This window comes from Parabacteroides sp. KHUB-02 (assembly GCF_056640955.1).
Genome location: NZ_JBWQEV010000002.1, coordinates 57,672 through 115,342, shown reverse-complemented (window position 1 = coordinate 115,342; position 57,671 = coordinate 57,672). Strand labels below are relative to the sequence as shown.

The following is a 57,671-nucleotide window of genomic DNA, read 5'->3' as shown; positions in this document are numbered from 1 at the left end:
GGATTTAACAAGTATATCGTTACCAACTTGTCCGGATTTTGCTACTTGCACATAATTGCGTACTTTGCGTTTAAGGCAAACATCTGTAACAAGCCCCATACCTGTTTCGGCATCCACACGAGGAAGATTACCTGCATCTGGGTCTCCATTCGGGTTACCGTCCTGTACATCAAAGATGTAAATGAAATCGATTCTGTTTTTAATTTCTGACATAACTATATGTTTTTAATTGTTTGTTATTACTCTTCTGTTTCTTTGTATTCTCTATGATTTTTCTGATGATAATAACCGAGGAAAAATCGTCCTTGATCATTCAGATCTAATGTGTTTGGAAAATCGTGTATTAAGGCTATAATCTCTTTCTTTTGATTATCAAAAAAATTAGCAAGCCCTTTCTTATCTTTTAATAATTTACTATAATGACTATTTGACAATTTAAGAATTGTCGAGAATACAGCTGATGGAGTTGCTGAAGCAGCGTTCATATAACTTGAACGAATAGTATCTTGTTTATTTGCTGCATATTGGAGGTTTTCTAATACAGCAAACAGCCTTCCACAAAGATACCCTTGATTTTGATTTTCTTTGTCTAACATAATATCGAGTTTTTTATTGTTGTTATTATCATTTAATCGATTAAGATAAGCCTTGATGATGGCTGCACGACCAATGTTGACTGATTGTTCAGCACGTGTGCGGCGAATGCAAGCCTGAAACAGAGAAGCCGGATACGGAAGTCCTTGGAAGATGCTTTTCACTACAGCATCTGGAAGATTGGGCGTAGCATCGCTTGACTTCCCTCCAAGAGTAACATTTCCGAGGATGGAATGTAATCCTACATACGGTTTCTTGTCTTTACGTGTATCAACAATCTCCATATCTGCGAAATGTTTACTGATTAAGCCGGCAAACTCACGCAATGGCAATTCATTCCAATACACCACCGCTATTCGGGCTGAATTGGGAGCCAAACCTAATATAAAAAATTTGTCATCTTTGTTTGCGAACAATACTCCGTTATAGATAGACTTGAATGTACGTCGCACCAATTCTATGCTCATGTTAGGATCATCGTTTTCTTCTGTACGCCCCAACAAAGCAAACAAACTATCTTCAGATTTCTTTGCAGCCTCACTATCAGAAGAAGCCCAAAACAGGTATGTGCGTGAACCTACCATAAATTTATTATGCGAATCAGAACGCAATAAATGATTCAATGCTGTAGTATAAGCAAATTCAGCCTCTTCAGATATAGGAGCATTATGCCCCTTTGACTTACCATACGAATCATATCCGGAATTGACTTGAAAAGCGACAAGTTTAGCTGTAGCCTGACTTCCCGGAATCATTGTAGCGGTTGTAACCTCTACGGTTTTTGAATGTTTGCCTATTACTAAACAAAGACCTCCACCAACATCATTACCACCCGATTCTAAGTTTATTAGTTTGCGCTTAGAAGCCACTATTTCCGTATCTCCTTCTATAAGAAAAGAGAAAGTGGAATATTTTTTATTGAGATTCTTGTTTATATCATCCCAAAGAGAATCATTCTGCATGGCTTCAACTATATCTGAAGGCTCTTGTTGATAAAACGCATAAACAGCCTGCATGGTTTCATTATCTGAAAACATGTCGTATATTTCTTCAACCTTCGCTTTGAATGTATCAAAATACTTGCGCATGCTTTCCATGTCCCCTTTGTCGGAATAACCAAATACATATTGGCTATTGTCGTACAAATAGTTTGCAACAGGGGCACTTGAACGACCTACACTCTTCTTAACAAGAAACTGTTGCGCAGACTTTTTGTCTATACGCCTGTCTTCAAAACGTAAGAAATTACCACACTTATCAATAACGATGATAAAACCTATTTCCTTTAACTCCATTCCCATAGTGGGTAAATTACCACTCCGATGGTAATAATCATACAATGCTTTTAGTATCATCTCAGTACCTCCTCGCTATCTTTATCTGGTACGACAATCACACCTTGCTCCATTCTTACACGATAAAACATGGCATTAGGTTTCTGTACATTCCCTTCAAAATCCATATCATAAAGCATGATACCCAAATCCCTATCTTCAGCCAAAGGAGGGGCAAGTTGTTCCGTATTATCAATATACTTCCAATTTGCAGCAAACTCACGGCAACCAAGATACGGCTGGGTGAAACATTGTCCTTGCGATGCTCTGCGTTCAAACATCTGATAATATTTCATCGGATTCTCATCATCACTTGGCTGATGTTTGATAAAAGCCTCCTTTGGTCGATCTTTTACCGGAATAAAAACCAGCTTTGCGTGAATACGATAGCGCACACCTTGCAAAAGCAAAGAATTCTTCTGTTGTCGTTTATCTTCAATAAAGATTGAGGACTTACCCGCCAATGCTCCTACCTCATTTCTCCTGATGGTAGTCCACTTGATAGGATTAAGAACTTCTATTTTCGTCACTTGCCAACGCATGGCATAGCGTTTGAAAAGTATTGCTTCAAAAATGGCACGTGCCGCAGAAGGTGTAATAACATCATAGCTCACACGCTCTACTTTCAATTCAGGGCGACTGAAACAAGCCCAGTCACCCCATACTTCCAAGCAATATTCTTTATCTGTATAGTCCATATTATTCATTTATTTTTATATCATTAATAGCTCTTCCATCCAATGGTTGTCAAGGCTAAGACCCGTATTTTTGTCATACTGTACCCTGTCTGTCAACACATAGATACCCTCTAATACTTCTTCAATAGCACCATAGCTGACCAACTTGTCAAAATCGGAACTATGAACGCCTACTGTAAATTTAGCCAGTTGCTTCATCAAGGGATAGGTACAGCCAGATTCTTTCAGTTTTTCCACAAGCTCCATGCTGTTCCCCCAATTTACAATGATATTCATACAATCATCATCAATCAATCTGAACTTCTTTGATGCTGTTTCAAAACATAACTCATTAGGGTTATAAAGATAATGTTTCATATCCTTATCGTCAAACGTGTTTTTCCTGCAATACAACTGATAAAAATACTCTGTCATCGTAGAAGGGTCAAACCAATCACTATTTGCAGGCAAATTCAATCGTGCATTGTTTGCAGCCTTCATTGCCCCAAATGGAATACGTTTCTCTGCGGCGAGACTGAACACAAATGTGGTACCAACAGTATTTCTTCCTTCACGGTTACAACGCCCCGCTGCCTGTAAAATAGAGTCAAGACCTGATTCTTGCCGAAATACAACAGGGAAATCTATATCCACCCCTGCCTCTACAAGTTGGGTAGCTATTACTCTGACAATCGGATGTGATTTATCTTTCAGCAATACCTTGACCTTCCGTATGGTTTCACTGATATGGGCGGGACACATCATTCTCGATAGATGGAGCTTTATTCCTTCATTTGGTAAACGGTCATACAGTTCCTTGGCATCTTTTCGGGTGTTTACGATACACAATACCTTATTGTATATAGCAACTTTGGCGGCAATCTCATCGTATGTCTTTCCTGTGTTGTCTATTACTAACTTCACACGACGGAGCTTGTCATGCAGGGCAAACTCATTCGGTATGATTTCAGTAATATGGTCTATTCCCTGAAAATTGGCCTTAGGATTAGTTCCTTCTATCAGTCCGCTAAGTACCGGCTGACTGGCAGTGGTAAACAGTACCGACACTCCGAATATTTTCTGATATGCTTTAAGTGCATCCACTATCGGCTGTAAGAAATCAGTCGGCAATGTCTGCGCTTCATCCAAAATAAGAACTGAATTCACGATATTGTGCAATTTACGGCAATCGGACGGTTTGTTGCTAAACATTGACTCAAACAGCTGAACATTGGTCGTAACGATAATCGGATAATCCCAGTTTTCCGTGGCCAGCTTTGCCTTCTCACGTACCTCTTCATTCTTTATCTCATCAGGATTAAAGTTACTATGATGCTCCAGTACGTGCTCTTCGCCGAAGATTTCTTTCAAGAGGCCTGCCGTTTGCACAATAATACTAGTGTATGGGATGGCAATGATAATACGATTCATACCGTGATTTACAGCATGCTTCATGGCCCACAACAACGATGAAAGAGTCTTTCCGCCTCCCGTTGGTACCGTAAGGCTATAGAATCCTTTCTCTTCAGAAGAAGCTTTACGGCATCGTTCCTGTACTTTCTTGCGAATGTGGTTCACTTCTGTATCGGGTGCATACAATTGCAGTTCACGTAAATGCGCCTCCAATTTTGGCAATAAGTCAGTGAGTGTAGACGAGCATCCCCGTTTTTCCCACGATTCTACATCCATAAATTGCTCTGTATTGAGTCTGTCGGCATCCACAAGACAGGAAAAAAGCATGCGGGAAAGGTGATGAAAATGCTTCATGTCCACCTTAAGTTTAGAAAAAGGAGATTCAAGAAGTTCTTTTCTCAACTGGGGTATATTCAGAGCTATGTCCCCTTTGTTTATCTCTTCGGGAAGTTGCCTTTTCTCTATGACGCTCTCCGCATCTACATAATCATGTAGGCCTGTATGATGAGAGATTATCTGGTTGGCAAGAAGATTGAATACACTCTTCCCCATAAGGTTCGTTACCAATATTCCACCTACAAACGCATGATGATGCTCTCCATACGATTTTTCGTCAGTCACAGGTAGACCGCTTGTCGTACGGATATATTGCTGAAATGCATCACGCTCTTTTCCTTTGTCGTGAAGCATTCCAAGCGTATGCCCCCAAGATGGAAGTCCGAACAGTCCAGAAAAGGAGGTTGCCATTTCTGCAACACCCCTTTGATGTTCATCGTTGGTTTGTATTATCCATTTTCCATTTTCTTTGTTTTGGTATAAATGGGATATCAACTGTTTCTCTGTTTCCATTTGATTAGATTCATAAGGTTATACCTTACAAAAGTAGGAAAATAAATCGAAATATCCGTATCTTTGCGGCATGACAAAACAAAATTCTCCATTGGTATTAGGGACCGAGCCTATCGGTAAATTACTTACGCAATATGCGATTCCTGCGATTATCGCAATGACAGCTTCTTCTTTATATAATATGGCCGATAGCATTTTTATTGGCCATGGAGTGGGGGCGTTAGCGATTTCCGGCCTAGCCTTGACCTTTCCGTTGATGAACTTGGCGGCCGCCTTCGGTTCGTTGGTGGGAGTCGGTGCCTCTACGTTGGTTGCCGTGAAGCTGGGGCAGAAAGATTATGAGGGGGCGAATAAGGTATTGGGGAATGTGTTGATCTTGAATGTGGTTCTGGGCGTCGCTTTCACGATCGCTTTCTTGTTCTTGCTTGATCCCGTGCTGTACTTTTTCGGTGCTAGTGAGAACACGATCTCATATGCCCGTGATTATATGCGGATTATTCTGTATGGCAATGTGGTTACGCATATGTATCTGGGATTAAACGCGGTCTTGCGCTCCTCGGGGTTCCCGAAGATGGCGATGTATGCTACGTTGGCGTCGGTCGTTATCAATTGCGCCTTGAATCCGTTGTTTATCTTTGGGTTTGGATGGGGTATCAAAGGGTCGGCTTGGGCGACGGTGATCTCGCAGGTGATCTCGCTTACCGGACAGTTGATCCATTTCTCGAGACCAAAGCAACTCCTTCATTTCAAGAAAGGTATTTATAGGCTGCGCTCGGAGATCGTGAAAGGTATCTTGTCGATCGGTTTATCTCCGTTCTTGATGAACCTTTGTTCCTGCTTGATCGTGATCCTTATCAACCGGGGATTGAAAGAGCATGGGGGAGATATGGCGATTGGCGCTTATGGTATCGTGAACCGTATCGCTTTTCTTTTCGTGATGATTATCATGGGATTTAATCAGGGTATGCAACCGATAGCCGGTTATAATTATGGTGCCCGACTCTATTCCCGGGTGACGGACGTGACTCGGCTGACGATGCGCTGGGCGGTAGGAGTGGCTACGCTGGGGTTCTTGCTTTGCCAGTTGGTGCCGTCGTGGATCGTCCGTATGTTTACGAGTGACGGAGAGTTGATCAGTGCCGCCTCTTATGGCCTGCACATCGTCTTCGCCGTATTCCCGATCGTGGGCTTCCAGATGGTGGCGACTAACTTCTTCCTTTCCATCGGCATGTCTAAGAAAGCGATCTTTCTCTCCTTGACCCGGCAGATGCTCTTCTTGATACCCTGTTTAATCATCCTCCCCCCGTTATTCGGAACTCTCGGTGTCTGGATCAGTATGCCTATCGCCGATACGGTGGCGGCGATCGTGACAGCGATCGTGCTTGTGAAACAATTTAAACAATTCAAATATGGAACATAACGTGATATTACCTGCGGAATGGTATCCGCAAAGTGCCGTGCAGCTTACGTGGCCGCATGAGAATACGGATTGGGCCCCGATATTGGACGAGGTGATTCCTTGCTTCGTGGCTATCGCCAAGGAAGTGATCAAGCGAGAGAAGTTATTGATTGTTTGTCCGGACGAGACCGCCGTACGTGAGCAATTGGGTGAGGTTGATTACGACCGTGTCATTTTCCGTGAGATGGATACGAACGATACGTGGGCACGGGATCACGGGGGAATTTCCGTCTTCGATGAGGGAACGCCCATGCTTTATGATTTCGTGTTCAATGGCTGGGGAATGAAGTTCGTCGCCAATCATGATAATTTGATTACCCGTAATCTTTGTCATATGAAGACCTTCTCCGACGAGGTGGTGCCCGCTAATATGCAACCTTTCGTGCTGGAAGGCGGTAGTATCGAATCGGATGGGAAAGGTACGTTGATGACTACCGTTGAGTGTCTGGCATCCGTAAACCGTAATGAGTATTTGCAACAAGAGGAATTGGAACGTTATTTGAAAGACATATTTGGCTTGGATCGTATCCTTTGGATTACCAGCGGTTATTTAGCCGGGGACGATACGGATAGCCACGTGGATACGCTCGCCCGTTTTTGTAGCGAGGATACGATCGCTTATGTCCGCTGCGAGGATGAGGAAGACGAGCATTATGAGGAACTGAAGGCGATGGAGGAGGAGATCAAGGAGTTTACTAGGGCGAATGGTGAGCCTTATCGTCTGATTCCACTTCCGATGGCCGATAAGGTGGAATGGGAAGGGGAGCGCTTGCCCGCTACCTACGCTAATTTCTTGATCATGAATGGGGCCGTATTGGTTCCGTTCTATGACTCACCGAAGGATGAGATCGCTAAAGCGGCTTTGCGGGAAGCGTTCCCGGACCGTGAGATCGTGGGTATCAATTGCCTTCCGCTTATCAAGCAACACGGTTCCCTGCATTGTGTAACGATGCAGTATCCAGAAGGCTTTATCGAATAACAACTACAACCAATTAAATATGAAAGTAGGATTAATACAACAAAAGAATACCGCTGATAGAGCGGCGAATATAGAGAAGCTAAAGGTAAATATCCGTGAAGCTGCCCGGGAGGGAGCGGAATTGGTCGTCTTGCAAGAACTGCATAACGGCCTGTATTTCTGCCAGACGGAAGATACGAGTATGTTCGACTTGGCAGAGACGATCCCCGGCCCATCGACGGAAATCTTCGGTGCCTTGGCGAAAGAATTGGGTATTGTCTTGGTGCTTTCCCTTTTCGAGAAGCGTGCCCCGGGCCTGTACCATAACACGGCCGTCGTCTTGGAGAAAGACGGTACGATCGCCGGAAAATACCGCAAGATGCATATCCCGGATGACCCTGCTTATTATGAGAAGTTCTATTTTACCCCCGGTGATTTAGGCTTTGAGCCTATCGATACCTCTGTGGGGCGTCTTGGTGTGTTGGTTTGCTGGGATCAATGGTATCCGGAAGCAGCCCGTTTGATGGCTATGCGTGGTGCCGAGATGTTGATCTATCCGACCGCTATCGGCTGGGAAAGTAGCGATACGCAGGAAGAGAAGGACCGTCAGCTGGGTGCGTGGGTGACCATACAGCGGGGACATGCCGTGGCGAACGGACTCCCGGTCATTTCCGTAAATCGTACCGGGCATGAGCCGGACCCTTCGGGACAAACGGGCGGTATCCGGTTTTGGGGAAACAGTTTTGTGGCCGGTCCCCAAGGTGAGCTATTAACCGTATTCCCGAATGACGAGGAGGAGGTACGTGTGATAGAGATCGACAAGACTCGCGGTGAGAACGTGCGTCGTTGGTGGCCTTTTTTCCGGGATCGCCGTATCGATGCGTTTGGTGGTTTGACAGAACGATTTTTAGTATAATGACCGAATACACGCAAGAAGAGGCCATCTTCCGCATGAACGAAATGGGGAAAGCGGGACGGCCTTTCCTTTTTATCATTGATTATAAACGAGAGCGGATCTACGTGGAGAGTCCGGAAGAGATCGCTCCCTCCGAGTTATTGTACGATTTGAACGGCTTTACGAATATAAATCACGAATGTAACTTGCGGGATTCCTCTCATCTTATATCCGGAGAACCTGTTGAATGGCAACCCTCGTATGTCTCTTTCGAGGAGTATGCCCATTCATTCGAGACCGTTTCCCGGCATATCCATGCGGGTAATTCTTATTTGGTAAACTTGACATGCGCTACTCCGGTATATACGAACCTCTCCTTGAAAGATATCTTTTACCATTCCAAGGCGATGTATAAGCTTTGGATGCGGGATCGTTTCGTGGTATTCTCGCCCGAGATATTCGTGCGGACGCGGGATGGTCTCATCTATTCGTATCCCATGAAAGGTACGATCGACGCTACGCTGCCCGATGCCCGGAGACGTATCCTCGATGATCCCAAGGAAGCGGCGGAGCATGCCACGATCGTGGATTTGATCCGGAATGACTTGAGTATCGTAGCCTCCGAGGTTTGTGTTCCCCGGTATCGTTATATTGATGAATTGCGTACGCATAACGGAAGTTTGTTGCAGGTCAGTTCTGAGATAAGAGGCCGGTTGCCGGAGGGATGGAACGGCCATGTCGGGGAGATTTTGTTTAGCCTCTTGCCTGCCGGCTCCATCACGGGCGCTCCCAAGAAAAAGACCTTGGAGATCATCGCCGAGGCGGAAACCTATGAGCGAGGCTTCTATACGGGGGTGATGGGGTATTTTGACGGCCAAGATTTAGACAGCGCCGTGATGATCCGTTTTATGGAACAAGTCTCTCCCCGTTCGTTTATTTTCAAGAGCGGTGGGGGAATCACCTCTAAAAGTGAGGTGAGATCGGAGTATAACGAGATGAAACAAAAAGTATATGTGCCCATCTATTGAGACCTTATCTGGGAGTCCGTTTGTGGAGACGATCCGTATCGAGAAGGGACGGATACATAACCTTCCGTACCATAATGCCCGGATGAACCGTACCCGCAGGGAGCTATTCGGAGCGAGAGAAGAAATTGATCTCGCGGGTTATATTCATCCGGGGCCTCATCAAGAACGTACCAAATGCCGGGTGGAATATACCCGCGAGGTCTTAAAGGTAGAATACGTTCCTTACCGTATGCGTCCGGTTCATTCCTTGCGATTGGTTACATGCGATGAGATCGATTATTCCTATAAGAGTACGGATCGTCAATGCCTAAATGATTTATTCGCCCAACGAGCGGGACATGACGATATCTTGATAATCCGTGACGGTTTGCTGACCGATACTTCCATTTGTAATGTCGCCCTTTGGAATGGCACCTCTTGGATCACTCCCGCACGCCCTTTGTTATGTGGTACGATGCGTGCTTACTTATTGGATAAAGGCTTGGTACAGGCCGAGGATATCCCGGTAGAGGATCTGCCTAAGTATACCCGGATCCGTCTGTTTAACGCCTTGATCGAGTTCGGTGAAATCGATGAGATCACACGAATATACGTATGACCCTACGCGAGTATCGGCGTGCCCCTGTGCCTATATAGGTAAGGGGTTACGCCGATATCCGTGTGGCCTCTTACCTATATAGGCATGAATCAAGGTGTTTCCTAGAACAATATATCCACCTCCATATTGCTGATCCATTCTACCGGCCGGCCGGCCACCTTATTGCAAGTGACGGAGAATTTCAAGGGGAGGATAATTCCCAATGGGATGCGTAACCATCCCGGCATATTGAAATTATGGACACCGATCAGGGAACCTAGCTGGATACCGACCGAGGGAGCTACCAAGAAACGGGTCTCGTCATTACGGCGGTCTATACCCATCTCGAAATAACTATACAGGCCGAGGAAACGTTTCGGGGAAACGAATATATCCATGTTATAATTGGCGCCCGCCTTCACGTTCCAGTTCTTGATCGTGTAGGAGGAGGAAGGGGCGTGCATATAATAACCGGAGATCGTAGGGGATACCCAATGAGCGATGTCGCTCGGCTCCATGATCATGCCTTTCCCTTTCCCGAACTTATGCCAATTGATCATGCTGACGTTCAAGCGACCGCCATACGTCATGACACCGTCCCGGTTGCTATGGATCGGCGTACCGATCAGGAACATGAAGGAGTTGGCTACCCTCGACCGGATAAAGTTGCGGGTAAAAGGCTTTTGTACGATCAGCTGTAGCTCATCCTTGCGGTCGGCGACAGAAGCTTCCAAGGGGACGTCATCCAGATCCGTCCCGAAGGGGATCGGGAAATCCTTGATTACCGGGAAACGATCGTAGACGAACTGGGGCAGGTCGTCTCGTTCGGAAGGGATCTCGTTCAAGATATTCTCGCCTGATCCTTCCAAAGCATTCTGGTAAGCTTTCCAGACTTCTACGATAGACTCGCAGGTGGCGGTCACGACTTGGTAGAATACTTTCGTCTCCCGCTCGTAGCTATCGCCTTTCTCCAAGGAATAAGGGTGCTTCTCCGTGACCCGGATATGCCGGTAATCATCGGCCTCGTTGTACTCCATCATGTTTTGGTTCAAACGTTTATCGCCGTAAGCGCTCCAAGTCTCACCCTTTAGGTTGGCAGTCTGTACGGGGATGGTATTGTAGAAATCGTGCAGGCTCTTATTGTTGGATACGGCGGAGGCGGAGAAGCCCCTACGTACCATTTGGTGTCCGGAGGCGAAGGAGTCTTGTAGGAAATGCTCGGCGAAAGCCTCGTACATCGTGGCGTAGAACATAAGGTTGCTGGCCATTTGCATATCTCCTTTACGCATCTCCTTGCCTGCCTCTTGCGCTAGGTAGATAGCGAAGATGTGGATGCAGAAATACTTGCTCATGGAGGGCAACTGATTTAATTTATCGAAGACCTTGTTTACTTCCGAGGGGCGTTGAAGGCGGCGGATCAGCTCGGGGTCGATCATCTTCAGATGCTCGTTCAATCCCTTGCCATAGGCGTAGAAGTGGGAGAGGTCCTTGATCGCCAGGATACCGTAAGCCAGATTGATGTCGAGCAGCTCCTTGCTGTTGGCTCCGGTGAGGAACTCGTTCATGGCTTGTGTCTCCAAAGCCAGCGTACGGTTCGTCTTGGAGAAATGGGTCTGCAGGCCTGTCTCCAAGAGCATGGGATTTTCCACATGGTCGCCGGCCAATCCGCAAAGCGTACCGTAGGTTACGATATTCGGCAACTGCGTCAGCTCATTCATGGCGTAGGCGTTCGAGCCGGGCATATGCGACATGTTGAGGATTTGCAGCAAGGCGCTATCGGCGACGGCCTCGTTGGGGAAGATCCCGTTTTCCACCAGATAACGCGGGAGAAGGCTCATGGCACGGTCGCCGATCTTACGGTGCTCGGCGAAATCCCATGCGAAGGCCGAACTTGTTATTGCGCTGATACCCATAAGTAGGCATCCGCGGTGAAGAAGTTGTTTAATAGTGTTTCTCTTGTTCATATCTATACTTGTTTATAATTATCTGAATAACTCAAGCGCGAACTTCAACCCGACGCTTTGATACTTGAACTCCTCGAAGCCTAGGAAAAGCGCTATATGAAAAAGGTCGCTACCGATACCATACCCGAGCTCGCTGTAATTCGGCAATACGGGAGTCCATAGCTGGCTGAGGTAGAAACGTTCGGACACGAGGTATTTATGCGCCTTGGGATTGGGCTTGAGGAATCGCAATAGAATGAATGGGCTCTCGTACATGAGGTGCCCTTGAATATATTTGTCGGAGGCATTGTACCAATCCCCACCCAGATTATGAAAGATCCCGCCAAACCGATCGCCCCAAGGCTCGGGGAAATAACGTTTGGCGAAATAGCTGAAATCGGCGAAGTACATGTTATGCTGGTTAAAAAAGAGTCCACCGCTTAGATTGTAACTCAGTCGTTCGGATAAGCCCAGCCGTACGGTCTGGTTCATGCCGGCCTCCATCCGCCAATAATTTCCCGTACAGCCGAGCAGGTCCGGTATACTTCGTGCCAGCTCGATCCGGAAGGTCGGGTAATGGGAATGCAGGTACTCTTTCCGGTAACCGTCCATCCAGTAATATTGCCGGGGCGTGTAGGTAAGGCCGATAACCGGGGTGAACTCATTATGATCCTTTAGATCCAATCCGGTATCCTTATTCTTTTTCACGGGCGTACGATAGTGGTATGCGAGTCCGGCCGAGAGCCGGAAGCCGTTCATCAGTTCTATCTGGTTCATCAGCTTGGCATAGTAGTGCTGGAAATACTTCAAGTTGAGATCTTCGAAACGGATTGGGGTATCTTTTAGGATCTCGTTGATCTGGTGGATCACTTCGGAGGAATAGCTTTGGTTGTCATTGGCTATCGTGAGGTTGAGGATGCCTTGACGCTCGGGGTGATACTCCCAGTCGGTTGTTAGCCGTAGGCGTAGCTCTTTCTCCTTGAATAGGAAACCGATCTCGGGGTGGAAGCGTAGCTGACGGTCATGCTCGAATGTCTTACTGATACGTGCTTCTTGCTTATAGGTGATCCCGTTGCTTCCGAAAGATAGCTGGAACGGGTTGAGAAGGCCGGAATACTTCACACGAGTACTCTTGTAATCCCTGTTGACCGTGCTGGTGAGCCGCTCGCCGAGTTGGAGGTAGCGAGTGAGAGCGCTGCTGTCCGCTTCCGTCCTCACCACGTTCGTTCCGGTGGTGTACAAGGCTTTCTCGTCGGTAGTGAGCGGCTTGTCCCTCCGGCTGTTCCAATAAGTGCTGTCTTGGGTAAAGGAGAGTGTGTCGGAGGTGATCGTATAGTATTGGGTTTGATCGAGCGAGTATAATTTCCTGCTCTCATGGTCTTCCTCTACCCAAGAGATCGATTTATAGCGGAAAGCGGCGTGGATGTCGCTCTCTATCTGGTTGCCTAGGGCATGGTAGCAGACTTGCAGGTCAGCCTCTTCCGGGAGGATGAAATGCTTCTCGTCACGGTTGAAACGTATGCTTAGGTTGAACTCGGAGAAAGAGGAGTGCCCTTGTATCTCGATACGGTCGATGGTCCAGAGTTCGTCGGTTACGTACAGGTTTCCGGATAGTAATTTCTGGCTCCATTGGCGAGGGGTGAAACGGATGTTATACACAGGGATGCCGGAGATCGTGTCCGTGCCTTCCTGCCGAAACGTGTAATATTTGAAAGCATCGGGCGAGAGTGGCATGATCATTCCCTTATTGTAGATCGTGGGGGAGTAGACGTTCAAGTTGACGAACGAGGCTATCTCCTTGTAATGCCTTCCGGCGGCGAGATGGCTGCTGTTGATGGCTACAATCTCGTTGCGATAATGGTTGGGAGCGTCGTAGTGGGTGAGGCCACTCATCTCGAAGAAGGCATCGCGGGGATGACGCTCTATCGGGAAGACCAGATAGGCGTATCGTAGCAGCTTGTTCTTCCGGGGAACGTGCGTACGGCCTTTCACGTAGGTCTCCGCTTCATAGCTCTCGAGGACGTGCTCGTAGATGGGGGCTTGATGGATTACCTGCCGCATGATGGAGTCGGCTCGTGTGATGGGTGTCTTCTCTTGTGCCCGCAGGTCTGAATGGACTAGCGGGCACAGAAGAAGTATGGATAGTAGAATAAGGTGTCCCGTCTCGATCCTCATCCTGTCAATGTATGGCGAAGGTTGGGCATACTAATGCGCAAAGATGGCAGCCGACACATTTTTGCTCGTCTATCACCGGTTTGCGCATAGAGGTGAAACGGATAGCTTGATGTCCACCGTCGTTACAGGAAACGAAACAGCGTCCGCAGCCGAGGCATAGGCTGTTATCTACTGTCGGGCGGTGTATCTGCGTACGTTCCAGTTTCTCGGGGGGTACGATGTTCGGTAAAGCGATACCTATGAGGTCGGATAGGGTTTTATATCCGTTCTCTTGCATGAACAGTCGTAACCCTTCGCATAGATCGTCGATGATCCGGAAGCCGTATTGCATCACGGCGGTACATATCTGTAGGTTCGTGCAGCCTAGTAGCAGGAAATCGAGGGCATCCCGCCAAGTCTCTATACCGCCTATCCCGCTGATAGGCATCTTGCCGGCAGAAGGATCGCTCGCCAGCTCATGTATGAACCGGAGAGCGATAGGGCGCACGGCTTTCCCCGAATAGCCGGACACGCTGCTCAGTCCGCAGACAACGGGCCGGGCCGTAAGCGCTTTCTCATCGATACGGGTGATACATTTGATGGTGTTGATGGCGGCTATCCCGGTGGCTCCTCCTTCGTGGGCGGCGAGCGCCACGGGTGTCATCTGCCCGATATTCGGTGTCATCTTCGCTAGTATCGGCAGATGGGTACCCCGGCGTGTGGCGGCGGTGAACCGGCGTACCAGTTCCGGGTTTTGTCCTACGTCGCTGCCCATCCCTTCTTGCGTCATTTGTGGGCAAGAGAAGTTGCACTCAATGATATCGGCCCCAGCCTGCGTGGAATATTGGGCAAGCCGTGTCCACTCATCGTCTGTCCGTCCCATAATGGAGGAGATGATTAATTTGTCAGGATAGCGTTGCTTGAGGCGATAGAGAGTATCGAAATTCTCTTCGACAGAGGCTTCCGACAATTGTTCCATGTTCTTGAATCCGATGAAAGGCACACCATCCACCTCCATTTGGTCGAAGCGGGGGGATACCTCATGGCTCGGATAGAATGATATCGTCTTGAAGCAGATACCGGCCCAACCGGCTTCGAGGGCCCGGACGCACATCTCGTAATTATGGGCTACGGGCGAGGAGGCCAGTATAAAGGGGTTGGCGCAGCGGACACCACAAAAGTCGATCGCCAAGTCCGGAGACGAAGTGAGGGGAGAACTATCCGTCGGGTTTGGCATATCTTGTAATTGCCGTACGATCTGGGTGATGGATATCGCCCGGTCGGTTCGTCCGCGGAGGCAGGCCTTCTCGCAAGGATGCCCGTCGCAATCCTTGCAGGCTTCCATCCGGTAGGCCCGGAGGATAGCTCCCGCTAGGTTGTCCATTTTACAGGCCCGCAGCAAGCGGCCCGGATCTAGTCTGGGCTTGCATGCCTTCGTGCAGACAGGGTCATCGCACAGATAACAGCGATTCGATTCTTCCGTTAGGAGGCGTTTTCTCTGGAGGAGGTTTGTCTTCATGGCTTCTAACTGTATTATCTCACTACTTTCTGTACTTTCCGGTAACGTTCGGTCACGACCTCCACGGTGTACAGGTGTCCGGGCAGGCTGAAGATTGCTTTTCCGGATACCGCTTGCTGGTGACCAGCCAACGTGCCGTTCATGCTGTAGACGTTGACGGTGGCTCCCGGCAGGCAATCTACCGTAAGCATGCCGTCGAGGAAGCGGATAGACAGGGGCTCGTCGGTTGTTACCTCCTCATTGCCAGTGGCGCTCACGTCACCTCGTACATAGGTGATGTTGTTGATGTCCCACGCCAATACGAAGGGTTTGTCGCTGTTTACCATGAAGGGAAAGGTGTCGGTGCCGAAGCTGATCTTCCGTTCGAGTAGCTTGGGGTAGTACTGGTCACGGAGCGTGTTCGACTTCTCGGCAGTGAGCAGATAGAGGGTGGATGAGAAGGACTCGGCTGTCTCTTCCGGCCTGACGTGCTTGTCCGTGCGTCGTATCTTCGAATAGGATGCGCTGATACCCTGCGAGGTTGTCGCTGTGGTCTGGTCTGTCCATTCCCAAGAACTTTGGTTCTCTAGTTGGAAGAAGGGGAATTTCAAATCCATAAGGCTGATGGCACCTTTGGTCTGACTGTCGGAGATTGTGCCGCTGGTTTCCAGCGTCATGTCGATCCGTTCGGAGTTGAGGCTGAAGTTGACGGACTTGCTGACATTTGGCTCGCTGGCGGTCATGGTGAGGATCTCACGGGCCTCCCAGTCTCCAAGTTTGCTTGGATTGTCTATGCGGAAAGGCTCTAGGTCGAGAGGCACTTCTACTTGTTTGATACTCTGCCGTGTCATGTAAGTATAGCTGAATATGGGCATTCGTACACTCTGTCTCCGGGTGGGGGAGAGGTATTCTAGGTCGCAACGGGTCAGAATGGGTACAGAGTAGAGGGCGATGGCCCGGTAGTCTGCTGTGTCGTTTGCTTCGAAGGTAACGGTGATGGACTCGGACTGGCTTGTTACTTCCTCGTGTTGTTTCTGGAAGGAGTATCCGCCGCCGAATGCTGCCGTGAGTTTATCCGTATGCGGTCCGAAGGAGCATTTGAGGTCGCTTTTATAGAGTCGGCTCACGGAGTTGCTGGTGCCCGATCCCATGGTGAAGGCAAGGCTTGAGGCTACGCCGAGGTCGCCGAACCACTCGTTATTATCCACTACCGTTGGAGGTGGTCCTTCGATGATGCCGACGAGGCGCACGAGATTGCGTAGCTCGCTGTTGCCGAACAGGGCCTTCTCGTCGTTGAAGGAACTGCGTCTCTCTACGATCTCGTTGGAGCGGATGGAGGCGATGTAGGCGTGCTTGTACCAATGGTATGGAGTCTGGTTACCTCGCAGCAGGTAGATATATTGCTTGTAGTAGAGCCCTCCGCCGGGAGCTGTCTCGGTGGTAGGATCTGCCGCGGTGGCTACGACCGTGTAGCCGTAGGGCAGGTCGGTGTAGATGGGTGCGTCGGTGGCGAAGCTGTTGCTGCCGGGGTAGAATTTCTTTAGGAAGTGTTCGCCCGTTCCCTTGCCATCATAGGTACAGTAGCTGAAGATCAGGGGATTTGAGGAAGCTTTGTAGCCGCTGGTATTGTCGGCTGCGTAGCCTTCTATATCGGCTTGGATGAGCTTGAGCGAGAAGGTCTTCGAGCGTCCTATGTCGTGATGCGCGTATTCTTCCCAGTTGGAGGGCCATATGTTATCCTTGCCATACTCGCCGCTGTAGCTGAATGCCTCGAAGGTACCGCTCTTGAGTCGGCCTACGATGAGTTTCTCCACGTTCTTTTTCTCGGTGTCGTCGTAGCCGTACCACGAGGTGGCGTCCCAGTGGTCGTCGGGATCGTATTCCATTGATATGCCTGTTGAGCCTTTTAGCTCGATATTATCGTGTCCGGCGTTGCGCACGGTGCCGCACCAGTCCCAGCCGCTGTTCAGCTCGGGGTCGCCGTATTGGTAGACTTGCAGTTTCTTGTTGGTGCGGCGGTGTAGGATGACGCAGATCTTGTCACGGTAGATGGTGGCGGCGAAGTTGGCGTAAGTTTTCCCGTCATCGAGCATACGAGTTTTCTTGTATTCTCCCTTTTTCATATCCACCTCGCCGATCCATATCTGGCCATTGGTATTATTCTTCCAGAGCACGTAGAAGCGATTGCGGTATACGATGATCTCGGCATCTTGGTATACGCCGAAATCATTGAGAAAGATCATTTTCTTACCGGTGTCGCCAACGGTGGATTGTTCCATTGTCCGGGTCTCGCCGTTCACCTCGAAAGCGATGAGGCGTATGGATGAGGGGCCGTTATTATCTATGTAGACCCCGTAGAGCTTCCCTTGGTAGTATTGTGCGTCGGTGAAGCAGTAATAGGCACCTCCGTCTTTATCTATATTGTGGAATTCTTTCACCTTATACAGTTCGGGATGTTGGCTGATCTGTGCCTTGACGGTGGTGGTAGAGGCACAGATAAGCAAAAATATGGCGATCAGCCGTATCGCTTGTGCTTTGAGTGTCGTTCTCATGTATATATCTGTTTAAGAGGTTTAGAAACTGATATTGAATTGTAACTGTACGGACTGCCTCTTGCCGAAGCTTCCGTTTACTCCGAGCGAGATGTTGTCAGCGAGGAAATAGTTCACCCCGGCCAAAGCGTACAGCTTGTGACGGGCGTGGAAGGTCTCGTCGATACGAACGGTATAGTCCTCGCCGGCATATGTCTTGGTGAACTCGTACCGGTCTTTCATCGTGTAGTCCTTGTAGAGGATGCCGGCGTAGGGCACGAAATTGCCCAGTGCGTATCCGGCTACTACGGGCACGGCCCACTCTAGGTAACGGCGGTTGAGGCTGAGGTCTCGCAAGGGGATGGTCTTGCCTTGGTAATACACCTCGGTGGTCATGTTATCGCTGTTGGCATAGCGCACGCCGGGTTGGGTAGACATGAAAAAGCGGTCGGTGAAGGCATGGCCGTAACCTAGCCCTCCGCTGTAGATGGGTACCATGTTCTTGCTGAAGATGGTACTGCTTAGGTCGTCATCATCTCGGAAAGTCTCCTCGTGGGTGAAGTTGGTGGTACCGATGCCTGCCCACAGGCTGAGATTGTCCCATACACGATAGGAGAGGCGCAGGGAAATACTGTTCATGATGAGTCGGTGACTTACCGAGTGATTGTCCTCGTCGATTTGTTCGGATGTCCAATTCTCCGGGTTTCCCATCTGCCCATCTTCATCCACGCCAAATGACGTGGTGGAGAGCCAAGGGGTACTGGTATCGTGACTTCCGTTGATCTGTAAGTTGAAACGTTTTTCCCCCGTAGGATATTTGTCTAAGGGGATCAATATATCCGCCTTGGCTTGATAGACAGTAAAAACGGATAAGAGTAGGAGTGTAAAATGTCTCATATCGCTATTTATTTAGTTGAATCATTTACGTTGTTATAATATAGGTTGGCGAAGTACTCGATGGGAGTGTTGCCCGTCACCTCCTTGAATTGGCGGTAGAAAGAGGTACGGGAGGTAAACCCAGCCGTCTTGTATAACTCCTGCGGCTCTTGTGTGAGGCACTTGGAAAATTCCCGTATGAGGTACTCTACCCGATAGATAGCCAGCCAGCGACTGAAGTTCATACCCGTCTGATTGTTCAAGGTAGAGGATAGCCGGGTACGGTTCGTGCAAGCGAGGTTGGCCAACTGGCACAAATTGAACTGTGGATCGAGATAAGGCTTCTTATCCTCCATGATTTGTAAGATGCGGGCATATAGCCTGCGTTCGATTAGGGATGGCTTTTGCTTTTCTTCCATATTGGTACTGTCTTAAGTAACCCGCATAAGAGGGACTTGCGAGGTCAAATATAGACAGTCCCATTTGGTAAATCAAGGGATGAGAAAAGATGCGAACGTATTGAAACTTGATCCGAACGATCTGGTACACCAAAGGCCGTAAAGCCCCTGCATCAAAGGCTAGACACGTACTTTAACAGATTATTTGCCGGTCTCTTTTCGTACGTTTCTGTATTGGTTGGGCGTAAGTCCGGTGACTTGCCGGAACTGCCGGAAGAAGGAGGTTCGGGAGGTGAAGCCTGATTCGGAGGCTAGTGCGGTGATGTCGCTGTCGGGACGTAGGGCGACGAGCGAAAGGAGGTGGTGTACCCTGTATTCAGCCAGCCAACGACTAAAGTTCATTCCCGTCTGCCTATTGAGGGTGGTGGATAGTTGTGTTCGGTTAGTACCCACTAGACGGGAGAGGGTCACAAGGTCGAGATTAGGATTTAAGAAAGGCTTTTGCTCTTTCATAACTGATAGGATTCGTTGATATAGGAGATTATCAGATTTTGTTGTGACCTCGGTGTTTGCCTCTGAATGATCTGGTAACTTTATTTGTGGCCGGGAGATTAGCGGAAGCGGATCGTGTATTAGCAACCAAGCCGCATGATGGCTTATCAATAAATCGAATAACTGGCGTAGGCGACGGCGATGATTTCTCCACCAAAGATATCCTCCGGTTAGGATAGCCATGAGCAAAATAATGATTCCGGTAAGGATATACTGGATGAGCCGTGCCTGTTCCGCCTCCACCTTCTGACTTTTTAAGCGGGTGGATAATAGTTCGTTTTGCAGGCTTTCGCTGATCATCTTTCTGCGTATGTTCATTTGCTCTTGGGCATAATGGGATTGTAGGGAGTCTGCCCGATTTGCCTGTTGGATGGCTTCCGATTGATTTCCGGTCGCATAATGGCATTCGGACAACATACGTGCCACACGCACCTTATATTCCTCGATATTGTCTTTGTTCCTCAAGAGAGGCGTGGCGACATTATTGAATGAGACTCTGTCTAATTCCTCCAATACGGATAGTGCCTCTTTGTTTTTTCCATGTTTCCGGAGAGAGACGGCGTATTCCATGAAGAGTTGATATTGCAGATAGCTGATCGTGTGTATTTGGTGTTTCGCCTGAAAGTGGCGGATATCGGTAATGCATCGTTGGGTCCATTCCTCCGCTTCGGCGGTCTTTCCCGTACGGCTTAATGCTATAGCTTTTACTAAGTGAGGAGAGCTTATCACTTTATATTTCAAGTTCACCAATGCTGAATCCGCATAGATGAGTGCTTGGGGATATAATCCACATTCAAGACAAGCGTTAGCCGCCGTGATATACCAGTTTTGAGGATTTATATATGCATATTTTCGTGCCTCGTTTATCCATCGCTCGCATTCTGCGGGTTGGCGTGTCTGTGCGTGAAGAAATGCCATACGCAGGTGATTCATGAGAAGGTGCTTGTCTTTTATGCGGATGGCATAAGGTTTCATGCGGTCGAGTAGCATTCTCGCATGGGCCGTATCCTGTAATCTGCAATAGCGGGTGTATATGATTTGGCGGGTTGCCAGCAAAAGCGAGTCATTCCCTATTTCTTGGGCATGGGTTTCTATCTCTTCGCATAGCTGGTCGTTCAAGGGACCGCTCAACAAAGAATAATCATTCAGTTGCGCTATTTGCTGATCCAATTGCTGCTTGGGTGGAAGAAGAGAGTGGGAGTCGCAGGCGTAAAGGACTGACAGTAGGAATATGTAAAGTATGCTTGTTTTCATGATGTCATAGTTTTATTTGTAATTCCAGACCGAAAAAAGGCTGGGTATTTTGTTGAAGGTAAGATCTCGTGCTGGCCGAATAGCGAGTGGGGCGTAAATCGGCGAGGTTGTTGGCAAAGAATGCCAGCGTGATGTGCTCTCCGAAAGCTTTGTTTACCCGAATATTCAGCATACCATATGGTTTATAAGAGTTTGGCAGGAATCGTTCCGGCGCAGTGGTGGAGAGTAAAGGCGCGAAGGCTGGATCCTCTTTCTGTGTCTCGGTGAACGGATGTATGATTCCGTCTGTTCCACACCAATATAGGGGCCATACATTCTCGCCAGTGCTACCGTTGTAGAGCGTACGATATTTATAGAGCCATATCATTTGCCACGTAAGGGTAGTGACCAGTCCGATTCTGGTGATGCGGGTGATGAAACGGAAGTTCGTGGAGATGATCTCCGAACGACTTTCATTTCCCGGTCCGCCTTGCTTGTCGTAAAAACCTACGTAGGGGTATTCTGTTTTATCTGTGTACTGGATCGGCCAGATCCCGTTAAGGGCCGTATTCTTTTCTCGTACATATAACCAGATCCCGTCTACGATTAGGGAGGTACGCAAGGGTGAGAAAGTCCCGAGGTCCGCTACCATCTCGATCCCATGTTTCTCCCTATGGAGCGTATTGACCGGTATAGGGACTGCCGTGTAACTATATTTCTCCTGAAAAGGAACGGCCTCACCGTTCACCCATACCTGTCCATCTTTGTACTCAGGACGAAGTTTGGCGGTTGATAGATAATCATATTCCCGATAGCTGAATGGAATATATTGCGCCGAGGAGGAAAAGCCATCCGTTTGTTTCTCGAAAAAAGCGGTCATGTCAAGTCGGATGGCCGGAGTCTTCCCTATAAGGCCAACCTCTATCTTTCGATTTACGGTAGGTTTTAATTTCATATTTTGTTCCATTCCGGGGGCATGTGTCGTGAGAATACCAAGGGTGTTTCCACTTTCATTGCTATCATTATAATAGAAAGAGACCTTATCATTATAAATAGCTTCCGGGTAGAGTTTATCCAATGTCGGCATGAAACTGATCCATCCGAGCCCACCTTTTAAACTCAATGTATAGCCGGAGGGAGAGGAGAAGAGAGACCATAAGAGGTTCAGGCGAGGTTCTGTCTGATAGATTAAGGCATAATCCCGGCTTTTCAATCCTTGATTTCTTAATCCGGCTTCTACATGGAGATTGGAAGTCCGGTATGTGGCCTCAATGAAGCCACCGAACGTATGCAAGGACGGGATTTCCCGGAATGAGCGGGGACGGATAGATGTAGAAGGAGGCCTCTGCCGATCGAAATCCCTGCCTCGCCCTTCGTTACCCTCACTACGGTATGAGAATCCGGCTACTAAGCTGATATCCCTCCCTTGTCGTAGAGGGAATAAGGTAGACGCCAGCATCTCGGTTTCTACATAAAAAGGTCGGCTTTCATTGACTAATGTGTACATGTAGTTTGAGGATAAAACACGGGCTTCCCATTCGCCGCTCTCTTTCTGGTCTGTATAAAGCTGGCTAGAGGCATTGTTGACCTGACTCTTTGTTTGTTTGCTTTTTTGAAGGGAACCGTCTATTCTCAGAGACAGCTTCTTGAGCCAACGTCGGTCGGGTTGCCATTCCCCTTGTATGGAAAATCGCTGATCCAATCGTTGTCTTTGTGTATGATTCTGCTCGTTGACGAATTGCTTTTCCTTTCCTATGCGAGAGGTGTAAGTAAGGCTTAATTCTAGTTTTTTCCCTGCGGGCAACCAATGGTAAAGGTTTGCCAAGCGTATGCCGCCGGTATGGAAATCGCCTTGGCTGGTATAGTCCGCTAACAGGTTGAGCGTATGGCCTTGTGGGGAGATACAGAAGCCTTTTCCAAGCATATATTGTTTCAGTTTCGGATTGTAACGTATGCTGGTGGAGAGAGGCATTCTACCTTGATGAGTCTTGAGTAATAATACGCTATTTGTTAAGTTTCCGTACCGGGCAGAAGGTATTCCTCGGATGATTTCCGCCTCTTTCACTTGGTTGAGAGATAGAAAACGGGCATCATATCCTTCGTAAGGCTCGTTGATGCCGGTGTTGAAATGAAGAGGAGAGCCGTCTACCCATATTTGGGCACCCATAGCTGCGTTCTTATGAAATTGGTTTACCCCGTTCTTTAAAGAAACCTCCCGCACTGAGAAATATTGTGCGTCTGTCACCCCAGAATTATTGGTGAGACCTCCCGGTAATAATTGTGTCAGATCAGAGATCGTGATCGGTTGCGTATGTTCCAACGTTGACGCTGGAAGCAAGGAAACCGTACCCGGAGTCTTAGACTCGATGGCTGTTACCAAAATGTTGGGTAAATAGAAGGACAGAGTATCCGGTTGCTTTTGCCCGTGAAGGTAATTGCCCGGATGAAGTGATGACAATAAGAGAAATATCGTCACGATCTTTATTGGTATTTTGTACAAAGTTGAGTAACGCATAGTATTAAGACCTATTATAGCCAGATGACAATACTGAGATTTCCGCCCCCTCCGAGGGGCGATTGAGGACTTGTCGTTTGTTCGAGACTACCCATTAAACGAAATCCCGCTGATAAGGCGGAATGAATGGGATGCCGATATTCCATTTCCGCACCGATACCCAGACGGGTTGCCGTGCGAGCAATAAAATCCTCGTTCACTTTTTGCATGTTCTGCTCTAGCTTGATTTCTGCTGAGCCATTCTCATCCTTCTGCGTTTCCTTCTCCCATTTGATCTCGGTGCCATAGCCCGATACGATATACACGGACGGGCGGATACTTAGCTTGTTTTCTTTAGGTAGGCGGATTTGTCGAAAAAACGCGATCTCTCCGTGGAAGAGCCCTGTATATTGTTTGACCGTAAAAGGATATATGTAGAAATCATTTTCCAAACGATTCCATCCGACAGTCATTTGCCATGTGGATACCTTTTCGCCCGAAGTATCATTCTTTGTCGCCTCGTAACTTAGTTGGGTAGATAACATCCGTTGCCTTGCTAGGCGATAGGTGGCGAATGTAGTCCATATGGCAGACGAGCTTGTGGTGGGATTCCGTTGTAATATGCGGTTGGCCGTAGTTTGGTTGAATCGGGCTGTGGGCGACCAGATATGCGTCCACGATTTATTCGTTCGGGTAAAACGACCTTGGTAACTGATTTGATGCAGCCGTTCTTCCCAGCCTCTCAAGTTGCCGGAGTTATTTGGATTGTCCGCTAATTGCTGGGTCTCGTAGAAGAGATCATGGAAAAGACTCCAATGCTCTTTTAGGGTTTCCGTTTGCAAGGAAACACCTAGGCGTTTTCCTTGGCTGCGAAACAGGAAACTTCCCGATAATTCTTGCATCGGAAGCCAATAACCCAGAGGAAATGTATAAAGTTTATCTTTACTATCCGTATCATACGTTAATTCCTCTGTTCGATGGGTATAATGGATCGAGGCTCCAAAACGTCTGCGTACTTGTTCGTAAACGATACCTCCTGATATCCGGATTAAGTGTGCCATCCCATGGTAGATATGGTAAGAGGAGCGATCTTCGTTGCTTGTAGCTGTATAGTCTCCATCTATCCCGACCTTGATTTTCGGGGATAAGACGTAAGCCGCTTGTCCGTAGATCCTGTATTTCTCGATGCGTTGTGGCTCTCCCAAGGAATCGCCGGCCGTAATCAGATAGTCCGGTTGCGATAATAAATTCCATTTTCTCCCTTCCAGTAGGCTTTGCGACCAATCGATACCACCCGCCAGCCAAAGCAGACCCAGCTTTCGGTTACCGGATACATAAGCCCTATAGGTCTGTGTTTGATCCGGCTGGTCGCTGGCAGGTAAGGCGGCTTGATGGATCAAATAACTTAAACCGGCTTCCATAGCGCTGTCCTTAGGCACATAGCTGATGCTGACAGGATTGGCGGATAAAGCCCATGCGCTCTCTTGTTGAGCCCATGACCGTGAGGCATAGACAGATAGTGATATCATATATAGAATGATAGTGATCTTCATAGAGGCTTACCGTTTTAAGGAAGGTGGACTTTTCTCGAAATCCTCGGCGGTGTTATTGGAATCTTTCCAGCGGAAGCGTTTCCCCTCTTGCTCATATTTCCGACGCATTGCCAGGCCGGAGCCGCCGGACGTGGCTATACCCGGACTCACATCCATAGAAGATGGGATACGTGTGTAAGCTACCGTAGAGGTTGAAGAGACGAAATTTGCGATATCCAGCACCCAATCAGCGGGTATATGGAGGTATTTTAGCGTATTGAAACTCTCAGGTTCTTTTTGGATGTGATCCGGATTGGCGATCCATTCTCTTAAGTCCGTTTTGGGACGGAACAAGAGGATCGTCGGGCCGTTCATGGAAAACAGATAGGAGAAACCGGTGCCACGCCATACCAAGTTTAGAGGTTTTACACCGGCGGAGATTTGGCTTCCGGTCAAGATAGGATCCCAAAAAGCCCATTCCACGCTGGATAAATCGAGCGAGGCCGGAACTCCCACTTCGCTATTGGTATGGTTTATGGCGTTAATCGCTATCGTTTGTCGCTCCCCCGGTTGAATGGGATATTCGGCTCCCGTTCCCGGAAACTCCCAGCACATCATGAATAAAGGTATTTCTTTCATATCGGTATGGAGCATCCATCCGGAAGGCTTTGTCACGCTTACGGGTCCTGCTTGTGCGATACATAGGCCATCTAGGAAAATCAAGTCATCGGAGTTATTGACCAACGTGAGGTATTGATCTTTGTTATAGACATTTTTCCCGTCAGGCCAGAGACAACCGCTGAAATAAATCTCGCTAATCAGCAGACGGCCTCGTTCGGACACTTCCAAAGGTATTTCCACGGATCGTTCTTCTCCATTGGCCTCGAACTGGATATTGGAGAGGCTACCACTCAATATATAATCCCTGTTGCCAGTCGTGGTTTCCTGATTTGCGGAGATTGCGCATATGCCAGCGGTTAGTTCAAATAGAGCTAGTCCATTTGTGTCGGTGGTCGTGGTGTAGACACAGCCTATACTTTGATTGATTAGTGTGACCGGGATATTCGCCAAGGAGATATCTGCGTATCCGGAAGGTTTCTTCAATTGGATATGGATACTCCCCGTTTTGAAATACTCATTCTCGCATCCTGCCAGAAAACACAGACAGAGCAGGTGGGTGAGGAGAGAAAGATGTTTGTCTATCATGAATATGGGGCATTGTGCTTAATAACTGTAGACAAATATATGTGATTTTTTTATATTTCCATTTAGGAGCTAAAAACATTAACATGTGTTCTTCTTATTTCGGTAGCTTCAGCACGAACCGGATCAAGGCCACGAACACCTTCCCGTACCGGTCCAGCTTGATTTGCCCCACGCCCCGGATGTCGCTGAACTGGTCCAAGGTGACCGGTTTCTTCTCCACCATGTCTTCCAAGGAATCGTCGGAGAAGATGATATAAGCCGGCGTATGCTCTCGCTCGGCAATTTGCTTGCGAAGCTGGCGGAGGGAGTCCAGCAAGGTCTCGTCCGTGGAGGCGGACCGGATCGGCCGGATCGGCTGGGCTTTGAAGGAGGATTTCCGCTCGCCTCTCCGGACGGGGCGTGTCAGCTCATCCGGTTCCCGATAGATGACGAGCTGGGCCTTTTGCTCCCCGTACAGGACACGCCTGCCTAACGGGGTCATCCGCAAGACACGCTCGGCGGCGTAGTCGATCTCCATGTACCCGAGTTGGATCATCTGGTAAATGTACTCCTTCCATTCCTTATAAGAGAGGTCCCGTCCGGCGCCGTACGTCTTTAGCTTATCGTATCCTCTCTCCAAGAGTTCCGCCCGACCGGAGGCACGTAATATGTCGATCAGCATTTGCATGCCTACATGCTCGCCGGTCCGGATGACGGCGCTCAGCGCTTTTTGTATCAAGACACTGCCATCGAAGCGTTGCGGAGGGTTCTTGCACACGTCGCAGTTGCCGCAATCATGGTCCGCTTCCTCGCCGAAGTAACTGAGCAGGACACGGCGGCGGCACATATCGGACTCGCAATACCGTCTCATCCGGTTTAGCTTCTCCAAGTTCACCTCGCTTTGGCCACTCTCCTCGGCGAAACGGCGAAGTACGATCAAGTCGCTCAAGGAATAGAACAGGAGGGTATCGCTTTTCATCCCGTCCCTTCCGGCACGGCCGATCTCTTGGTAGTAATTCTCGATACTCCCCGGCATGCTGTAATGCACGACCCAACGGACATTACTCTTGTCGATACCCATCCCGAAAGCTACCGTGGCGCACACCACGTCCACCCGGTCGTTGATGAAATCGTTCTGGGCCTGTTCCCGTTGGGCGGGCAGGAGGCCGGCGTGGTAGGCGATCGCCTTGATATTATACATCGCCAACTCATCGGCCAGCTCGGTCGTATCGTTGCGGCGCATGCAATAGATGATACCGCTCTGCTCCCGGTGCCCCCGGATGAAATGGACGATGGCGGCGATCTTCTCTTTCTTGTTAAGTCCCCGGCGTACCGTGAGGGAGATATTCGGGCGGTCGAATGACGATATGAACGTTTGGGGCGTGCGAAGCCGTAACTGCTCTAGGATATCCTTCCGGGTGATTTTATCGGCGGTAGCGGTCAGGGCCACGACCGGGACTTTCGGGAAACGTTCCTTCAAGATCGCCAGTTGCGTGTATTCCGGACGGAAGTCATGTCCCCAATGCGATACGCAATGCGCCTCGTCGATAGCGATGAGCGAGATGTCCAGCCGGGGCAGGAACCAGTCCGCTTCCATCTTGATCCGTTCCGGGGAGATATACAATAATTTGATCTTGCCCTGCACGCAAAGTTGCTTCACCTGTTGTTGCTCCTCTTCCGGCATCATACTGTTCAACGCCGCCGCCGGGATGCCGTTGGCGATCAACCCCTCTACTTGATCCTTCATCAAGGCGATCAAGGGGGACACCACCAAAGCCGTACCCGGCAGATAGATAGCCGGTAGCTGGAAACAGATCGACTTGCCTCCACCCGTGGGCATCAGCACCAACGAGTCCTCTTTCTGTAAGATACGCTGTATGATGTCCGCCTGCAAGGGACGGAAGGAGGTATATCCGAAGAACTTCTTCAGTAGTAGTAATAATTCTTTCATATCGCTTTACGGGCATAAAAAGCGCAAAGATAGTTTATATCATAAAGTTTTACTACCTTTGCCCGCATTATTTACATAACGAGCCGTGATGGCTCACCCTATTTTAGAATGACATTTGAAGATTTAGATTTGATAGAGCCGATATGTAAGGCTCTCGTGCAAGAAGGTTATACGACTCCAACACCTATACAATCAGAAGCGATTCCCATCGTTTCGCAAGGTTATGATTTATTGGGTTGCGCCCAGACAGGAACCGGTAAGACGGCGGCGTTCTCCATCCCGATTATCCAGCGGTTATATCTCCAGAAGAAGAAAGGTTACAAACGGGGTATCAAGGCATTGATCCTTACGCCTACCCGTGAGCTTGCCATCCAGATCGGAGAGAGCTTTGCCGCTTACGGCCGTTTCGCCGGATTACGCCATACGGTGATATTCGGCGGGGTGGGACAGAAGCCCCAGACGGAAGCCTTGGAAAGAGGCATCGATATATTAATCGCTACGCCGGGACGTCTGCTGGACTTGATCGGACAAGGATTCATCCACTTGGATACCTTGGAGTATTTCGTCTTAGACGAGGCGGACCGTATGTTGGACATGGGCTTTATCCATGACATCAAGCGTATTTTACCGTTATTGCCCAAGAAACGCCAGTCCTTGTTCTTCTCCGCTACCATGCCCCCTGAGATCGAGCGCTTGGCAGGTACGATCTTGAGCGAGCCGCAAAAGGTGGAAGTAACCCCGGCCTCATCGACCGTGGACGCAATCGACCAATCCGTTTATTTCGTCGAGAAGGCCGAGAAGATCAACTTGCTGAAAAGCTTGTTGGAGAACCCGGAACTGGAATCCGTATTGATCTTTACCCGTACGAAACACGGGGCGGACAAGGTGGCCCGTGTCTTGTCGAAAGCGGAGATAGGGGCGGAGGCGATCCATGGCAACAAGAGCCAGACCGCTCGCCAGCGTGCCTTGACGAATTTCAAGGATCATACGACCCGTGTGCTGATCGCTACGGATATCGCCGCCCGTGGAATCGACGTGGATCATCTGACGCACGTCATTAACTATGAGCTTCCTAACGTACCCGAGACTTATGTACATCGGATCGGGCGTACGGGTTGTGCGGGCCGTGAAGGTGTGGCTTTCTCTTTCTGCGACGCCGAGGAGGTACCTTTGTTGAAAGATATCCAGAAACTGATCGGCAAGGAAGTCCCCGTAGCTGGTGGCCATATGTATGAGACCAAGGAGGTGAAAGCCGCCGTAGCCGAGAAGAAAGAAGCGATCAAGCAAGAGTCGAAACGCCGTAATATGTTCGGAAGCAAACGTGACGGCAGTTACTGGCGTAACAAGAAGCGTGCCGCCAATTCCTCTAAGTAATCTAAGTTATTGTATTGCAATGATGTATAGTGCCAGTCCTTTCCATAGCATTGGCACAGTCGTGCCACGCTGGTGGCATAGCCGTGCCACAACGATGGCAAGGGCGTGCCATAAGGATGGCACAGCTATGCCACCCATATGCCACCCGGTTCGTCACCTAAGTATCCAAACAGTCCGCTTTAGCGAGCTGTTTGGCGCTATTACCCTATACTTTCTTTTAAAATGAGGTAATCTCTGGAATATTTCATTATTTTTGTGATTCAATTGTGAGTGAAACTTAAGGGTTGACGTTTGTGCTGATTGTAAAGGAGGACATAATATCTCGGATCAATAATGGCGATGCCAAAGCATTTGAACAATTATATACGACCTTCTACGTGTACTTGTGCGCCGTAGCGACTAAATATGTCTATAACCCGGAGGCGGCACGTGAGATCGTTAATGATGTCTTCATGAATGTATGGAATCACCATTCGGCGTTAATACATCCGGTAAACGCTTATTTAATTCGCTCGGTACGTAATTATTGCCTGAATTATTTAAGAGATAGACGCCAGCAAGAAGTCCCTTTATCAGATGTACAAGAAAACTTATTGTCGATACAAGAGTTGCAGATAGACGCCGATCCCCATCCGTTGGCTTATCTGGAGAATAAGGAATTCGAGGAGAAAATCTATCGTGCCGTGGATTCCTTGCCCGCTAAATGCCGGGATATCTTCGTGCAATATCTTTACCATAACAAGACCTATGAGGAAATAGCGATAACAAATCATATCAGTTCCAGTACGGTACGAGTACAGATCAAGATCGGTTTGGCGAAGTTGCGTGAACTTTTAGGCGATCTTTACCCTCTTTTCTTACTTATATTTAATTTTTTCGAAAAATAATTGGAATCTCCTTAAACGGAATCTCTAAAACATGTGTATATAATAGAAACCGGGTTGAAAACCGGCTCCTTTGTTAATATCATGGAAATAGAGAATAAACACATAGAAGATTTAATTTATAGCTACCTCATGGGAGATATATCCGAGGAGGGGCGAAATGAATTACTACAATGGTTGGAAACGGATGACGCTCATAAACAACGCCTTTCCGAGATGGCGGATTGTTGGGCGACGGCGCATGTACCTTTGTTTGCCTCTGATATGAAAGCCGATTTCCAAAAACATTTCGGGGCACTTATCGATCCCGCTATTCCTTCTGAAAAGAATCATTGGCTAAATTTTCGGTTTTTAGGAAAAGTTGCCGCCTCGGTCTTGATCGTGGTATCGGTGGGGACTGCCTCTTATTATATAGGTACGAGACATAATCAGCCGAAATCTGCCGCCTTGGCTTATTTTGAGACGACAACTCCTATGGGAGCCCAAACGAAAGTCGTTTTGCCGGATCAATCCGTGGTTTGGGTCAACGCGGGTTCCACGTTGAGATATGGCAGTGATTTCAATACGAACGGACGTAGCGTACAATTGGATGGTGAGGCTTACTTCGAGATTACCCGGGATTCCCTTAAGCCTTTTATCGTAAAATCAAAGAGATTGGATATCAAGGTTCTAGGAACTAGCTTTAACGTAAAGGCTTACGGAATGGATGAAACGACCGATGTCACTCTGATGTCGGGAAAAGTAAACGTGAGCTTGCGGGATGAGGTTGCCCATGCGGGCGATGTGACCTTGACTCCAAACCGGAAACTAAGCTTTAATAAGCAGACCAATAAGGTAAGAGTCAGTGAGGTGGATGCCAAGGATGCTCTCTCTTGGATGGACGGTAGCCTGAAATTCTCCGAACAACCTTTCATGAGTATCGCCAAGGATTTGGAACGTAAGTTCAACGTGCGTATCCGCGTCGAGAGCGATCCTTTGAGAAAGGAAATCTTCTCCGGCAGCTTTACGAAAGATTATTCGTTGGATAAGATCCTTCGTGAGGTGGACGTGGATCATAAATATGTGTGGACTCGTTCGGGAGATGAGATTATTATAAAAGATAAATAAAAATACAAACCTTAATCCTAAGGTGTAAGTGTGGAAAATAGTATAAACGAGAAAATTATTTATTAAATCTAACTTTAATGGAAATGAACTATTTCAAGAAGACCGGTAAGATGATGGTAGCCGCATGTATGCTTGCGGGACTGCCGTTTATTCCCGGTACGGTTTCAGCGTCCGAACTTCAGACACAAATGATGTCTGTTCAAATGGAAAGTACGACATTAAAAGAACTTTTCGATTTGATCGAGGAAAAATTCAATTACACGTTCCTTATCCGTAACAATGACATCAATCTGAATGAGCGTATCTCAATCGACATGTCGAACCGTTCGGTCGAGGAGATTTTGACGACGGCGCTGAAAAATCAGCATGCTGATTTTGTTGTAAACAACAATAGGATTGTTGTTTACAAGTCATCTTCTAATCCAAATGAATTGAGAAACACGGAGAGAATGGTGGCGCAGCAGACGATTACGATTTCAGGTACCATTGTTGACGCGGTGACGGGTGAGCCGGTAATCGGCGCGAACGTGCTTGTGAAAGGCACTACGAACGGTACCAGTACCGATTTCGATGGAAAGTTTAGTTTGGAAGCTCCGGCCGGAGCTACTTTAGTCGTTTCTTACATCGGTTATGTGAACCACGAGGTTAAGGCGACTAGCGCTCCGATGACTATCCGTATCAAGGAAGACACTCAGAACCTTGAGGAGGTGGTTGTTGTTGGTTACGGTGTGCAAAAAAAGGAAAGCTTGACGGGTGCCATGCAGGTGGTGAGCAACGAGAAATTGTTGGATGCCACTAGCCCTACGGTCGAGAACTTATTGTCTGGTAAGGCTCCGGGCGTACAGGTTACTTCGGGTGGTGGTCAGCCGGGCGCTGCCGGTAAGGTGGTGATCCGTGGTAAGTCTACGGTAAACGGTAGCACGGACCCTCTTTGGATCGTGGATGGCGTAATCGTCGGTACGGAAGCGGGTAGCTTGAACCCGGCTGATATCGAGTCTATGTCTATCTTGAAGGATGCCGCTTCAACCGCTATCTATGGTTCTCAAGGAGCGAACGGTGTTATCGTGGTGACTACGAAGAAAGGTAAGATCGGAAAAGCTACGATCAACGCTTCCGTAAAGATGGGTGTGAACCAGTTGCACCGTGGAAACATGAATATGATGAACGGCGAGGAATTATATGATTATTATAAATCTTTCGCAAATCAAGACGCCCTTCCGAGTTATTTTACGGAGGATTTGCGCAACCGTAACTTCGACTGGTGGAAAGAGGGTACGCATCTGGGCTTCGCTCAAGACTATAACGTATCAGTTTCCGGTGGCTCAGAGAAGATCAAGACGTATACATCCGTTGGTTACTATAATGAGGATGGTGCCGTGAAAGGATATGACTACAAACGTTATAACTTACGTTTCAATGTGGATTACCAAGCGACGGATTGGTTGACTATCAAACCTAAAGTATGGGCTACCCGTAGCGACGTGATGGACCAGCAGCAAGATCTAGGCGCTATCATGTACGTTAACTTTCCTTGGGACTCTCCTTATGACGAGAATGGTGATCTGATCCAGCAATACAGACCTACTACTTGGATCAATAGCGACGCTACCAACTACTTGTATGATCTACAATGGAATTATGAGAAGAAGACTTCCTACGAGTTTATGGGTAACTTTGACTTTGATATCAAGTTTACCGATTGGTTGACTTTCGCATCTGTAAATAACTATAAATATAATAGTATCCTTTTTAAGAGCTATCAGGATCCCCGTTCTAAAAAGGGAGAGGCTGATAATGGATTATTGCAAGATAAGACCACCGCTTCTTATAGGGTATATAGCAACCAGTTGCTTCGTTTTAACAAGGTATTCGACAAGCACTCTATCAATGCGATCCTAGCTTACGAGTGGAATACTTTCACGCAGGAGATTAAAGACCAGACAGCGGCTAGTTTCGCTCCGGGCTTCTCTGTGGCCGATGTCGCTACTACTCCTAAGACGATAAAGGGAGAGCAAAAGGAATGGGCTGTACAATCTTATTTGTTCAATGCCAACTATGCGTATGATAATCGTTATTTGTTGTCTTTCTCATTCCGTCGGGATGGTGCCTCTAACTTTGGTACGGACGCTAAATATGGTAATTTCTTCTCCGTCAGCGGTGGTTGGAATATCCATCAGGAGGAATTCTTCAAGGCTAAGGATTGGGTGCAACAGTTGAAGTTGCGTGCGAGTTATGGTTCCGTAGGTAACCGTCCGACCGAATTATATTCCCAATATACGGTGTACGCCATGTCTACTGGATATAATGGTGATCCGGGTGCGGTAATCGAACAGAAGGAAAACAAGAACCTGACTTGGGAGAAGACTTATACGGCAGGTGTAGGTATCGACGCTATCTTGTTTGATCGTTTGACTATCAACTTGGATTATTATAATAAGAAAACAACCGATTTGCTTTACAAAGTGCCTCTGCCTGGTGTAACGGGTATTGTTGGTATCTATCGTAATGTGGGTGCCGTCAAGAATAATGGTTTCGAGGTCTCGATGAACGTGGACATCTTGAAAGGGGGCGATTGGAGTTGGAGCGTCGCTGCTAACTTAGGCCTGAACCGTAATAAGATCACTGAGTTATATGGTGGCAAGAGCGAGATCATCACTTCTAACGCCGGTTCAAGTTATGCCATTTCGATGGATAAGATATTGACTCCGGGACAAGACGTGGATACTTGGTATGGTACCGAATGGGCAGGCGTAGATCCGGAGACAGGTTCTCCGTTATGGTATACCACGAATGAGAATGGGGAACGTGTAACGACCTCGAATTATAGCGATGCCTCTAAGCACCAGACTATAATAGGTAAGTTAAGCCCCGATTTCTACGGAGGTTTCTCAACCGACGTATCTTGGAAAAATATTGATCTCTCCGCTGTCTTTGGTTATTCCGTAGGAGGTGATATTTACAACTATGACCGATCGATGTATGATAGTGACGGCGCTTACGTAAATTATAACCAGATGAATCTGAAAGAGGGTTGGAATCGTTGGGAAAAACCGGGCGATATCGCTACCCATCCCAAGGCGGAATATGGCAATAAGAGTCAATCCAGCAAGGGATCTTCCCGTTATCTGGAGGACGCTAGCTACTTACGCTTACGCAGCTTGACGTTAGGCTATACATTACCTTGGAAGATTCAGTATGTAGATAATATCCGTCTTTCTTTCTCGGGTGAGAACTTGTTTGTCCTTTCCGGTTTCTCCGGAGTTGACCCGGAACTTCCGGCTGAGGTTGGCAATAAATACAAGGCAGGCTCGGTTGGTGTGGCGATCTCTCCGTACCCACAAGCTCGTAAATTCATGTTTGGTCTAAATGTTACATTTTAATTAAAGGAATCATAATGAAAAAAATCGCTATAGTGGCTCTTGCGGCAGCGGCCACGTTCATAACAAGCTGTGATATCGAACGTCTACCTTACGATAAGTACACGGAAGACAAGATCATGGAGGACAAAGATGCCGCGGTGGATGTTTTGCTAAACGGTTGTTACGCAAAACTGAAAAAGGCATCCGAACACTTGCATTATTGTGGTGAGTTCCCGGGGGATAACGTTTGTAAGGATAAACCGACAACCAATCCGTTCGGTACTTATTTTACCTATCAGCATACGGTAAATAATGGTGGTCTTACTACGGTTTGGAACAGTGCCTATAATATCATCTCACAGACTAGTTCTTTGATGAAGATGATTAATGAGGGCGAGTCTGCTGAGTTGGATCAGAAGTTGGGCGAGGCTTATTATATGCGCGGCATGATGTACTTCTATCTTTGCCGTGTGTTTGGCCGTCCTTATTATCAGGAACCGGAGAAGAATCTGGGCTTGCCGATCGTAAACGGTATGCCTGAGGATATGGATAATCTGGATCTTCCGGATCGTTCGTCCGTGAAGGATACGTATGATCAAGCTCTGTCTGACTTGAAAAAGGCGGAAGAGCTGATGACAACGTTTAAATCTACCGCTTATGCCTCAAAATATGCGGCTCAAGCTTTATTGGCGAAGGTCTATATGTATATGAGTGGCACGTTTGAGAATCCGAATAAGGAATATGCCCAATTATCTTATGATTATGCGAATACGGTAATCGAGAGTGGCCAGTTCTCTATGTTGGACCGTGCTAACTTTATGCGTTATAATGAGTTCGCTCCGGATGCCGCTTCACAGACAGAGACTATTTTCGCCGTGAAGTTTATAGCCTCAGACTGGGAAGATTGGGGTGATCCGCTAGGAAGTATGTACGCTGAGATCGATGGTCAAGGCTGGGGTGAGGTTTACGCCAGCGCTAAGTATATGGATTTGTTGCATGAGACAGGAAAAGGAACCGATGCACGTGAGGCGTTTATCCATCCGCAATATAAGGAAGACGCCAATGGAAATCAGATCCCCGCTTTCCGTTTTGTAGCTAACTTATATACGGACGGCAAGATTTCCGGTTACGTATATCGTCAAGGTGAGACCAAGGAAGTAGGAGGTAAGTTAATCGCTACGGTAGATGGTGAAGAATATACATTAACTCCGGTAGATGTGGACAATAAGCGTTATTCTATTAGCTATAAGGGAGAAACGTATGAGGGAGATTATGACTACTTTATGTTGGAAAGTCAAGGTAACCCGAAATTCTATAGCTATAAGTGCTCTAAGCAAGATGGCTATCCTCACCTTTATTCTCCGGTTATCTCTCGCTTAGGTGAGTTATACCTGATTCGCGCCGAGGCTAGCGCTAAATTAGGAAACTATACAAAAGCATTAGCCGATTTGAATACCGTTCGTACCCGTTCCTTACCTAACGCCGGATATAAATCTTTGGATGCGACAAACGCTCATGAGCTTATCATGAAAGAACGTCAGTTGGAATTAGCTTATGAGGCTGACCGTGGTTTTGATGTATATCGTGTAGGCGATACGATGAAACGTCATTACCCGGGATTCCATGACGGCGTGCCTGAATATCCTGCTACCAGCCCGTTGGCTATCCAGTATATTCCGCAGTCTGAGATTAACGCTTATCCGGGTACATTAACTCAGAATCCGTAATAAGCGATGAATAAGTATTGTATAATGAGTGTGTTGGCAGGGTTTTCCTTGCCAACAACTTTAATAGCTCAATCATCTCCCCGGCAACCTAACGTGGTGATCATCGTAGCTGATGATCTCGGGTATGGTGATCTAAGCTGTTACGGGGCTCATCGCATACAGACTCCGGGAATGGATCGTATCGCAAATGAAGGCATACGCTTTACGCAAGGTTATTGTACGGCGGCTACTTCTACCCCCAGCCGGTATTCCTTGCTTACCGGATTATATCCTTGGACAAATAGGGAAGCCAAAATACTTCCCGGCAATGCGGCTCTGATTATCAATACTCAACAGGTTACCTTGCCAAAGGTGATGAAGCAAGCGGGCTATGTCACCGGCTCGGTCGGCAAATGGCATCTGGGATTAGGTGACGGGGCGGTAGACTGGAACAAGCTGGTTTATCCCGGAGCGAAAGAGATCGGTTACGACTATTCTTTTATCCAAGCCGCTACCAATGACCGGGTTCCCTGTATCTTTATCGAGAATGGGAGAGGTGTAAACCTCGATCCGAACGATCCTCTCTATGTCAGTTATAAGGAGAATTTCCCCGGGGAACCGACTGGGAAGGATAATCCTGAATTACTGAGAATGCTCCCGAGTGTCGGGCATGCCGGCGCTATCGTAAACGGTGTACCTCGAATTGGTTTCCAGAAAGGAGGCAAAACCGCCCAATGGAAAGATGAGGATATGGCAGAGTTGTTCCTTGAGAAGGCGAAAGGTTTTATGAAAAAGAATAAGGATAAACCTTTCTTCCTGTACTATGGCTTGCATCAACCGCATGTACCTCGTGTACCGAACGAGAGATTCGCGGGTAAGTCGGGGATGGGACCTCGTGGGGATGTTATCTTGGAAGCGGATTGGTGCGTGACCGAATTCTTGAAGGAAATGGATAAGTTGGGGCTAACGGAAAATACATTAGTTATTTTCACTAGCGATAATGGACCGGTTCTGGATGACGGTTATCAAGATCAAGCCGTGGAATTGGTTGGGGATCATAAGATGGCCGGACCGCTTCGTGGAGGAAAGACGAGCTTGTATGATAGTGGGACCTGTATCCCGTTCATGCTTCGTTGGCCTGCGGAAGTTAAGCCGGGCGCTGTGTCGGATGCCTTGGTTTGCCAGATGGATTTGTTAGCCTCGCTGTCGGCGTTGATCGGACAGACCTATTCTGATAAGGTAGATAGCCAAAACACCTTGCCTGTCTTTCTAGGAAAAGGTGGTAATGGGCGAAAGGAACTTGTCTTGGAAGGTTATTTCAATTATGCGCTACGTGATGGTGATTGGGTCATGATCCCACCGTATCCGGATACCTATGGCGACGCGGAGGAGGCTGCCTTTGCCGGAAATAGTAACTGTTATCAATTATATAATGTAAAGGAAGACATCGGTCAGCAAGTTAATTTGGCGGAAAAAGAACCTAAAAGACTTCGACAGATGATGATGACCTTCGAGAGGCTAAAAAGGGAAACCGGAAAGATAACGAACTTTTAGTCTTGGACTCTTTATTTTTCAAAATACTCAATAACGTTTTGATTGAAAAAATATTTTTTTAATTTTGTATCCTCAAAACACAAACTAATTTATAAAATATATGGAAAACACTCGTCGTTCATTCCTTAAGAAAGTATCTGCCGCTGGTATTGGTGCCGCAGGCTTGGCAATGGCCGGAAACGCCGGAGCTACAACAACTGCCGCTGAACCCCAAAAGAAAAAAACAGCTGGTAAAGATGATGGTAAATTACGTTTCGGTTTCATCGGAACGGGTTCTAGATGCCATGAGCATATTAATAATGTATTGGCGATCCCCGGTAATAAGATCGTAGCGATTTGCGATATCCAACAGGGCCCGATCGATAGAACCTTGAAACATATCGCTAAATTTAATGTGCCCGCTCCGAAGGTTTATAAGGGAGGTGAGCGTGAATTTGAGAAAATGTTGAACAACGAGGAATTTGATTGCGTGATTATCGCTAGTCCTTGGGAATGGCACGTTCCGATGTCTGTCGCCGCTATGAAGGCTGGTGTTCCTTATGTAGGCGTGGAGGTTTCCGCCGCTAATACGATCGAGGAGTGCTGGGATTTGGTAAATGTTTCGGAAGCAACCGGAAGCCATTTGAATATCATGGAGAACGTATGTTATCGTCGTGACTGTATGGCTGCGTTGAATATGGTTCGCCAAGGTTTGTTCGGCGAGATATTGCATGGTACTTGTGGTTATGAGCATGACTTGCGTGAGGTGAAATTCAATGATGGAACTCATTACAACTATGTACCGGGCAGTGGTGATCTTCGTATGGGCCCGACGGCTTTCGCCGAGGCTCAATGGCGTACGAACCATTCCGTACATCGTAATGGCGATATCTATCCGACTCATGGTATCGGACCGGTAGCTCATTGTATGGATATCAATCGTGGTAACCGCTTCCTTTCTTTATCCGCTATGGCTACTCAATCTCGTGGATTGCATAAGTTTATCGTGGATAATGGGGGTGAGAATCATCCGTTGGCGAAGGTCAACTTCAATTTGGGAGATATCGTGACTTCTATGATTAAGTGTTCTAATGGACAAACGATCATCGTAACCCATGATACCAATTCTCCTCGCCCTTATTCATTAGGTTTCCGTGTTCAGGGAACTGAGGGTTTATGGATGAATGATGGCGATCATGTATATGTACAGGGTAAATCCAAACCTCACCGTTGGGATGATTCGGAGGAATGGTTCAAGCAATATGACCATAAATTATGGGCACAGCATTCCGCTGAGGCGGCTGAGGCCGGACATGGTGGTATGGACTATATCATGATGTACGACTTGATCGACGCTATCCGTAATAAGAAACCGGCTCCAATGGATTGCTATGACGCTGCCGCTTGGAGCGCTATCTCCGGCTTGTCAGAGATGTCAATCGCTCGTGGCGGTGCTTTGGTAGACTTCCCGGATTTCACCCGTGGGCAATGGATTCACCGTCAACCGCAATTCGCTTTGTAATAAATTTTCATAAAATACTAGGGAAGGATGTCTTTGCTAAAGGCATCCTTTTCTTTTTTATATACATTTTTCTTGTCTCTTCGAGTATTATGATTATTTTTGTCACTCAAGTTAATCTATTCTATCTAAATTTTAAATTCGTACTATGAAGACAAACAGAAGAGACTTCCTGAAGACTCTTGGAGGAATCGCGGCATTTACGATTGTACCGCGCCACGTGTTGGGTAATGGATTCATCGCTCCAAGTGATCAATTGACAAAAGGAATTATCGGTACAGGTGGTATGGGCCGTGGACATGTGGACTATGCCGGGACTCGTCTTGTCGCCGTGTGTGACGTCGATAAGAATCATCTGGAGCTAGGTAAACAGTTGGTAAAGGATAAGATTGCCGCATACCATGATTTTCGTGATTTGATTCTAGATCCCAATGTAGATATCGTTCATATAGCTACGCCTCCTCATTGGCATGGTATCATGTCTGTCGAGGCCGCTAAAGCAGGAAAAGATATTTGGTGCGAGAAGCCTATGACCCGTACGATCGGGGAGGGTAAACGGGTAATGGAAGCCGTGAAGCAATACGGGCGTATGTTCCGCTTGAACACTTGGTTCCGTTTCGCTGATCCGTTCTATGGACTGGGCACTCCCGTGAAACCTTTGAAGAAACTGGTTCAAAGTGGTATGTTGGGCTGGCCGCTAAAGGTAACGATCAGCAAGCATACCGGTTTCGACTGGAAGTTCTATTGGGTTGGTAAAGAATATCTGGAACCGCAATCGGTGCCTAGTGAGCTGGATTATGATTTCTGGTTGGGGCCGGCTCCTTACAAACCTTATAACCCGCATCGTGTGCATCAGACATTCCGTGGATACTGGGATTATGACGGCGGTGGTTTAGGGGATATGGGACAGCATTATATTGACCCTGTACAATATTTTTTAGGAAAAGATAATACCAGCCCGGTTAAGGTAGAGGTGGATGCTCCGCAACAACATCCGGACGCCGTGGGTACTTGGCGTTCGATTACGTATACCTATGAGGATGGTTGCCAGATCGTACTTTGGGGAGGTGATTACGGGGATCCGAACACACCTTATATTTCCGGACCGAACGGGAATGTTTATAAGAATTTCGTATGTGATATCCCGGATTGGGAGAAAAAGTTATCCGATTATCCCGAACCTGAGCCACAGGTTACCGACTTTATCGAGTGCGTAAAGACTCGTCAGCCTTTTGCCTTGAATGAGCGTAATGGCTTCCGTTCCGCTACGATCGTGAACATGGGTGCCGTAGCCCTTCGTTTGAATCGTACGCTTCACGTTGATCCCGTAAAACTGGAATTTATTAATGATGAGGCCGCTAATCGTTTGTTGGATCAGCCGATGAGAGCGCCTTGGAATATTTAAACACATACACATATGAAAAAAGTATATATATCAATTGCCAGCTTATTGTTGTGCGGTAGCATGTTAATGGCTCAAAGCCCAGCTAATCGTACATCGAAGACGATCGTTGCCGATGTATTGGCACAGATGCCGGCGGAGCAACAAGCTGAATATAACAAATTAATTAATGACCTAAGCTCCACTGGCGAGGAAGGGGTCTTGATGTTGATTAACAAGATTAACGCTCCGGGAAAAGGCAGTAACTCGAACGTGGATTATGCGTTAAGCGGATTGACTCACTACGTGATGGCGAAAGGTGAGGAAAATGCCCGTCTAGCAACAGCCAACGCATATTTGAAAGCCTTGGATAAGGTGAGCGACCGGGAGACAAAGGCTTTTATTATCCGGCAGCTTCAATTACTGGGAAAAGATGAGTGTGTGGATACGCTGGCTAGCTATTTGAACGATGAGAGCCTAAGCGGTCCTGCTGCCCGTGCGTTATCCGCAATCCGTACCGATAACGCTAAGAAGGTTTTGGTGGCTTCCTTGATGCGTCGTTCCGGTACTCCGAAGACGCAAAAGGATATTATCCGTGCGATCGCTGACGTGCAAATCGCTGATGCGGAAAATGTATTGAAAGTGATGCTTGGTTCCAGCGATGAGAATATGCAGAAAGAGGTTCTTTATGCGTTGAGTCGTGTAGGTTCTAAAGCTTCTCTAGGCGATTTAGCCGCCGCTGCGGAGAAAGCCGGTTATAAAATGGAAAAGACCGGGGCGAATGAGGCATATATCGCTTTGATAAAACGTGTCCTTGAGCAAGGCGATACCAAAGACGCGGAGAAAGCAGCGAATGATTTATTGAAGAAGTCTACGAAAGCGGGCATGACACAGACCCGTGAGGCCGCTCTTCAGATTCTATTAGCCGCTAAGCCAGAAGCCGCTACGAAGAATTTATTATCGGCTTTGAAAGATACGGATAAGGGATACCGTAATGCGGCTTTGAACTTCGCATCGGGTTTCGCTGATCAAAATGTTTATATCGAGGTCATGAAACACATGTTAAAGGCGAAGCCGGAAGTCAAGGTGGATATCTTGAACTGGATAGGCCGTGAAAGCAAATGCCCGTCTAAACATGACATGATCAAGAATCTGGAACTTCGTTTTGATCTACCAGCGAGACAAGTTCTTTTGGACCAATTGAAAGATAAGGATTTCTATGTGCAACAGGCCGCTGTTTGGGCCTTGGTTAAAATCGGTGATAAGAGTGTCATTCCTGTGCTGGCGGATTTGTTGAAGAGCAATGACAAGCAAGTGATATTATTGGGTCAAGATGCTTTGATGGCATTTAACGGCGATATTGATCAAGCGGTCGCTAAAGTGATCCCGTCTGCTTCCGATGCCGGGAAAATCGCTGGTCTGGAGCTGTTGGCGATACGTATGGCCGATGCGAATCTGAATACGGTACTGGATCAGATTAAATCCGGCTCTCCGGAGGTGAAGAAAGCCGCTTATACCGCATTGAAAGATGTAGTGTCTGAGAAAGATTTCACTTTATTGTGTGGAATGTTGGAGACGGCGGAGGCTTCCGCTATCGCCCCGCTTCAGGATGCGGTCATTGCCGCTATCTCTAAACAACCGGCGGCAACTCAAGTATCTAACGTGAATCGCCGTATGGTACAAGCGGGAGATAGCAAGAGATATCTTTATTATAAGGTCTTATCAGCGACTGGTGAGAAAGAGGCTTTGGCTACGATCGTGGAAGGATTGAATAAAGGGAATGGAGCGGCCAAGGATGCGGCTCTTGACGCTTTGTTGGCATGGAAGGGTATTGAGGCTGCCGATGAACTATTTAAGGTTTGCCAATCAGCCTCTTCCGATCAAGTATTCGACAGGGCGTTAAAGCGTTATGTGCAGTTGGTATCTAATCCGGCATTTACGAGAGAGAATCGTTTGTTGAGCTTGCGGAAAGTCATGGAGATCGCCCGGACGAGTGAGCAAAAGGCTCTTATTTTACGTCAGATCCAACGGGCGGATACCTTCTTGGCATTGATGTATGCGTCGGAATTCTTGGATTCAAGCGATGCGGCTGTTCGTTCTGCGGCTGTTTATGCGGTTTGGAATATCGCTCGTAACCATCCGGAATATAAGGGTGACAATGTGAAGGCAATCTTGAAACGTGTTTTGACCATGTTTGACGGGGAAGACGCTCGTTATGATATCGATGCCTTGAAGCAACATTTAGATGCGATGCCGGACGAGGTTGGATTTGTCTCTATCTTTAATGGTAAGGATTTAACGGGTTGGAAAGGTTTGGTTGAGAATCCGATCGCCCGTGCGAAAATGAAACCGGCTCAATTGGCGAAAGCGCAGGAGAAGGCGGATGAGAATATGCGTCGTGACTGGAAAGTGGAGAATGGCCTGTTAGTATTTGACGGTACTGGGTACGATAACCTATGTACTGAAAAGCAATATGGTGATTTCGAGATGTATGTTGATTGGATGTTGGATCCTAAAGGACCTGAGGCTGATGCCGGTATTTATCTGCGTGGTACTCCTCAAGTCCAGATCTGGGATACTTCTCGGGTAAATGTTGGTGCGCAAGTAGGTTCCGGAGGCTTGTATAACAATCAGGTAAATGAGAGCAAGCCTTCGAAAGTGGCCGATAATAAACTAGGTGAATGGAATTCCTTCTATATTAAGATGGTTGGCGACCGTGTGACGGTTGTCTTGAACGGAGAAAAAGTGGTAGATAACGTGATTCTGGAAAACTATTGGGATCGCAAGCTTCCGATTTTCCCGGTAGAGCAAATCGAGATGCAAGCGCATGGTAGCAAGGTTTATTACCGTAATATCTACGTGAAGGAATTAGAGAAACAAGAACCGTTCCAATTGTCTCCTGAAGAGGAAAAAGAGGGTTTCAAGGTTTTGTTTGACGGAACGAATATGCATGAATGGACTGGAAATACGGTTGATTATATCTTGGAAGACGGCTGTATCTCTATGGTTCCAAGCAGTAGCTTCGGAGGTAATCTGTACACCAAGAAGGAATACGGAAACTTTATCTATCGTTTTGATTTCCAGTTAACCCCGGGAGCTAATAACGGTGTCGGTATCCGTACGCCGATGGAAGGAGACGCAGCATATGTAGGTATGGAAGTGCAGGTCTTGGATTGTGAACATCCTATTTACCAAGGAAACATCACTCCGCTGCAACATCATGGTTCCGTATACGGTATCATTCCCGCCCGTGAGGATCATCCGAAAGCGTTCAAGCCGGTTGGAGAATGGAATACGGAAGAGATCATGGCGGATGGCGATCATATCCGTGTGACGGTGAATGGAGTCGTAATCTTGGATGGAAATATTCGGGATGCCGTGAAGAATGGTACGCCGGATGGAAAGGAGCATCCGGGTTTGTTTAACAAAAAAGGTCATATAGGTTTCTTAGGACATGGTTCCCCTGTCAAATTCCGCAATATTCGTATCAAGGAATTGAAATAATTTATATCAGGCTTTGAATATATAAAGAGATTGTCTTGAGTGATTCGAGACAATCTCTTTTTTATTATAGGGGATTTATACTATTTAAATTATATCTTTGTGAAATCATAGTGTAATTTTATCGGAAGGGATATTTTTATGGAGGATATACAGACTCAATTGGATCAATGTAAATTGTTATTAGATAGAGCGGAAGTTGGCTTGTGGGAAGCCGATTTTGTTCAAAGAAGTTATATCTGTTCCGATTATTTAATGAGTATATTTGGGAAGAAGGGGAATAATCTCTCTTTTTTTGAATTTTACTATATAATCCGGGAAGACTTTAGGGATCTGATTACTACGGATTTTTTATCGATCCAATCTGTCGATACGTATGAGCAGATATTTCCGATAATAACACCGACTGGGGAAAAATGGGTACGCTCCAGATTATGTGAGCGTAAGTTGAATAATGGAGTGTGCGTAAAAGCGTTGGGCATATTACAGATTTTACCTAATTTCAAACTGAAAGAGGAAAAGATTAGTAAGATGATCGATCATAATGAGATGATTTTCCGAAAGCTGTATGTAAATTTACCTGTGGGAGTCGAGCTTTATGACAGGGACGGTTACTTGATTGACCTGAACGCAAAGGATATGGAGATATTCGGTATCCGGTCAAAGAAGGACGTTTTAGGAGTCAATATTTTTAGCAACCCGATTATGCCTAAAGATGTGATCAAGAAACTCAAGGAGAATAAATCCGTGAATTTCCGGCTGAATTATTCGTTTAAGAAGGTCGATGATTATTATAACACCTCGAAAGTAGGCGAGATGGATATCGTTACCAAGGCCAGTATTTTATATGACCAAAGAGGTGAACCTTCCAGCTATTTACTTATTAATTTGGATAATACGGAAAAGATGATCGCCTATAACCGTATTTCTGAGTTTGAGAATGTATTTACCTTGGTCAGCGTATACGCTAAAGTCGGTTATGCCCTTTATGACTTATATACCTTTGAGGGCTATGCCATTAAGCAATGGTATGAGAATATGGGAGAGAAGGATGGAACCCCCTTGTCCCAAATTATTGGGATTTATTCTTATATTCATCCGAACGACGCTGGATATATAAACTCATTCTTTGAGGAGGTGAAACAGGGTAAAGCGCATCATTTCCGTAGGGAAGTGCGTGTGAAGTCTGGTGACGGATGGAAATGGATTTGCGCCAATATCACCCTTAACCCTCAAAGCGTAGACCCGAATAAACCGGAGATGATCTGTATTAATTACGATATCACGGAGTTAAAGGACTCTCAATTGAAAAGGGAAAGGGCGGAAGAACTGGATCGTTTGAAGTCTGCCTTCCTAGCGAATATGAGTCATGAGATTCGTACGCCATTAAATGCCATTGTCGGTTTTTCTCAATTATTGGCGGAAACGGATGATCCCGAGGAGAGGCATGAGTTTGTGGAAATCATCGATAGCAATAATCGGATGTTGCTTCAATTGATCAGTGATATTCTAGACTTGGCAAAAATTGAATCCGGTACGATGGATTTCAAGTTCACCGATATGAACGTAAAAGAGGTGATCAATGAGATCGTGACCTCATTCCGTATCAAGATGCCCGATAACGTAGCTCTGATCGCTCCCCAAGATTCACCGGAATGCCAAATCTATAGCGATCGTATGCGGCTGACGCAGGTAATATCCAATTTCCTTAACAACGCGATCAAGTATACGAGCGAAGGTTGTATCACCTTAGCTTACGAGATCATAGGTGATGAGATAAAATTCTCCGTGACTGATACGGGGGATGGCATGAGCCAAGAGATACAAGCCCATATCTTTGATCGTTTCTATAAAGGAAATACGTTTAAACAAGGTACGGGCTTGGGGCTATCTATTTGCGAGACCATCGTAAATAGGCTAGGTGGTCGGATCGGTGTAAATTCCGAGTTGGGCAAAGGCAGTACGTTTTGGTTTACGCATCCCTATTCCTTCTCGCCGAACGCTAAATCTCCTGCATCGCCTAATCCGGGAACGATATAAGAATGATCGTCGAGGTCATTATCTAATGCGGCGATCCAGATTGTAGTCTTGTCATCCGGCATTTTCTTCTGCAAGTATTCCAAGGCTTGTTTGCTTGAGATGATGGAGGCTACGTGTACATGGCCGGGTACTCCTTTGGTCAGCAGGGCCTCATACGCCAATTCCATAGAGCTTCCGGTGGCCAACATCGGGTCGGATATGATCAAGGTTTTACCTGTTAAGCGAGGAGAGGCGATATATTCGATATGAATATCAAAATTCAAACGGTCTTTATATTTGCGGTAAGCGGATACGAAAGCGTTCTCCGCATTATCCAGATACCGAAGGAAACCTTGGTGGAATGGAAGCCCGGCACGCAAGATCGTACTAATCACGATTTGATCGTCCGGCGTATTCATCGGGGCTATACCTAGCGGGGACTGGATGTCTTTCGTACTGTAATGAAATTCCTTACTGATCTCGTAAGCCATGATTTCTCCGATACGCTCAACATTACGACGGAAACGAAGGCTGTCTTTTTGTATGTCTACATCTCTAAGTTCTGCAACAAACTTGTTTAATATGGAATTTGTGTCTCCAAGATTGACGATTCTCATGAGTCTTTTTTTTGAGCCCAAAAGTAATCATTTCCGAACACTAAAAATCATAAGTATGAAATTTTTCATTCATACTTATAAATGAAAGATTTCATACTTATGATTTTTTATCCCCTTACCGGGGATATTTTTACTACGTTTTCGGTTACTTTATTATTTCAGGTGGGCATTCATCGCCTCAAGGAGGAATTTACCCGGTTTGAATTTTACGGTCGTACGAGCGGGGATCATTACTGGAGTACCTGTTTTAGGATTTCTGGCAAGACGCTGTGTTTGCGGTCTTGGGATCAGTGTTCCAAATCCGACAAGTACGATTTCCTCATTTTCAGACATACGCTCAGTTACGATCTCGATGTAAGCATCCAATACTTTCTTTGCTTCTTGCTTTTGTAACCCGGTCTTGTCTGCTAAAGCCTCTATAAGTTCTGCTTTGTTCATAAATGCAAATTTTTTAAATTGTTAAACACTACAAATGTACACTTTGAAGCTGGTTTTATAGTTACGTTTTGCAAAGATACATTTGCATTTGAGTTTCTTATTAAACAAGGCCTACAGATGTTTGTTACATTTTTAAGAACAAAAAATGTTAATAATGTGTCCGTTTGCGAATTTCGAAACATTTATTGAATCTTGATATACCCGATTCGTGTGTACTTGATAGTACGGGATTCTATATGTTTTAAGACCTTAGCGGAAGTCAAAGTCAATTTTTCTCCTACTTGGAAAGCATGAGCGCCCGGTGGCAACGTTTGCGTGGTAAGACTACGATCTTTCGCTTTTATCCTCAATAAGAAGTAATTTCCGGCGATGTCCACGGCCGTGAGCAATTGATCTACATAGAAATATTCGGTACCACGGATAATCTGTGTCTTGTAAGAATCGTCTTCAATGCGGACTTTTGTGATTGTTAACTTTAAATCGCTCAATTTTTCTCCCGGTGTTCCTACAAAGCGGCTTACAGGCATTTTGTATTTCTTACGGGTCTGTAGGTCGAGATAGATTTTACTGTAGGTCACCGCTAACTCTTTAAAACGCATCTCGCTTTTTACGTGAGGCTCATATTTATCGGCTATCCAAACGACGTATCGGGGATCGATCGTATAGATGTCATGCAAATGGTATCCTCTGTATTTACCGAAAGAAATAATATCGTCTCCATTATCGGGAGAGTCTTTGATATCTGTCGTTATAAATAAAGGTAGAAAGGAGTTGCTTACCATCTTAATCGCCTTATTCACCGAGCTGATGGCATTCAAGTCGAGATTCGCCAAATAGACCGTCGGATGATAAGTGGCCGAAGGCGTAAAGAACCAAAGCGTATAATATAAGGTCTTTGAGGTAGGCAAAAGAATGTAGTACCGCCCTTTGTCTGACGTTTTTCCTCGATTGAACGTGTTTAACTTGTCGAGGATCATCTTCTGTATTTCACCGGATAGGCCGGACGTGTTCTCATCCATACGATCAACTCTATATACAAATCTACTGAAAAAATCCGGAACTACATAATTTGCGGATGAGTTATTTATGACTACTTTTGCCCTAAAAATAAAATAGACGATGAGAATAGAGCAGAATTATTCGTTGGAGAAACACAATACGTTCCATCTCCCGGTAAAGACACGTTGGTTCATGGAGTATGAGACGGAGGAGGAGCTGCAACGAATCTTACATGATGAATACTTTCAGGAATGTTTATCCTTGCATATAGGAGGCGGGAGCAATCTATTGTTCATCAACGATTATAATGGCATTATCATCCATTCCCGAATCAAGGGGATTTCTATCTCGGCGGAAACGGACGAGTATGTATCGCTTCGTGTCGGGGCTGCGGAGATCTGGGATGATGTCGTGGCATACGCCGTATCGAAAGGTTGGGGAGGTATAGAGAATCTTTCTTTAATACCCGGTGAGGCGGGCGCTGCCGCTATCCAGAACATCGGGGCTTATGGCATGGAGATCAAGGATGTGATCGAGAGCGTGGAGGCTTATAACCAGTTGACATTCGAGAAACGGACTTTTACGAATACGGATTGTGAATATGGATATCGTAATAGTTATTTCAAGAATGAGCATCATGACCCCCACATCATAACTTATATTACGCTTCGACTATCCAAGAACCCTAGCTTTTCGGTTAATTATGGGAACTTAAAGGAGGAGTTGACGAAATATCCGGAAGTTACTTTGGAAACGATCCGTGAGGCTGTCATAACAATTCGCAGGCAGAAGCTTCCCGATCCGGAAGTATTAGGCAACGCAGGCAGTTTCTTTATGAACCCGATAATTACGGCAGAGCATTTTGAGAAATTGAAAAAGCAATTCCCGGAAATCCCGTCTTATCCCGCTTCGGAAGGAAAGATCAAGGTTCCGGCCGGTTGGTTGATCGAGCAATGTGGGTTTAAGGGTAAAAACCATGGGCCGGTAGGTGTTTACGAGAAACAAGCGTTGGTATTAGTGAATTTAGGAGATGCCCGGGGGCATGAGATCGCGTTGGTCGCGGAGAGCATTCGTACCGCCGTAAAAGATCGTTTCGGTATAGAGCTTATGCCTGAGGTTAAATATGTCGGATAATGAAAATCGTTTTTTTAGGAACAGGAACGTCTACGGGCAATCCTGAGATAGGTTGCCAATGTGAGGTATGTACTAGTAAAGACCCCCGTGATTGGCGTCTACGGGCTTCGATCTTGGTAGAGACGGAAGGGAAACGGATATTGATCGATTGTGGTCCGGACTTCCGTTGGCAAATGATAACCAATAAGATTTACTATTTTGACGCCGTTTTAGTAACTCATGAGCACTACGATCATGTAGGTGGCTTAGATGATCTACGTCCTTTTGGCCGGTATAAAGATGTGGATATTTATGCGGAAGACAATGTCGTGGAGGCGATAAAGACTCGCATCCCTTATGTCTTCCGGGAGCATAAATATCCGGGAGTGCCTAATTTGGTTTTGCATACGATCGGGACGAAACCGTTTGAGGCCGCCGGTGTCATGATCACTCCGATCCGTGTAATGCACGCTAAGCTGCCGATCTTAGGTTTCCGTATCGGCAATATGGCTTACTTGACCGACCTTAAATATCTTCCGGAAGAAGAGTACGCTAAGTTGGAAAACCTTGATGTATTGGTTATTGATGCCCTTCGGAAAGGAGAGCATCAATCGCATGAGAGTCTGGAGGAAGCCTTAGCGAATATATCCCGTATCCAGCCCAAGGAGGCCTATTTAATCCATATGAGTCATCGCATAGGGTTGCATGCGGTCATTGAAAAAGAGTTGCCTCCGCATGTACATTACTCATATGATGGATTAACGGTGACTTTTTAAGTCATATATTGAAAAGATTCTTTATCTTTGCCAGCTGAAAATCTAGAGAATAGCTGCTTTTTTAAGTTAGTCGCTTATAGCAGGAGTGGTATATAATAAAAAACAATAATAGACTGTATGAATTTATCGTTTAAGAACGTACTATGCGTATGTTGCTTATTGCTGTCGGGATCTGTGTATGCACAGGTTCCGCAAGACTTGATTGACAAGGCGAAAGCCGCTGGAATGTCGGATACGCAGATCCAGCAGGAATTAGCCAAGCGTATGAAACAAGAAGGGGGATCAGTCGGATCTCAAGCTACCGCTACCGATGCGAAGGTTAGCGACCGGGTAATGCCGGTAATCGATGAAGGACAATCCTTAGAAGCCCAACGTAGAAATAATCTTCCTGCTTCAGCCATGGAGAATACTGTATTCGGGCATGAAATCTTCTCAAACAAGAACTTATCTTTTGCCCCAGATTTAAACATCCCTACACCTAAGGATTATGTGCTTTCCGCTGGTGATGAGTTATTGATTAATGTATGGGGAGATTCCGAGCTAAACTTGAAATTAAAGATCTCTCCGGATGGTACGATCCTTGTACCAAATTTAGGTCCGGTGTCGGTCAGTGGATTGACGATCGCTGGCGCTGAGACTCGTCTGCGTCAGGAGTTGAGCCAGATTATGTCTACGCTGTCTGGTTCGGGAGAGGGGAATACCTTTGTTTCCGTCAGTTTGAGCCAGATTCGTAGCATGAAGGTGAATATTGTCGGCGAGGTAGTCGCTCCCGGTACGTATACATTACCTTCATTCGCCACATTATTTAATGCGTTGTATGCCGCCGGTGGTGTGAATAAGATCGGTTCTTTGCGTAGCATCAAGGTATATCGCAATAGCAAGGAAATCGCTAATCTCGACGTATATGATTATTTATTGAACGGAAAGTACACAACGAATGTTCGTTTGGAAGAGAACGATATGATTATGGTAGGCCCGTACGACCAGTTAGCGGTGGTTCGAGGTAAGGTGAAACGTAATCGTATTTTCGAGTTGCGCAAGGGTGAGACCTTGAAGCAATTGCTGGATATGGCCGGCGGATTTACCGGCGACGCTTATACGAAGGACGTACAAGTGAAGCGTAAATCAGATAGTCGTTACCAGATCTCTACGGTTTCGGAAGATAAGTTCGCTTCTTTCGTGATGCAGGATGGCGATTCTTTGCTGGTAGATTCCGTTATTCCTTTTTATGAGAATCGTTTGATCGTGACGGGAGCAGTATGGCGTCCGGGAGAATATGAGTTAAGTCCGTCGGTTCGTACGGTAAAGCAATTGGTAAAACAGGCCGCAGGTCTTAAAGGAGACGAGTTCGCCGGCCGTGCCTTGATTACCCGTTTGAATCCGGATTTCACGACTACGATGATCGCCGTGGATATTCGTGGTATCTTGAACGGTACCGCTCCAGATGTGGAGTTGCAAGCGGAAGACCAATTAAGCATTCCTTCCCTATTCGATTTGCGCGAACCTTATACGATCAAGGTTGGCGGAGCCGTGAATTATCCGGATACGGTGCTTCCGTATCGTCATAATTTGACAATAGAGGACGCTATCATGATGGCCGGTGGCTTAAGAGAGTCCGCTTCTTCTATTAATGTAGAGGTAGCCCGTCGTGTGAAGGATCCTAGTTCCAATCAGAATGTCAACCGGATCGCTGATGTATATAACTTCTCGTTGAGTGAGGACTTCAAGTTGAATGCGGGAGATACGATCTTTACGCTGGAGCCGTTCGATGAAGTTTATGTTCGTTTCTCCCCGGGGTATCATGAGCAACAGGTCGTGAAGGTGAACGGCGAGATCACTTTTGCCGGTAGCTATGTATTGGCTACGAAGAACGCACGTTTGAGTGACATTGTCGCGAAAGCGGGAGGCGTTACCCCAGAGGCTTATGTAAAAGGTGCCAGCTTGAAACGTCAGTTGACAGAAGATGAATTGAAACGCATGGAGACCCTTCTGGCTTTAAGTGAGGCGAATAAGCAAAGCCGGGATTCCATCGGTGTAGCGTTGATGAATGTGAAGGACTATTCCGTAGGTATTGATTTAGAGAAAGCGTTGGCAAATCCGGGCAGTATCGATGATGTCGTGCTTCGTGATGGTGATGAACTTTATATTCCGCAGTTGCAAAGTACGGTGAAGATGAGTGGAGCCGTGACTTATCCGAACAGCGTGACTTACACGAAAGGTATGTCAGTTACGGATTGCTTGTCTCAAGCCGGTGGTTATAATGATATCGCACGTAAGTATCCGATCGTAATATATATGAATGGTAAGGTCGCTACGACGAAGCGTACCGCTATCTTTTTCAAGCGTTATCCGAAAGTGGAGCCGGGCTGTGAGATCGTAGTTCCGACGAAGACGCAACGTGAGCGCCGAAGCTTGGCTGAGATCATGAGTATCAGTAGCTCCGCTACCTCTATGGCCGCGATGATTACCTCTATTGTTAACATGATTAAAAACTAATCAGGCATGGATACGATAAACGAGATAAAAAGACAAGAGTTACCTGAGGAGCAGGAGATCGATTTAATCGAACTGGCGCAAAAACTGTGGAAAGAGCGTAAGTTCTTATTGAAAGGCTGTGGTATTGCGGTGGTAGTAGGTTTGATTGTAGCTTTCAGTATTCCCAAGGAATATACAACTACGGTGAAATTGGCACCAGAGACACAGGATGCGGCAAAAAAATCTAGTCTTGGCGGTTTGGCTGCTATGGCTGGGATTAATCTGAATGCCGCTGCCGGTGCGGACGCGATCTCTCCGGATTTGTATCCGGATGTGGTGCAGAGTACCCCGTTTCTGTTGGAATTGTTTCCGGTAGAGGTTACCGATAAGGAAAAGGAGTTAAGCACTACATTGTATGATTATATGAGTGAACATCAACGTAAGGCTTGGTGGGGATATATTGTCTCCGCTCCATTCAAGGCGTTGGGTGCGGTAATGAGTTTAATCTCCGGTGACGAGGAAGAGTCTGAGGGCTTGAATCCTTACCATTTGACAAAGGATCAAGAAGAGGTGGTGAAGGCCTTGCAGGAGCGGGTTTCTGTTTCCGTGGACAAGAAGACCTTGGTTATCACGGCTTCCGTACAGATGCAGGACCCGGTTATTTCCGCTCAGATGACAAAGGTCGTTTTGGAAAACCTCCAGAATTATATTACGAATTATCGTACGCAGAAAGTAAAGCAAGATTTGGAATTTACCCAGAAGGTATTTGGCGAGTCACGTGACGCTTATTATAAAGCGCAACGTGCGTACGCTGCTTTCGAGGATGCCAACCGTAATATTATCTCTTCCAGCTACCGTACGGAGCAGGAACGTTTGAAGAATGAGATGACCCTTACGTTTAATGTTTACAATACGTTGGCGCAGAAGTTGGAGCAAGATAAATTGCGTGTACAGGAAGAAACTCCGGTGTATACCGTAATCGAGCCGGCTACCGTACCTTTGAAAGCATCTTCTCCTAAGAAGGCACTTATCTTGGTCGGTTTTGTCTTCCTCGCTTTATTCGGATGTATCGGATATTTATTCGTAAAAGATATGTTTGTGTCAGCATTCAAGAAAGAAGGGACTGAAGCTTAATTCCCGCAAACCGTAAAATAGACCACGGCCTCGTCATGACTGACTTGTGCCGTGGTTTTTATTTGTGGGAATAGCCGATTGATCCGAGTAGTTATCGTATCGCATAAGTTGGGGTAAAAGTTCTCCAAGGTTTCTTCATAGGGCTGCTCATTGAAGCAGCAAAGGCTTCCTTCATTATAGAATAAATCCATTGCCAACCATTGATTTTTCATTTTCCACTCCGTCGAGTCATTCATTTGAACCTGTAAATCTAAAGAGGCGCTTTGGATGAAGAGATTCATCGCGCCACTCTTGCCTTTTTTACTAATTAGATCAGCTAATTCCGGAATGATCTGTGCGGGGTACATCTGTTGCTTTTTCGCTGTCTCTACCAATAATTTTCGATTGTAGGACACCACGAATATACCCTCGTGGTAGTAACAACCTAGAAAATGCTTATCAACATCCGGATAGTATCTAACAGGAACGGAAGCTTCCTCTCGTTGCTGGGCAGGAAAAGTGAAAGAAGCGTCCAGTTGCTTGAAAATACGCTCTGCCGTATGACTATCCATAGGGGCGTACAAGATATCCCCTTGTGGATAATAAGCGATCAAGAAAGACGATAAATCCGGATTTTGCTGTATTAAAGAGAGGAAAATAGCGGGCGTATGATCCGAGAACGCCTTGCGTATATTCTCCATGGGTAATATCATCTTCTCGAATACAGGAGGACGATTGATAGCAAAAATTGCTGTGGGGGTCGGGATGACCAAGCTATAGGGATCTACCGTGGCGACAAATTGCTCGTCGCTCATATTCTTGTAAAAGTACCTCACGCAAACGATCGTAGCCAAAAACAAGACAATGAATGCCATTATGTCTTTCTTGCCGATCCTCATGTTTGCTTTAGGAAGTATTTACACCAAGGCTTTAATCCGCATTCCTCACATTTCGGTTTCCGGGCGAGGCAAACATATCTTCCATGTAATATCAACCAGTGATGGGCGATGGGGATCAGTTCTTCCGGAATGTTCTTCACTAGCTCCTTTTCCGTTTCCAAGGGTGTCTTGCTATTATTGGTCAAGCCGATCCGGTTGGAGACACGGAATACGTGCGTATCTACCGCCATGGCTGGCTTGTCATATACAACGGATGCGATTACGTTCGCAGTTTTTCTTCCTACACCCGGAAGTTTCTGTAGCTCGTCAATATCGGAGGGAACCACGCCTTTGAAGTCCTCTATCAGCATCTTCGCCATACCTACCAGATGTTTAGCCTTATTGTTCGGGTAAGATACGCTTCGTATGTATTCAAAGACGACTTCTGGTGTGCTAGCTGCCATTACCTCGGGAGTAGGGAAAGCCTCGAACAGGGCAGGAGTGATCATATTCACTCGCTTATCCGTGCATTGTGCGGATAGGATTACCGCTATCAATAATTGATATGGATTGTCATAATGTAGTTCAGTCTCGGCTACCGGTACGTTTTCCTTAAACCAGTTTAATACGCCTTTATATCTTTCTTCTTTTCGCATTGTTTTTTCGGTTTCTATTTTTCGCATCCTAAAGGTATAACTTTTAAAAGGAATATACAAGCGGAGATGTGCCAAAAATAAACAAGCTGATATCTTTGTCTATTTTTTATAGATGTACTTTGAGATAAGAATGTATGAGAAAGAAATGTTTTAAGGAGGGTATGCGGGCATATATAGCCCGGTTGAGAAGCGAAGGGCATTATTCATCGGCCAAGAGTTATCAGGATGCGTTGAATTCGTTCAATCGTTTTTGCGGATTAAGCGAGATTCCTTATTCTTATATTAATAAGGAGAATTTAAGGCGATATCAGGCGTATTTATTGGAAAATGGATGTGCTTGGAATACGGTTTCGACGTATATGCGGCGTATCCGTTGTGTCTATAATCAAGCGGTAGAAAGCGGTGAGGCTGATTACATTCCTGCCCTGTTCAAGAAAGTCTTCACGGGTGTGGAGAGCAAACGGAAAAAAGCGTTGTCGCAAGAGGAGATGTATCGTTTGATGACAGTACGAGTGGATGATCCGAAGCTGTATCAGGCACAATTGGCCCTTTGTCTGATGTTCTTATATGGAGGGATGGCATTTGTCGATTTAGCTCATTTAAGAGCGAGTAATTTCAAGGAGGGAATCTTGGATTACAAGCGTCAGAAAACGGGTACGCAGATGCGGATCGAGGTGCCATGTGCAGCGATCCCGATGTCGAAAAGTCTGGCGAGTATAGCATTGAGTTCTTCTGCGTATTTGTATCCATTTATAGATAGTATGAAGACAGGTGAGGAGGGTTATAAGGCATACAACGCCGCTTTGGCTAGTTTCAATCGGAACTTAAAATTGTTAGCGGAGGTTGCTGGTGTAATTTCTATTGTTACCTCGTACACAGTAAAACATAACATATTTTCTATCTAGTTGAAATATAGATAGTTATTACTTGTTCTACGGATGATAGGTAACGTTTTAGAAACGAGCGAATAGCTATATTTAGTTCTCTTTTGCATCATTCAAAGAACGATATTTTCAATGCAAATATACGTTTTACGTATAACAAAGACAAGCTTTTCCGGTTTCAATTGGTTTAAAATTAACCATCAGGAGGCCAATTTCACTCAAGTACACAGAAAAAGTTTTCTTTTCCCTAGTTAGCCTCTCTCTTTTATGAATTAGCCAAAGAAGTTAGATGGCGAATGAGAGATTTCATTCACCTACAACTTTTTGATATATTAGGAGTAAATTTTCACTTATGGGGCTTAAAAAGGCTATTTTTTATTCTATATTTCACTGTTTTTTTACTTCTATTTTATAAAAGGAAAAAAGGAAATAAATGGTAAATGATAGAACTAAAATGATAATTGGTTTTTATTACAAATTGCTTTTATTTGCAAAATAATTTGCTATTTTATTAATATTATGAGAACATTTCGTTTAGGGATAGCTGGTGGAAAAGTTTTGTCTCGTGCCTGTTTTTCACTGCTCGTCATCAGTAATATTTACTTTTCTTCTTGTGAGGATGATTTGGATCGGGGGCGTATTTCCGCAAACATATTTTTTACTCCTGAAATACGTGCTTACTGGGATCTATTGATCCGTTCCATGGCCAGCACAGAGGTACCACAGGATAGTGTCGCTTCTTTACAAGGTGGTTATCCTCTCTTTTTATCTTTACACCTTATATACCGCAGTATTACCGTTCCTTCAATAGTCAGAGAGGAGGAGGCAACGGGTCGGAAGACTCGTGTCACGTCTGTAACGACAAACAATATACACGATTATTTTAGGGTACTGGCTTATGCTTACACAAGTAGGTGGAGCGAGAACCAGCCCTGAGCTATTTCTACAATGCTATTGCCAGCAAGTCCCCGGTAGCAACTATACGCTTTCGTCTGAAGCAAGAGTACATAATGAACTGAAACTCTCTTTTGGAGAGTTCATAGTCTTTTGACTAAGGGCGTATAATCCGGGAAAATACAAATTGTATATTTAAAAAAGTATAATGTCTCTGTAGGAAATATTCCTTTTTATATGTGGAATTATTCCACATATGTGTTGTTCTATTCCACATGCAACTCTGTTGTTGTTAGATAATAATTATCTGATTA

General features: G+C 46.4%; 41 protein-coding genes (1 of these 41 only partly in view). 21 read left to right on the top strand and 20 right to left on the bottom strand.

The annotated features are described in order from the left end of the window. The 4 genes in view from cas7c to cas3 are tightly spaced (at most 26 nt apart) and all read right to left on the bottom strand, a layout consistent with a single transcriptional unit that may run on beyond the window. A protein-coding gene (cas7c, locus tag ACYIA1_RS20970; RefSeq protein ID WP_122145536.1) for a type I-C CRISPR-associated protein Cas7/Csd2 crosses the window boundary here: on the bottom strand, nt 1–213 show its start. 666 nt of this gene lie to the left of the window's left edge; only the first 213 of its 879 coding nucleotides appear in the window; it begins with the start codon at nt 211–213; its stop codon lies beyond the left edge, outside the window. 26 nt (nt 214–239) lie between these two features. Next, a complete protein-coding gene (gene cas8c / locus ACYIA1_RS20965) occupies nt 240–1,949 on the bottom strand; it encodes a type I-C CRISPR-associated protein Cas8c/Csd1 (protein WP_427824396.1) in 1,710 nt (569 codons plus the stop codon). Continuing rightward, on the bottom strand, nt 1,946–2,626 hold the full coding sequence (gene cas5c / locus ACYIA1_RS20960; RefSeq protein WP_011966343.1) for a type I-C CRISPR-associated protein Cas5c: 681 nt from the start codon (nt 2,624–2,626) through the stop codon (nt 1,946–1,948). Before cas5c ends, cas8c begins: the two co-directional genes overlap by 4 nt. Nucleotides 2,627–2,641: 15 nt before the next feature. Further along, nucleotides 2,642–4,867: a CRISPR-associated helicase Cas3' gene (gene cas3, locus ACYIA1_RS20955; RefSeq protein ID WP_122379688.1), complete on the bottom strand. Its 2,226-nt coding sequence runs from the start codon at nt 4,865–4,867 to the stop codon at nt 2,642–2,644. Between the two features lie 70 nt (nt 4,868–4,937). On the opposite strand from cas3, the gene ACYIA1_RS20950 reads away from it, so the two are divergent. Genes ACYIA1_RS20950 through ACYIA1_RS20930 form a run of 5 tightly spaced genes read left to right on the top strand, consistent with a single transcriptional unit; the run spans nt 4,938 to nt 9,805 of the window. Next, the gene (locus ACYIA1_RS20950) at nt 4,938–6,287 is read left to right on the top strand and encodes an MATE family efflux transporter (protein WP_250788085.1); all 1,350 of its coding nucleotides are present in this window, start codon (nt 4,938–4,940) and stop codon (nt 6,285–6,287) included. Next, a complete protein-coding gene (locus ACYIA1_RS20945) occupies nt 6,277–7,305 on the top strand; it encodes an agmatine deiminase family protein (RefSeq protein ID WP_480336360.1) in 1,029 nt (342 codons plus the stop codon). Before ACYIA1_RS20950 ends, ACYIA1_RS20945 begins: the two co-directional genes overlap by 11 nt. Nucleotides 7,306–7,324: 19 nt before the next feature. Next, nucleotides 7,325–8,200 (top strand): carbon-nitrogen hydrolase, encoded by an 876-nt coding sequence (locus ACYIA1_RS20940; RefSeq protein WP_480336359.1) that lies wholly within the window; start codon nt 7,325–7,327, stop codon nt 8,198–8,200. Continuing rightward, on the top strand, nt 8,200–9,207 hold the full coding sequence (locus ACYIA1_RS20935) for an aminodeoxychorismate synthase component I (protein ID WP_196009095.1): 1,008 nt from the start codon (nt 8,200–8,202) through the stop codon (nt 9,205–9,207). Before ACYIA1_RS20940 ends, ACYIA1_RS20935 begins: the two co-directional genes overlap by 1 nt. After that, nucleotides 9,191–9,805 carry an aminotransferase class IV family protein gene (locus ACYIA1_RS20930; protein ID WP_005862170.1) on the top strand — a complete coding sequence of 205 codons (615 nt, stop codon included), beginning with the start codon at nt 9,191–9,193 and terminating at the stop codon, nt 9,803–9,805. Before ACYIA1_RS20935 ends, ACYIA1_RS20930 begins: the two co-directional genes overlap by 17 nt. 101 nt (nt 9,806–9,906) lie before the next feature. Here the strand turns inward: ACYIA1_RS20930 and ACYIA1_RS20925 are convergent, their stop codons facing one another. From ACYIA1_RS20925 to recQ, 11 genes are all read right to left on the bottom strand, one after another. Next, entirely contained in the window at nt 9,907–11,748 is a 1,842-nt protein-coding gene (locus ACYIA1_RS20925) for a hypothetical protein (protein WP_480336358.1), read from the bottom strand. An 18-nt stretch (nt 11,749–11,766) separates the two neighbouring features. Further along, the gene (locus tag ACYIA1_RS20920; RefSeq protein WP_480336357.1) at nt 11,767–13,902 is read right to left on the bottom strand and encodes a DUF5686 family protein; all 2,136 of its coding nucleotides are present in this window, start codon (nt 13,900–13,902) and stop codon (nt 11,767–11,769) included. A 4-nt stretch (nt 13,903–13,906) separates the two neighbouring features. Further along, nucleotides 13,907–15,400 (bottom strand): NAD-dependent dihydropyrimidine dehydrogenase subunit PreA, encoded by a 1,494-nt coding sequence (preA, locus tag ACYIA1_RS20915; RefSeq protein WP_480336356.1) that lies wholly within the window; start codon nt 15,398–15,400, stop codon nt 13,907–13,909. A gap of 14 nt (nt 15,401–15,414) precedes the next feature. After that, nucleotides 15,415–17,931: a hypothetical protein gene (locus ACYIA1_RS20910; RefSeq protein WP_309431271.1), complete on the bottom strand. Its 2,517-nt coding sequence runs from the start codon at nt 17,929–17,931 to the stop codon at nt 15,415–15,417. A 21-nt stretch (nt 17,932–17,952) separates the two neighbouring features. After that, nucleotides 17,953–18,807 (bottom strand): hypothetical protein, encoded by an 855-nt coding sequence (locus ACYIA1_RS20905; RefSeq protein ID WP_005862180.1) that lies wholly within the window; start codon nt 18,805–18,807, stop codon nt 17,953–17,955. 8 nt (nt 18,808–18,815) lie between these two features. After that, entirely contained in the window at nt 18,816–19,205 is a 390-nt protein-coding gene (locus ACYIA1_RS20900) for a helix-turn-helix domain-containing protein (RefSeq protein ID WP_005862182.1), read from the bottom strand. Between the two features lie 180 nt (nt 19,206–19,385). Next, complete coding sequence (locus tag ACYIA1_RS20895) at nt 19,386–20,990, bottom strand: AraC family transcriptional regulator (RefSeq protein WP_413633295.1); 1,605 nt, start codon at nt 20,988–20,990, stop codon at nt 19,386–19,388. A gap of 4 nt (nt 20,991–20,994) precedes the next feature. Next, nucleotides 20,995–23,484: a TonB-dependent receptor plug domain-containing protein gene (locus ACYIA1_RS20890; protein ID WP_480336355.1), complete on the bottom strand. Its 2,490-nt coding sequence runs from the start codon at nt 23,482–23,484 to the stop codon at nt 20,995–20,997. Nucleotides 23,485–23,498: 14 nt separating this feature from the next. After that, nucleotides 23,499–25,016 (bottom strand): DUF6850 family outer membrane beta-barrel protein, encoded by a 1,518-nt coding sequence (locus tag ACYIA1_RS20885; RefSeq protein WP_250788090.1) that lies wholly within the window; start codon nt 25,014–25,016, stop codon nt 23,499–23,501. Nucleotides 25,017–25,022: 6 nt separating this feature from the next. After that, the gene (locus ACYIA1_RS20880; protein ID WP_005862191.1) at nt 25,023–26,201 is read right to left on the bottom strand and encodes a DUF4876 domain-containing protein; all 1,179 of its coding nucleotides are present in this window, start codon (nt 26,199–26,201) and stop codon (nt 25,023–25,025) included. 94 nt (nt 26,202–26,295) lie between these two features. Continuing rightward, nucleotides 26,296–28,131 carry a DNA helicase RecQ gene (gene recQ / locus ACYIA1_RS20875; protein WP_005862193.1) on the bottom strand — a complete coding sequence of 612 codons (1,836 nt, stop codon included), beginning with the start codon at nt 28,129–28,131 and terminating at the stop codon, nt 26,296–26,298. Between the two features lie 108 nt (nt 28,132–28,239). Between recQ and ACYIA1_RS20870 the strand changes: the two genes are divergently transcribed. From ACYIA1_RS20870 to ACYIA1_RS20825, 10 genes are all read left to right on the top strand, one after another. After that, nucleotides 28,240–29,505 (top strand): DEAD/DEAH box helicase, encoded by a 1,266-nt coding sequence (locus tag ACYIA1_RS20870; protein ID WP_480336354.1) that lies wholly within the window; start codon nt 28,240–28,242, stop codon nt 29,503–29,505. Nucleotides 29,506–29,789: 284 nt separating this feature from the next. Further along, nucleotides 29,790–30,392: an RNA polymerase sigma-70 factor gene (locus tag ACYIA1_RS20865; RefSeq protein ID WP_480336353.1), complete on the top strand. Its 603-nt coding sequence runs from the start codon at nt 29,790–29,792 to the stop codon at nt 30,390–30,392. A gap of 81 nt (nt 30,393–30,473) precedes the next feature. Beyond that, nucleotides 30,474–31,496, top strand: coding sequence for a FecR family protein (locus tag ACYIA1_RS20860; protein WP_480336352.1), 1,023 nt, complete (start codon nt 30,474–30,476; stop codon nt 31,494–31,496). 77 nt (nt 31,497–31,573) lie between these two features. After that, nucleotides 31,574–34,876 carry a SusC/RagA family TonB-linked outer membrane protein gene (locus ACYIA1_RS20855; protein WP_480336351.1) on the top strand — a complete coding sequence of 1,101 codons (3,303 nt, stop codon included), beginning with the start codon at nt 31,574–31,576 and terminating at the stop codon, nt 34,874–34,876. Between the two features lie 14 nt (nt 34,877–34,890). Then, entirely contained in the window at nt 34,891–36,582 is a 1,692-nt protein-coding gene (locus tag ACYIA1_RS20850; protein ID WP_044545791.1) for a RagB/SusD family nutrient uptake outer membrane protein, read from the top strand. Nucleotides 36,583–36,588: 6 nt separating this feature from the next. After that, complete coding sequence (locus tag ACYIA1_RS20845) at nt 36,589–38,115, top strand: sulfatase family protein (protein ID WP_480336350.1); 1,527 nt, start codon at nt 36,589–36,591, stop codon at nt 38,113–38,115. A gap of 100 nt (nt 38,116–38,215) precedes the next feature. Then, complete coding sequence (locus ACYIA1_RS20840; protein WP_480336349.1) at nt 38,216–39,616, top strand: Gfo/Idh/MocA family protein; 1,401 nt, start codon at nt 38,216–38,218, stop codon at nt 39,614–39,616. 145 nt (nt 39,617–39,761) lie between these two features. Continuing rightward, the gene (locus ACYIA1_RS20835) at nt 39,762–41,018 is read left to right on the top strand and encodes a Gfo/Idh/MocA family oxidoreductase (protein WP_250788093.1); all 1,257 of its coding nucleotides are present in this window, start codon (nt 39,762–39,764) and stop codon (nt 41,016–41,018) included. A 12-nt stretch (nt 41,019–41,030) separates the two neighbouring features. Continuing rightward, on the top strand, nt 41,031–44,498 hold the full coding sequence (locus ACYIA1_RS20830) for a DUF1080 domain-containing protein (protein ID WP_250788094.1): 3,468 nt from the start codon (nt 41,031–41,033) through the stop codon (nt 44,496–44,498). Between the two features lie 138 nt (nt 44,499–44,636). Further along, nucleotides 44,637–46,535, top strand: coding sequence for a PAS domain-containing sensor histidine kinase (locus ACYIA1_RS20825; protein WP_480336348.1), 1,899 nt, complete (start codon nt 44,637–44,639; stop codon nt 46,533–46,535). On the opposite strand, the gene upp is transcribed toward ACYIA1_RS20825, so the two are convergent. The 3 genes from upp to ACYIA1_RS20810 all read right to left on the bottom strand — a co-directional run bounded on the left by upp (nt 46,478) and on the right by ACYIA1_RS20810 (nt 48,588). Continuing rightward, on the bottom strand, nt 46,478–47,131 hold the full coding sequence (upp, locus tag ACYIA1_RS20820; protein ID WP_008780579.1) for a uracil phosphoribosyltransferase: 654 nt from the start codon (nt 47,129–47,131) through the stop codon (nt 46,478–46,480). The genes ACYIA1_RS20825 and upp overlap by 58 nt on opposite strands. Nucleotides 47,132–47,284: 153 nt before the next feature. Beyond that, complete coding sequence (locus ACYIA1_RS20815) at nt 47,285–47,569, bottom strand: HU family DNA-binding protein (protein ID WP_005856836.1); 285 nt, start codon at nt 47,567–47,569, stop codon at nt 47,285–47,287. 182 nt (nt 47,570–47,751) lie between these two features. Beyond that, nucleotides 47,752–48,588 (bottom strand): hypothetical protein, encoded by an 837-nt coding sequence (locus ACYIA1_RS20810; protein WP_022192159.1) that lies wholly within the window; start codon nt 48,586–48,588, stop codon nt 47,752–47,754. Between the two features lie 100 nt (nt 48,589–48,688). On the opposite strand from ACYIA1_RS20810, the gene murB reads away from it, so the two are divergent. The 4 genes from murB (at nt 48,689) to ACYIA1_RS20790 (ending at nt 54,066) form a co-directional block, all read left to right on the top strand. Beyond that, nucleotides 48,689–49,702: a UDP-N-acetylmuramate dehydrogenase gene (gene murB / locus ACYIA1_RS20805; protein ID WP_008772127.1), complete on the top strand. Its 1,014-nt coding sequence runs from the start codon at nt 48,689–48,691 to the stop codon at nt 49,700–49,702. Next, nucleotides 49,702–50,457: an MBL fold metallo-hydrolase gene (locus tag ACYIA1_RS20800; RefSeq protein ID WP_005862219.1), complete on the top strand. Its 756-nt coding sequence runs from the start codon at nt 49,702–49,704 to the stop codon at nt 50,455–50,457. Before murB ends, ACYIA1_RS20800 begins: the two co-directional genes overlap by 1 nt. Nucleotides 50,458–50,574: 117 nt before the next feature. Beyond that, nucleotides 50,575–52,953, top strand: a complete 2,379-nt coding sequence (locus ACYIA1_RS20795; RefSeq protein WP_048927322.1) for an SLBB domain-containing protein — start codon at nt 50,575–50,577, stop codon at nt 52,951–52,953. A gap of 6 nt (nt 52,954–52,959) precedes the next feature. Next, nucleotides 52,960–54,066 carry a Wzz/FepE/Etk N-terminal domain-containing protein gene (locus ACYIA1_RS20790; protein WP_048927321.1) on the top strand — a complete coding sequence of 369 codons (1,107 nt, stop codon included), beginning with the start codon at nt 52,960–52,962 and terminating at the stop codon, nt 54,064–54,066. On the opposite strand, the gene ACYIA1_RS20785 is transcribed toward ACYIA1_RS20790, so the two are convergent. Then, entirely contained in the window at nt 54,063–54,920 is an 858-nt protein-coding gene (locus tag ACYIA1_RS20785; protein WP_229040535.1) for a hypothetical protein, read from the bottom strand. The genes ACYIA1_RS20790 and ACYIA1_RS20785 overlap by 4 nt on opposite strands. Nucleotides 54,921–54,940: 20 nt before the next feature. Further along, complete coding sequence (nth, locus tag ACYIA1_RS20780) at nt 54,941–55,579, bottom strand: endonuclease III (protein WP_048927319.1); 639 nt, start codon at nt 55,577–55,579, stop codon at nt 54,941–54,943. A gap of 134 nt (nt 55,580–55,713) precedes the next feature. Here nth and ACYIA1_RS20775 point away from each other — a divergent pair, with 134 nt between their 5' ends. Continuing rightward, nucleotides 55,714–56,484 carry a tyrosine-type recombinase/integrase gene (locus ACYIA1_RS20775; protein ID WP_480336347.1) on the top strand — a complete coding sequence of 257 codons (771 nt, stop codon included), beginning with the start codon at nt 55,714–55,716 and terminating at the stop codon, nt 56,482–56,484. A gap of 498 nt (nt 56,485–56,982) precedes the next feature. Beyond that, on the top strand, nt 56,983–57,399 hold the full coding sequence (locus tag ACYIA1_RS20770; RefSeq protein WP_074908884.1) for a hypothetical protein: 417 nt from the start codon (nt 56,983–56,985) through the stop codon (nt 57,397–57,399). The last annotated feature ends 272 nt before the right edge of the window (nt 57,400–57,671 follow it).

Bases quoted from the DNA above. Each gene is read 5' to 3' on its own strand.
- cas3 (WP_122379688.1), bottom strand. From the start codon at position 4,867: ATGGAAACAGAGAAACAGTTGATATCCCATTTATACCAAAACAAAGAA.
- ACYIA1_RS20885 (WP_250788090.1), bottom strand. From the start codon at position 25,016: ATGAAGATCACTATCATTCTATATATGATATCACTATCTGTCTATGCC.
- preA (WP_480336356.1), bottom strand. From the start codon at position 15,400: ATGAAGACAAACCTCCTCCAGAGAAAACGCCTCCTAACGGAAGAATCG.
- ACYIA1_RS20910 (WP_309431271.1), bottom strand. From the start codon at position 17,931: ATGAGAACGACACTCAAAGCACAAGCGATACGGCTGATCGCCATATTT.
- ACYIA1_RS20935 (WP_196009095.1), top strand. From the start codon at position 8,200: ATGACCGAATACACGCAAGAAGAGGCCATCTTCCGCATGAACGAAATG.
- ACYIA1_RS20835 (WP_250788093.1), top strand. From the start codon at position 39,762: ATGAAGACAAACAGAAGAGACTTCCTGAAGACTCTTGGAGGAATCGCG.
- ACYIA1_RS20850 (WP_044545791.1), top strand. From the start codon at position 34,891: ATGAAAAAAATCGCTATAGTGGCTCTTGCGGCAGCGGCCACGTTCATA.
- cas8c (WP_427824396.1), bottom strand. From the start codon at position 1,949: ATGATACTAAAAGCATTGTATGATTATTACCATCGGAGTGGTAATTTA.
- ACYIA1_RS20870 (WP_480336354.1), top strand. From the start codon at position 28,240: ATGACATTTGAAGATTTAGATTTGATAGAGCCGATATGTAAGGCTCTC.
- ACYIA1_RS20900 (WP_005862182.1), bottom strand. From the start codon at position 19,205: ATGGAAGAAAAGCAAAAGCCATCCCTAATCGAACGCAGGCTATATGCC.
- ACYIA1_RS20785 (WP_229040535.1), bottom strand. From the start codon at position 54,920: ATGGCATTCATTGTCTTGTTTTTGGCTACGATCGTTTGCGTGAGGTAC.
- upp (WP_008780579.1), bottom strand. From the start codon at position 47,131: ATGAGAATCGTCAATCTTGGAGACACAAATTCCATATTAAACAAGTTT.
- ACYIA1_RS20815 (WP_005856836.1), bottom strand. From the start codon at position 47,569: ATGAACAAAGCAGAACTTATAGAGGCTTTAGCAGACAAGACCGGGTTA.
- ACYIA1_RS20810 (WP_022192159.1), bottom strand. From the start codon at position 48,588: ATGGATGAGAACACGTCCGGCCTATCCGGTGAAATACAGAAGATGATC.
- ACYIA1_RS20945 (WP_480336360.1), top strand. From the start codon at position 6,277: ATGGAACATAACGTGATATTACCTGCGGAATGGTATCCGCAAAGTGCC.
- ACYIA1_RS20775 (WP_480336347.1), top strand. From the start codon at position 55,714: ATGAGAAAGAAATGTTTTAAGGAGGGTATGCGGGCATATATAGCCCGG.
- ACYIA1_RS20920 (WP_480336357.1), bottom strand. From the start codon at position 13,902: ATGAGGATCGAGACGGGACACCTTATTCTACTATCCATACTTCTTCTG.
- ACYIA1_RS20890 (WP_480336355.1), bottom strand. From the start codon at position 23,484: ATGCGTTACTCAACTTTGTACAAAATACCAATAAAGATCGTGACGATA.
- ACYIA1_RS20880 (WP_005862191.1), bottom strand. From the start codon at position 26,201: ATGATAGACAAACATCTTTCTCTCCTCACCCACCTGCTCTGTCTGTGT.
- ACYIA1_RS20845 (WP_480336350.1), top strand. From the start codon at position 36,589: ATGAATAAGTATTGTATAATGAGTGTGTTGGCAGGGTTTTCCTTGCCA.
- ACYIA1_RS20795 (WP_048927322.1), top strand. From the start codon at position 50,575: ATGAATTTATCGTTTAAGAACGTACTATGCGTATGTTGCTTATTGCTG.
- ACYIA1_RS20840 (WP_480336349.1), top strand. From the start codon at position 38,216: ATGGAAAACACTCGTCGTTCATTCCTTAAGAAAGTATCTGCCGCTGGT.
- ACYIA1_RS20855 (WP_480336351.1), top strand. From the start codon at position 31,574: ATGGAAATGAACTATTTCAAGAAGACCGGTAAGATGATGGTAGCCGCA.
- ACYIA1_RS20790 (WP_048927321.1), top strand. From the start codon at position 52,960: ATGGATACGATAAACGAGATAAAAAGACAAGAGTTACCTGAGGAGCAG.
- ACYIA1_RS20800 (WP_005862219.1), top strand. From the start codon at position 49,702: ATGAAAATCGTTTTTTTAGGAACAGGAACGTCTACGGGCAATCCTGAG.
- ACYIA1_RS20940 (WP_480336359.1), top strand. From the start codon at position 7,325: ATGAAAGTAGGATTAATACAACAAAAGAATACCGCTGATAGAGCGGCG.
- ACYIA1_RS20925 (WP_480336358.1), bottom strand. From the start codon at position 11,748: ATGAACAAGAGAAACACTATTAAACAACTTCTTCACCGCGGATGCCTA.
- ACYIA1_RS20770 (WP_074908884.1), top strand. From the start codon at position 56,983: ATGAGAACATTTCGTTTAGGGATAGCTGGTGGAAAAGTTTTGTCTCGT.
- ACYIA1_RS20895 (WP_413633295.1), bottom strand. From the start codon at position 20,990: ATGAAAACAAGCATACTTTACATATTCCTACTGTCAGTCCTTTACGCC.
- murB (WP_008772127.1), top strand. From the start codon at position 48,689: ATGAGAATAGAGCAGAATTATTCGTTGGAGAAACACAATACGTTCCAT.
- cas5c (WP_011966343.1), bottom strand. From the start codon at position 2,626: ATGGACTATACAGATAAAGAATATTGCTTGGAAGTATGGGGTGACTGG.
- ACYIA1_RS20860 (WP_480336352.1), top strand. From the start codon at position 30,474: ATGGAAATAGAGAATAAACACATAGAAGATTTAATTTATAGCTACCTC.
- ACYIA1_RS20825 (WP_480336348.1), top strand. From the start codon at position 44,637: ATGGAGGATATACAGACTCAATTGGATCAATGTAAATTGTTATTAGAT.
- recQ (WP_005862193.1), bottom strand. From the start codon at position 28,131: ATGAAAGAATTATTACTACTACTGAAGAAGTTCTTCGGATATACCTCC.
- ACYIA1_RS20905 (WP_005862180.1), bottom strand. From the start codon at position 18,807: ATGAGACATTTTACACTCCTACTCTTATCCGTTTTTACTGTCTATCAA.
- ACYIA1_RS20950 (WP_250788085.1), top strand. From the start codon at position 4,938: ATGACAAAACAAAATTCTCCATTGGTATTAGGGACCGAGCCTATCGGT.
- ACYIA1_RS20930 (WP_005862170.1), top strand. From the start codon at position 9,191: ATGTGCCCATCTATTGAGACCTTATCTGGGAGTCCGTTTGTGGAGACG.
- nth (WP_048927319.1), bottom strand. From the start codon at position 55,579: ATGCGAAAAGAAGAAAGATATAAAGGCGTATTAAACTGGTTTAAGGAA.
- ACYIA1_RS20830 (WP_250788094.1), top strand. From the start codon at position 41,031: ATGAAAAAAGTATATATATCAATTGCCAGCTTATTGTTGTGCGGTAGC.